We start from the raw sequence: 48,471 nt of genomic DNA on the forward strand, positions 1-48,471 counted from the left end.
GCGACCGGCTCCTCGCCGCCCTGCAGACCATCATCGACCCCGCCCCGGCCGACCCGGCCGGCCGCGCAGGAGAAGGAGACCCCCGATGAGCACCCCCACCGACGACCTGGCCCTGCTCGTCCTCGAGGACGGCACCGTCCACCGCGGCCGGGCCTACGGCGCCCGCGGCCGCACCCTGGGCGAGGCCGTGTTCACCACGGGCATGACCGGCTACCAGGAGACCCTCACCGACCCGTCCTACGCGGGGCAGATCATCGTGCAGACCTCCCCGCACATCGGCAACACCGGGGTCAACGACGCCGACCGCGAGTCGCGGGCGATCTTCGCCGCCGGCTACGTGGTCCGCGACGCGGCCCGGCGTCCGTCCAACTGGCGCGCCGAGCGCACCCTCGACGAGGAGCTCGAGACGTTCGGCGTCGTCGGGATCCGCGAGGTCGACACCCGGGCCATCACCCGCCGCCTGCGCACCGAGGGCTCGATGCGCGCCGGCGTGTTCTCCGGCGAGCACGCCGCCCGCCCGGAGGCCGAGCTGCTGGCGGAGGTGCGCGCCCAGCCGTCGATGGCCGGCGCCCGCCTCGCGGAGTCCGTCACCACGGAGCAGCCGTACGTCATCGAGCCGGCCGAGCACGGCTGGGAGGGCGAGCCGATCGCCGAGATCGCCGCCCTCGACCTCGGCATCAAGGCCGCCACGCCGCGGCACCTGGCCTCCCGCGGCATCCGCGTGCACGTGCTGCCCGCGGCCACGGACCTGGCCGGCATCCGCGCCGTGGACCCGGACGGCGTCTTCCTGTCCAACGGCCCCGGCGACCCGGCCACGGCAGACGCCCAGGTGGAGCTGCTGCGCGAGGTCCTCGACGCCGGCCTGCCGTTCTTCGGCATCTGCTTCGGCAACCAGATCTTCGGCCGCGCGCTCGGCTTCGACACCTACAAGCTGAAGTTCGGCCACCGCGGCCCGAACCAGCCGGTGCTGGACAAGGCCACGGGCCGCGTGGCCATCACCTCCCAGAACCACGGCTTCGCCGTGGACGCCCCCCTCGGCGAGCCGATCGAGGCGCCGGAGTCGCGCTTCGGCCGCGTCGAGGTCTCCCACTGGTCCCTGAACGACCAGGTCGTCGAGGGCCTGCGCCTGCTCGACCGGCCCGCCTTCTCCGTGCAGTTCCACCCGGAGTCCGCGGCCGGCCCCAACGACACCCTCGACCTGTTCGACCGCTTCGTGCAGCTGCTCACCGAGCACCGCGCCGCCACCACCCCCGCCACCGAAGGAGCCTGATCCATGCCCAAGCGCACCGACCTGAAGTCCGTCCTGGTCATCGGCTCCGGCCCCATCGTGATCGGCCAGGCCGCCGAGTTCGACTACTCGGGCACCCAGGCCATCCGCGTCCTCAAGGAGGAGGGCGTCCGCGTCGTCCTCGTCAACTCCAACCCGGCCACGATCATGACCGACCCGGAGCTGGCCGACGCCACCTACGTCGAGCCCATCACCCCGGCCGTGGTCGCCAAGATCATCGAGAAGGAGCGCCCGGACGCCCTGCTGCCCACCCTGGGCGGCCAGACGGCGCTGAACACCGCCATCGCCCTCGACAAGGACGGGGTGCTCGAGCGCTTCGGCGTCGAGCTGATCGGCGCGAACATCGAGGCCATCGAGCTCGGCGAGAACCGCGAGCTGTTCAAGGGCGTCGTGGAGCGTGCCGGCGGCGAGTCCGCCCGGTCCCACATCGTGCACACGATGGAGGAGGCCCTGGCCGCCGTCGAGGACCTGAAGTACCCCGTGGTGGTGCGCCCCTCGTTCACGATGGGCGGCCTCGGCTCCGGCATGGCCTACGACGAGGCCGACCTGTACCGCATCTGCGGCGCCGGCCTGCAGTACAGCCCGACCTCCGAGGTCCTGCTCGAGGAGTCCATCCTCGGCTGGAAGGAGTACGAGCTGGAGATGATGCGGGACAAGAACGACAACGTCGTCGTCGTCTGCTCCATCGAGAACGTGGACCCCGTGGGCGTGCACACCGGCGACTCCATCACCGTGGCCCCGGCCATGACGCTGACGGACCGCGAGTACCAGAAGCTGCGGGACATCTCGATCAACGTCATCCGCGAGGTCGGCGTGGACACCGGCGGCTGCAACATCCAGTTCGCGGTGAACCCCGTGGACGGGCGCGTCGTCGTCATCGAGATGAACCCGCGCGTCTCCCGCTCCTCGGCGCTGGCCTCGAAGGCCACCGGCTTCGCGATCGCCAAGATCGCCACCAAGCTGGCCCTGGGCTACACGATGGACGAGATCCCCAACGACATCACCCAGAAGACCCCGGCGTCCTTCGAGCCGGTCCTGGACTACGTGGTCGTGAAGGTCCCGCGCTTCGCGTTCGAGAAGTTCCCGGCGGCGGATCCCACGCTGACCACCACCATGAAGTCGGTCGGCGAGGCCATGGCCATCGGCCGCAACTTCACGGAGGCCCTGCAGAAGGCCCTGCGCTCGCTCGAGCAGAAGGGCTCGGAGCTCGCGTTCCCGCAGGACGCCGACCCGCAGGCCCTGCTCGCGGCGGCGAGCACGGCCACCACCGACCGGCTCTCCCAGACCCAGCAGGCGCTCTACGCCGGCGCCACGATCGAGGAGGCCTTCGAGGCCACCGCGATCGACCCGTGGTTCCTGGACCAGTTCGTGCTCATCAACGAGGTCGCGGACGAGATCCGCGACGCCGAGGTCCTCGACGAGGCCCTGCTGCGCCGCGCCAAGCGGCACGGGTTCTCCGACGCCCAGATCGGCTCGCTGCGGCACATGGACGCCGCGGTCGTGCGCGGCGTGCGTCACGCCCTGGGCGTGCGCCCCGTCTACAAGACCGTGGACACCTGTGCCGCCGAGTTCGAGGCCTTCACCCCGTACCGGTACTCCAGCTACGACCTCGAGACCGAGGTCGCCCCGCACGAGGGCGAGTCGGTGATCATCCTCGGCTCGGGCCCGAACCGGATCGGCCAGGGCATCGAGTTCGACTACTCGTGCGTGCACGCCACCATGGCGCTGCGCGAGGCCGGCTACGAGACCGTGATGGTCAACTGCAACCCGGAGACGGTATCCACGGACTACGACATCTCCGATCGCCTCTACTTCGAGCCGCTCACGCTCGAGGACGTCCTGGAGGTCATCGCGGCAGAGGAGGCCTCCGGCGGCGTGCGCGGCGTCTTCGTGCAGCTCGGCGGCCAGACCCCGCTCAAGCTGGCCCAGCAGCTCGCCGACGCCGGCGTGCCGATCCTGGGCACCTCGCCCGCGGCCATCGACCTGGCCGAGCACCGCGGTGAGTTCGCGCTCGTGCTCGAGCGCGCGGGCCTGGTGGCGCCGAAGAACGGCACGGCCGTCTCCTTCGACGACGCCAAGCGCGTGGCGGACGAGATCGGCTACCCCGTGCTCGTGCGCCCCTCCTACGTGCTCGGCGGCCGCGGCATGGAGATCGTGTACTCCGAGGAGGCGCTGGCCCACTACGTGGCGCACGCGACGGAGATCACCCCCGACCAGCCGATGCTCGTGGACCGCTTCCTCGAGGACGCGATCGAGATCGACGTCGACGCCCTCTACGACGGCACCGAGCTGTACCTCGGCGGCGTCATGGAGCACATCGAGGAGGCGGGCATCCACTCGGGCGACTCCGCGTGCGTGCTGCCCCCCGTCACCCTGGGCCCGGACGTGCTCGAGCGCGTGCACCGCGCCACCGAGCGGATCGCGGCCGGCGTCGGCGTGCGCGGCCTGATCAACATCCAGTTCGCGCTCGCCTCGGACGTGCTGTACGTGATCGAGGCGAACCCGCGCGCCTCGCGGACCGTGCCGTTCGTCTCGAAGGCCACGGGCGTCCAGCTGGCCAAGGCGGCCGCGCGGATCGGCGTCGGCGAGAGCATCGCCGACCTGCGCGCGGCCGGCATGCTGCCCACGGCGTACGACGGCGGCACCCTGCCGATCGGCGCGCCCGTGGCGGTCAAGGAGGCGGTGCTGCCGTTCACCCGCTTCCGCACCGCGGAGGGCCGCGTGGTCGACTCGCTGCTGGGCCCGGAGATGCGCTCGACGGGCGAGGTCATGGGCATCGACAAGCACTTCGACACCGCGTTCGCCAAGTCCCAGTCCGCCGCCGGCGGCCCGCTGCCCACCTCGGGGCGCGTGTTCGTGTCGGTCGCGAACCGGGACAAGCGCACCCTCGTGGGCCAGGCCAAGCGCCTCGTCGACCTCGGCTTCCAGGTGGTCTCCACCGGCGGCACCGCCGAGGTGCTGCGGCGCAACGGCATCCCCGCGGAGGTCGTGGCGAAGATCGCCGACGCCGGGCACGAGGACGGCGCGGGCACCGTGCTGGAGCAGCTGCACGCCGGCACCGTCGATCTCGTGCTGAACACGCCCTCCGGCGGCGACGCCCGCACGGACGGCTACGAGATCCGCGCGGCCGCGACGTCGCTCGGCGTGCCGGTGATCACGACCACGGCCGAGTTCGGGGCGTGCCTGCAGGCCATCGAGGCCATGCGGTCCTACGAGTGGTCCGTCACCTCACTGCAGGAGCACGACGCGCGCCTGCAGCAGGCTGTCGCCGGTCCGGAGGCCGCGGCGTGACCACGACGGCGACGGGCGGCGCGGGGCCCCGCGCCCCCTTCGGGCGGCGGCTGGCCCAGGCCATGGAGACGGCCGGTCCGCTGTGCCTCGGCGTGGACCCCCATCCGGGCCTGCTGCGGCAGTGGGGCCTGAGCGACACCCCGGCGGGCCTCGAGGCGTTCTCCCTGACCGCCCTCGAGGCGGCGGTGGGTCCCGAGGGGCCCCGCGTGGCGGCGATCAAGCCCCAGGTGGCGCTGTACGAGCGCCACGGATCGGCCGGCCTGGCGGCCCTGGAGCGGCTGCTCGCGGCCGCCCGAGACGCCGGGGTGCTCACGATCGCGGACGCCAAGCGCGGTGACATCGGCTCCACCATGGACGGCTACGCCGCCGCGTGGATCGCCGATGCCTCGCCCCTGGCCGCGGATGCGGTGACGCTCAGCCCGTACCTGGGTTTCGGCACCCTCGTGCCGACCATCCGCGCCGCCCACGAGGCCGGCCGCGGCGTGTTCGTCCTCGCGCTGACCTCCAATCCGGAGGGCCGCGAGGTCCAGCACGTGGGCGAGGGGTCGGCCGAGGGATCGGTCGCCCGGCGCATCGCCGCGGCGGCGGCCGCCGAGAACGCGGCCCTGCGCGGCGACGACGCGTGGGGGCCGGTGGGACTCGTCTTGGGCGCCACGGTGGCCGCCGAGGCGGACCGCCTCGGCCTGGACCTGCCGGCCCTCGGCGGGCCCCTGCTGGCGCCCGGGTTCGGTGCCCAGGGCGCCACGGCCCGGGGCATGCGGGCCGACTTCGGGACGGCCTGGCCGCAGGTCTTGGCGACCTCGTCCCGCGGCATCCTGAGCGCGGGCCCGTCGGTGGCCTCGCTGGTGGACACGATCGAGGAGAATCGCGCCGCCCTGCGGTGACGCCCGCGTCCTCCCGGCGCGCCCGTGCCGTGTGGACGGGATGGTATCTTCCCTTTCGATCGGCTGTGCTCGTCGTCCTTGACGGTGGAAGGGTCTCGACGGGGCCGGTGAGGAATGAGAGGCATCGAGGTCAGACCATGGCGTTGCGGCAGCTCAGTGTGCAGGAGCGGGCGGAGGCCCGGAGGAAGGCCCTCCAGGCCCGCCAGGCGCGGGCGGAGCTCAAGGCGGCCTTCGCCGCCGGTGCGGTCGGCCTGGCCGACGTGTTCGCGCGCGCGGACACCGAGGACGCCGTCGCCCGCCTGCGGACCGTGGACCTGCTGCTGGCCCTGCCGGGCGTGGGCGAGGTCCGGGCCCGGGAGACGATGGCGGGGTGCGGCATCTCGCCGCGGCGTCGGCTGGGCGGCCTGGGCCGTCGTCAGCGCGAGGCGTTGATCGCCTATATTGGCCGGTGACCCCCACACCCCGGCGGGTCGGCGCCGGCCCGGGTGAAGGGCCTGCGAGGCCCGTCCCACCAGGAGGATGCGTGACCGACACGTTCGACCCCGGACCCGCCCCCGCCGTCCCGGTGGCCCGCACCGCCGTCCAGGAACGCCCCCCGGGCCCGGGCGTCACCGTCCTGGCAGGACCCACCGCCGTCGGCAAGGGCACCGTCTCGGCCTATGTCCGCGAGCACTATCCCGAGGCCTGGCTGTCCGTCTCCGCCACCACCCGCCCGGCGCGCCCGGGTGAGGAGGACGGGGTGCACTACTACTTCACGACGCCGGAGGAGTTCGACTCCCTCGTCGAGGCGGACGAGATGCTGGAATGGGCCGTCGTCCACGGCGTCCACCGCTACGGCACGCGGCGCGACCGTGTGATGGAGGCCGTGGCGCAGGGGCGCCACGTCCTGCTGGAGATCGACCTGCAGGGCGCGCGCCAGGTCCGCCGTGCGCTGCCGGAGGCCACCTTCGTGTTCCTGGCGCCGCCGAGCTGGGAGGAACTCGTGTCCCGGCTGCTCGGCCGCGGCACCGAGAGCCCGGAGGAACAGCGGCGTCGGCTCGAAACGGCTAGACTGGAACTCGCAGCGGAACCCGAGTTCGACGCCGTCGTCGTGAACGACCGCGTGGAGCGGGCCGCCGAGGAACTGGTGAGACTCATGGGGCTGGACCCCGAGCGCCGTCCGACCGAGGCCTGAGGACCGGCCGCACCGACGCCGCACCCGGCGCCGACGTGACAGTGAGATGAAGACTTTGGAGACCCCGTGACCGAACAGTACGAAGGCATCGTCAACCCGCCCATCGACTCCCTGCTGGAGCGGGTCGACTCGAAGTACGCCCTGGTGCTCTTCGCCGCCAAGCGGGCCCGGCAGATCAACGCCTACTACTCGCAGCTGCACGAGGGGCTGTTCGAGTACGTCGGCCCGCTCGTGGACACCCAGCTGAACGAGAAGCCGCTGTCCATCGCCCTGCGCGAGATCGAGGCCGACCTGCTCGAGTCCCACGAGGCCGTCGAGGCCACCCCGGAGGCCGACCTGGCCGCCGAGGACTTCGGCGACTTCTCCCTGCCGGGCGAGGACGACCCGTTCGCCACCCTCGAGTCGTCCGACGCCCACCAGCCGATGGGCGATCCCGCCGCCATCGAGGAGGCCGCCGAGACGGTGCGCGCCGAGGAGGGCACCTCCGAGGACGCCACGGAGGCCTGAGCCCGTCATGGAGATCGTCCTCGGGGTCGGCGGCGGCATCGCGGCCTACAAGGCGGCGCTGCTGCTGCGCTTGATGACCGAGGCCGGCCACGGCGTGACCGTGGTGCCCACCGCCAACGCCCTCGAGTTCGTGGGCGCGGCGACGTGGGAGGCCCTCTCCGGTCGCCCGGTCCGCACGGACACGTTCGAGGCGGTCGACGAGGTGAACCACGTCCGGCTCGGCCGGCGTGCGGACCTCGTGGTGGTCGCGCCGGCCACGGCCGACCTGCTCGCGCGCACCGCCGCGGGGATGGCGCCCGACCTGCTGGGCAACGTGCTGCTCACCGCCACGTGCCCCGTCGTCCTGGCCCCCGCCATGCACACCGAGATGTGGCACCACCCCGCCACGGTGGCCAACGTCGCCCTCCTGCGCGAGCGCGGCGTCACGGTCGTGGATCCCGCCGTGGGCCGCCTCACCGGGGCCGACTCCGGCGCCGGACGTCTGCCCGAGCCCGCCGAGATCTGGGAGCGTGCGCAGGCCGCCGCCGCCGCGGGCGCCCCGCGCCGTCCCCGGGCCTCCGGGTCCGACGCCGAGCCGACGCCCGGCCCGCTGGCCGGTCGCACCGTGGTGATCACGGCCGGGGGCACCCGCGAGGCCCTGGACCCGGTCCGCTACCTGGGGAACCGCTCCTCCGGCAAGCAGGGGGCCGCCCTGGCGCGCGCCGCCCTCGACGCCGGCGCCACCGTGCGGTTCGTCGCCGGGTCCATGTCCGTCCCGACGCCCGAGGGCGTCGAGCGCGTCGTGCCCGTGGAGTCCACGCAGGACCTGTTGGACGCCGTGCAGGCGGAGGCCGCCGACGCCGACGTCCTCGTGATGGCGGCGGCCGTCGCGGACTTCCGGCCGGCCGAGGTCTCGGACGCCAAGATGAAGAAGGGCGACGACGGCGGCGCGCCCGTCATCGTGCTCGAGCGCACCCCGGACGTGCTCGCCACGGCCGTGCGCACCCGCTCCGAGGGCGGGCCCATGGCCCCGCTCATCGTCGGCTTCGCCGCGGAGACCGGCGACGCGACGTCCTCCGTGCTCGAGTACGGCCGGGCCAAACTGGCGCGCAAGGGCTGCGAGATGCTCGTGGTCAACGAGGTCGGCACGGACAAGGTGTTCGGCCGGGACGAGACCGCCGTGACCATCCTGTTCGCCGACGGCCGCCCCGCCGTGGAGGCCGCAGGCTCCAAGGACGAGGCCGCGGCCGCCGTCGTGCAGGCGATCGTGGATGACCTCGCCGGTCGCGACCCCGTCGGCGCGTCGGGCCGCTGACCTAGACTGTGCGGCATGACCGATGCCGCCTCGCTGAGCCCCGCCCGCCACGCCGACCCGTATTCGGGGGTGGGCGGCGGAGAGCTCCGCCTCTTCACCTCCGAGTCCGTCACGGCGGGCCACCCCGACAAGATCTGCGACCAGATCTCCGACGCCATCCTGGACGCGATCCTCGCCGCCGACCCGTCGGCGAAGGTGGCCGTGGAGACCCTGACCACCACCGGCCTGGTGCAGGTGGCCGGCGAGGTGAACACCTCAGCGTACGTGGAGATCCCCAGGATCGTGCGCGAGACCATCCTGGACATCGGCTACGACTCCTCGGCCAACGGCTTCGACGGCGCCCAGTGCGGCGTGAACATCTCCATCGGCCAGCAGTCCTCGGACATCTTCGCCGGCGTCTCCCGGTCCCTCGAGGCCCGCGAGTACGGCTCGGCGGACGAGGTGGACGAGCAGGGCGCGGGGGACCAGGGCATCATGTTCGGCTACGCCACGGACGAGACCCCGGCGTACATGCCCATGCCCATCTACCTCGCGCACCGGCTCTCCGAGCGGCTCACCGCGGTGCGCCGGGCGGAGAACACGCCCATGCCGTACCTGCTGCCGGACGGCAAGACGCAGGTCACCATCGGCTACGCGCCCGGCCACGTGCCCACCACGGTCGAGGCCGTGGTGGTCTCCACGCAGCACCACGAGTGGGTCACGCAGGAGCAGCTGCGGGCGGACGTGGAGGAGCACGTGATCCGGCCCGTCATCGAGCGCTCCGGCCTCGACACCTCCGGCATGCGGATCATCATCAACCCGGGCGGCAAGTTCGTCATCGGCGGCCCCGTGGGCGACGCCGGCCTCACCGGTCGCAAGATCATCGTGGACACCTACGGCGGCATGGCCCGGCACGGCGGCGGCGCCTTCTCCGGCAAGGACCCGTCCAAGGTGGACCGCTCCGCCGCCTACATGCTCCGCTGGGTCGCGAAGAACGTGGTGGCCGCCGGCCTCGCCTCGCGCGCCGAGTTCCAGGTGGCCTACGCGATCGGTTCGGCCCGGCCCGTGGGCCTGTACGTGGACACCTTCGGGACGGCCACGGTGCCGGAGGAGAAGATCATCGAGGCCGTGAACGCGGTGTTCGACCTGCGTCCGGCCGCCATCGTGAAGGAGCTGAACCTCCTGCGGCCCATCTACCGACGGACCGCCGCGAACGGCCACTTCGGCCGGGACGACGCCGACTTCACGTGGGAGCGCACGGACCGCGTCGAGCAGCTGCGCGCTGCCGCCGGCCTCTGACCCGGAGGCGGGCATCACAGACGCGCTGTTCGCCCTCCCGGAGCCGGAGGACGCGCCCCGACTGCCGGAGCGGGCCGAGGGGTGGCCGGAGCGGCCGATCGCACGCGTCCTGCTGGACTCGCCCGTGCCGCACCTGGACCGCGAGTTCGACTATCTCGTGCCCGTGGCCCTGGACGACCGGGCGGTCCCCGGCTCCCGCGTGTCCGTCCGCTTCGGCGGACGGGCCATGACGGGCTGGCTCGTCTCGCGGGAGCAGGAGCCGGCCACCGGCGCCCAGCTCACCGAGCTCACCGGCGTGCTCACCGTCATCCCGCCGCTGACGGAGGAGGTCCTGGCGACCGCGCGCGCGGTGGCCCGCCGCCAGGCCGGCGTCGTCACGGACGTGCTGCGGGCCGCGGTGCCCCCGCGCGTCGCGCAGGTCGAGAAGGCCGCCCTGGCGGAGGACGCGGAAACCGCCGCGGACCACCCTGTGACGCTGACCGGCACGGACGCCGAGCGCCCGGAGCCTCCCGCGGCGGAGGAGGGCCTCGTGCCCACGGTGTGGGAGTCCCTTGAGGGGGGCACCGCGTTCGTGTCCGCCGTGCTGGCCGGGGACGCCGCGCGGGCGGCCGCCGTCGTGCCCTCGCGCCTGTTCGAATGGGACGAGGCGGGCGCGCTGGCCGCCCTGGCGCGCACGGTGGCCGCCTCGGACGGCGGCGTCCTACTGCTGGTGCCCGACCACCGCGACCTCGACCGGCTCTGCGCCGCCCTCGACGAGCACGTGGGGGAGGACGCCTACGCGCGGATCGGCTCCGAGGACGGCAACACGCCCCGGTACCGCGCCCACCTGGCCGCGCTGCGCGGCACCCGGCGCATCGTGGCCGGCACCCGGGCCGCCGTGTGGTCGCCCGTGCGCGACCTGCGGCTGGTGGTGCTCTGGGACGACGGCGACGACGCGTGGGCAGAACCCCGCGCGCCCTACTTCCACGCCCGAGAGGTCGTGCTGGAGCGGGCCCGCGCGACCGGCGCGGCGCTGCTCTTCGCCGGGCCCTCCCGGTCCGTCCCGGTGCAACGGCTCGTCGAGTCGGGCTGGCTGCTGCACCTGGGCCCCTCCCGCGCGACCCAGCGGGAGCTCGGGCCGCGGGTCGTCTCCACCGCCGACGCCTGGGAGACGGCGCGCGACCCGTTCGCGCAGCGGGCGCGGTTGCCGCAGGCCGCCTGGGCCGCCGCCCGCGCCGCGCTGCTCGGGCCACGGCCCGGCCCGGTGCTCGTGCAGGTGGCCCGGGCCGGCTTCATCCCCGCCCTCGTGTGCGAGCGCTGTCGCACGCCCGCCCGCTGCCGCGTCTGCGCGGGGCCGCTGGGCTTCCGCGACGCGCGGGCCGCCCGGCACGGGGAGGTGGCGTGCCGGTGGTGCGGCACCCGGGAGCGCGGCTTCCGGTGCACCGAGTGCGGCGGCACGACGCTGCGGGCCGGGGCCCGCGGCGTGGACCGCACGGCCGAGGAGCTGGGCCGGGCGTTCCCGCGCGTGCCCGTGCACGCCTCCTCGGCGCAGCACATGCTCGGCTCGGTGCCGCCCGGGCCCTCCCTGGTGGTGGCGACCGTGGGGGCCGAGCCGGTGACGCCCGACGGCTACGCGGCCGCCCTGCTGCTCGACGGGGACAGCCAGCTCCAGCGCGAGGGCCTCGACGTGCCGGGCCGGGTGCTCGCCCGCTGGCTCGCGGCCGCCTGCCTGGTCCGCCCCGCCTCCGACGGGGGCGTCGTGGTGGTCACCGCGGACGCGGGGGAGGCGGTGAACGCGCTCGTCCGACGGGACCCCGACGGCTTCGCCGCGCGCCAGGTCGCCGAGCGGCGCGAGCTGCACCTTCCTCCCGCCGGCCGCCTCGCAGAGGTCACGGGGGAGGCCGCCGCCGTCGCGGAGTACCTCGAGCTCGTGGAGGCCGCCCGCCGGGAACGGCCGGACGAGGACGTCCACGAGGATCCGCACTCGGCCCCGCTCGACGGCGGCCCGGCGCGACTGCCCTGGATCGGGCCGGTGCCGGACCCCGCCGACGAGATCCGCTCCCGCGCCCTGCTGATCTTCCCGTACGCGGCGGCCGAGGCCACCGTCGGCGCCCTGCGCGCCGCCCGGTCCGCGGCGAGCGCTCGGCGCGAGACCGCCCCGGTGCGGGTGCGGCTCGACCCGGCCGGGGTGCTCTGAGGGGGCGGCCGGACCGGCCCCCAGCCCGAGGGGCCGGAGCGCGGCGACGCCGGGGCGACGACGACGTCAGCGGCCGGCGCGGCGGAACCAGTCGCGGATCAGCGCCGCGCAGGCGGCCGGCCGCTCGTAGTGCAGCAGATGCCCGACGCCGTCGAGGACGTGCAGCTCCGCTGTGCCGCCCGCGGCGTCGATCGCCGCGGCGAGCGCCTCCTGTGCCGGCACCGAGCCCAGCGGATCCTCCCGCCCCGCGACCAGCAGCACCGGCAGGGTGAGGCGGGCGGCGACGTCGGCCACGGAGCCCGTGCTCGAGGCGCGGTACGCCTCGGAGAGCATGCGCGCGGAGGCGAAGCCCGAGAAGTGACGCCGGTGCTGGTCATGGGTGTACGCAAGGACATCCCTGTCCCTGGTGCGGGTCATGGCGAGCGTGGTCGCCCACACGACCGGCGGCGCGCCCAGCAGCAGCCGCGCCGAGCGCTCGGGCAGGCGGGCGGCGACCTCGTAGTACCCCTCGGCGACGGCCGCCAGCACCCGACTCGTCGCGGACGCCGACGCCTGCAGCGCGGGTTCGGCGATGGGGTTGAGCAGGACCAGCCGTCCCCACCGGGACGGCTCCCGGGCGACCAGCTCGGCCGCCACCGTCGTCCCGTAGGAGTGTGCGACCAGCACGGGGGCGGCCGGCAGCCCCAGGGCGACGACGGCGGCGGCCACCGCGTCCGCGTGATGGGCCACGGTGTGCTCGGCGCGGGGGAAGGGCTCCGAGGCCCCGAAGCCGGGCAGCTCGATCGAGTGGATCGGATGCTCCGGGAGCGCGTCGGCCAGCAGGGCGAGGCCGTGGTGGTCCCCGCGGAAGCCGTGCACGAACACGAGCGGGGCAGCGGCCGCGTCCCCCTCGAGTGCGCCGGGCGATCCCGGCGCGGCCACCGGAACGGGGGCATACTCCCACACGGCCACGGACGACGGGGTCCTGCGGACGGGGTCCGGGACCGCCAGGGTACGCCGGCGGGGCGTCCGGGCCGGGTGGCCCGTGAGCACGCGGGGATCGGCGGGCGCCGCGGGCGGGCGCAGCAGATCGCGCAGGCGGACGGGCGGGCCCGGGGGGGCGGGCGGCGTCGGGACAGGCACGTCCCCACCCTAGCCAGGCCGGCCTGGAACCTCACCGACGTCACCCACGCCTCCCGCACGCTGCAGATGGACCTGGGCGCGGGGACGGGGTCCGCCGAGGTGCTCGGCCTGATCACGGCCGCGGGCGTACCGGCGGGAGGGCGGCCCTGGGGTGGGCCTGAGGCCACGCTGCCCGGAACCCGGCGACGTCTGGTCCTGGCCACGATGGCGCACGCGTGCCTACCGTACTCCAGCCCGTCCTCGGTCCCGGGGCCCGGACGGGCGCACCCCGTCTCCCACGAAAGGCCCATGCGTGCAGCACCCCGTCGCCCTCAGATCCCTGAAGATCGCCCTCGCCTTCGTCGGTCTGCTCGTCGGCGCCGGCTTCGCCACCGGCGCCGAAGTCATCCAGTACTTCGTCGGCTTCGGCTGGATCGGCATCGTGGGCGCGGGACTGGCCGGCCTGCTCGTCACCGCCGGCGGCGCCGTCATCCTCCAGCTGGGCAGCGTGTTCCTCGCGGCCGACCACAAGGTCGTCTTCCGGAGCGTCTCACACCCCGTGATGGCCCGCATCCTGGACGTCGTGGTCACGGTGACGCTCTTCGCGATCGGCGTCGTCATGCTCGCCGGGGCGGGCTCGACGCTCGCCCAGCAGTTCGGCTGGCCGACGTGGGCGGGCTCCACCCTGATGACCCTGCTCGTGCTCGTGACGGGCATGCTGGACGTGGAGAAGGTCTCCGCGATCATCTCCCTGATCACGCCCCTGGTGGTCGTCGCGGTCGTGGCCGGGTTCGTCCACGTCCTGGTCACCCGCGACGGCGGCTTCACCGCCCACGAGTCCCTCGCCGTCCAGGCCACCACGCCGGTGGACCCGTGGTGGCTGTCCTCGGTCAACTACTTCGGCCTCGTCGTCGTGATGGCCGTGTCCATGTGCCTCGTGATCGGCGGGTCCATCACCCACCCCCGTGAGGCGTTCCTCGGCGGCCTCACCGGCGGCCTGATGTACACCGTCCTGCTCCTGATGGCCTCCACGCTGCTCTACCTCGGCTACGCCGAGATCGGCCGCGCCGACGTCCCCATGCTGCGGCTGTTCGCCTCGATCGCGCCCTGGCTGGGCTGGGCGATGGTCGTGGTGATCTACCTGATGATCTACAACACCGCGATCGGCATGTTCTACGCGCTGGGACGCCGCCTCACGGCCGACCATCCGGGCCGCTACCGCCCCGTGTTCGCCGGCGTCACGCTGCTGGCCTTCGCGGTGAGCTTCGTCGGCTTCGGCGACCTGATGAACGTCGTCTACCCGGCGCTGGGCCACCTGGGGATCGTGCTCGCGCTCGTGCTCCTCGTCTGGTGGCTCACCCACCGCCGGCAGATCTCCGCCGAGTCGGGGCTGCGTCTGCGCCTGCTCGCGCTGCTCCGCCTGCGTGAGCATCCGGAGAAGACCTTCACGGCCCAGCACGCCGTGCAGCTGCAGGAGGCGGTCGGGGACTCCGTGGCGGCCCCAGGCGCGGTGACGGAGGCCCTCGAGGACGAGGTCGCCCAGGTGCTGGAGGAGGACGACGCGGTCACCCCCGACGAGGTGCATCCCGGTCCCGACGCCGGGCCCGAGCGTCCGGCAGGCGGCAGCCACTCCGCCTGAACGCGCCTGCCCGGCCGGGCACGGCGTCTCGGAGCGGCCCTGTGGCCGAGCCGGGGCGCCGTCGCCGTAGGATGGGGTGGCCGGCCGTGCCGCCGGCCCCGTCCGCGCCGCCCGAGGGCCGGCGCCCCATCCCGACTGCGTGAGGACTCGAACCGCCGTGAGCCAGACCCCCGACAGCGCCGTGCCGGCCACCCCCAGCATCCCCGCCGACGCGGAGTACTCGTTCCGTGACGTGGAGGCCCGCTGGGCCGGGTACTGGGAGCAGGCCGGGACGTTCGCCCCGCGCGAGGACGGCTCCGAGACCCGCACCGTGGTCGACATGTTCCCGTACCCGTCGGGCGACCTGCACATGGGGCACGCCGAGGCGTTCGCGATGGGCGACGTCGTCGCGCGCCACTGGATGCAGCGCGGCTTCGACGTGCTGCATCCCATCGGCTGGGACTCCTTCGGCCTGCCGGCCGAGAACGCCGCCATCAAGCGCGACGCCCACCCGGCCGAGTGGACCTACGCGAACATCGAGACGCAGAAGCGCTCCTTCCAGCGGTACGGCATCGCCGTGGACTGGTCCCGTGAGCTGCACACCTCGGACCCCGAGTACTACCGGTGGACCCAGTGGCTGTTCCAGCAGCTGTACCGCAGGGGCCTGGCGTACCGGAAGGACTCCCCGGTCAACTGGTGCCCCCAGGACCAGACGGTGCTCGCCAACGAGCAGGTCGTGGACGGCCGCTGCGAGCGCTGCGGCACCGAGGTCACCAAGCGGACCCTGAACCAGTGGTACTTCCGCATCACCGAGTACGCGGACGCGCTGCTGGACGACATGGACCAGCTCACCGGCCACTGGCCCGAGCGCGTGCTCGCCATGCAGCGCAACTGGATCGGCCGCTCCGAGGGCGCCCACGTCGACTTCCAGGTCGAGGACGGCCCCGTCGTCACGGTCTTCACCACCCGGCCGGACACGCTGCACGGCGCGACCTTCATGGTGGTCGCCGCCGACGCCCCGCTGGCCGCCGAGCTCGCCGGCGACGACGTGCGGGCCGAACTCGAGGCGTACCGCGAGGACCTGAAGAAGGTCTCGGACATCGACCGCCAGGCCACGGACCGTCCCAAGAGCGGCGTGTTCCTGGGCCGCCACGCGGTGAACCCGCTGACCGGTGAGCGTCTGCCGATCTGGGCCTCGGACTACGTGCTGGCCGACTACGGCACGGGCGCCATCATGGCCGTGCCGGCCCACGACCAGCGCGACCTCGACTTCGCCCGCGCCATGGGCCTGCCCGTGCGCACCGTGCTGGACACCGGCGAGGAGGACCCGGCGGTCTCCGGCGTCGCGACGACCGGCGAGGGCATCCTGGTGAACTCCGGGGAGCTCGACGGCCTGGACAAGACCGCCGCCATCGCGCGGGCCATCGAGATCGTGCAGGAGCGCGGCACCGGCCGGGGCACCACCACGTACCGCCTGCGCGACTGGCTGCTCTCCCGTCAGCGCTTCTGGGGCACCCCGATCCCCGTGGTCCACTGCCCGGACTGCGGCGAGGTGCTCGTGCCGGAGGACCAGCTGCCGGTCACCCTGCCGACCGACCTCAAGGGCGAGCAGCTCGCCCCCAAGGGCCAGTCGCCCCTGGCCGCGGCGACGTCGTGGGTCGAGGTGGACTGCCCGCAGTGCGGCGGCCCCGCGCGACGGGACACCGACACCATGGACACGTTCGTGGACTCGTCCTGGTACATGCTCCGCTACGCGTCCCCGAACGACGACGCCCGCGTTTTCGACCCCGACGCCCTGCGCCGCTGGCTGCCCGTGGACCAGTACGTGGGCGGCGTGGAGCACGCGATCCTGCACCTGCTGTACGCCCGCTTCTTCACCAAGGCCCTGCACGACCTCGGCCTGGTGCCCTTCACCGAGCCGTTCCGCGCCCTGCTCAACCAGGGCCAGGTGCTCAACGGCGGCAAGGCCATGTCCAAGTCGCTGGGCAACGGCGTGGACCTGGGCGACCAGCTGGACGAGTTCGGCGTCGACGCCGTGCGCCTGACCATGGTGTTCGCCTCGCCGCCCGAGGACGACGTGGACTGGGCCGACGTCGCCCCGGGCGCCGCCGGCAAGTTCCTGGCCCGCGCGTGGCGCCTGGCCCGCGACGTCCGCGCGACGGGCGCCCCGGCCGGCACGGACCCGGCGGGCGGGGCCGTGACCCTGCGCCGGGTGACCCACCGGACCGTGCACGAGGCCCAGCAGCTGCTGGACGACGGCAAGTTCAACGTGGTCGTCGCCAAGACGATGGAGCTGGTCAACGCGGCCCGCAAGGAGATCGACGCCGGCGCCGGCGCGGCCGACCCCGCCGTCCGCGAGGCCGCCGAGGCCGTGGCCGTGCTGCTCTCGCTCGTGGCGCCGTACACGGCCGAGGACATGTGGGTGCTGCTCGGCCACGAGCCCTCCGTGGTCCGCGCCGGCTGGCCCGCGGTGGACGAGGCGCTGCTGGTCGAGGACACCGTCACGGCGGTCGTCCAGGTCAAGGGCAAGGTCCGCGACACCCTCGAGGTGCCCGCGGACATCACCGCCGAGGATCTCGAGGCGCGCGCCCGCGCGTCGCAGAAGGTGCGGAACTTCATCGGGGACGCCGAGATCGTCAAGGTGATCGTGCGCGAGCCCAAGCTCGTGAACCTGGTGATCCGCTGACCGCGTGAGACCGTCCCCGACCGGGCCGGGGGAGAGGAGGCAGGCCGTGGCGAGCATCGAGCAGTGGCGCGACGATGCGCTCGTCCGCCTGCGCTCCCGCCGCTCCCAGCTGGCCGGGCGGGCACGCTACGGGCTGCGCCCGCCCCGCCGGGACCGCACGGCCGTCGTCACGGACTCGGCCGCGGCCCTGCCCGGCGCCGTCCTCGGACACGGTCTGGCCGCGGGGATCCGCCAGGTGGCGCTGCCCGTCATGGTGGGCGAGCAGATCCACACGGAGGGCACGGACGAGCTCGCGCTGGAGCTGCCGCTGGCCCTGGCCGCCGGCACCCCGGTGCGCACCTCACGGCCCTCGCCGGGCGCGTTCCGGACGGCCTACGCCGAGCTGGCCCGCGCCGGCTACGCACGCATCCTCTCCGTCCACCTGTCCGGCGAGCTCTCCGGCACCGTGGAGGCCGCGCGCCTGGCCGCCGCGGAGGCCGAGCGCCCGGTGACCGTGGTGGACTCGCGCACCGTGGGCTTCGCGCTGGGCATGGCCGTGGTGGACGCCGCCGTGGACGCGGGGGTGGGCATGCCCGTGGCCCGCATCCGCGAGCGGCTCGAGGCCACCGTGGACTCCAGCCACGTGCTGTTCACGGTGCCCAGCCTCGAGCAGCTGCGCCGGGGCGGGCGGATCAGCGGGCTGGCCTCGCTGCTGGGCACGCTGCTGCAGGTGCGCCCCGTCATGGCCGTCGACGACGGCGCGATCGGCCTGGTCGACCGCCCGCGGTCCGCGGCCCGGGCCGTCGACCGGCTCGTGGAGCTCGCGACCGAGCGGGCCGGCGAGGACCCGGTGCGGATCGCCGTGCACGAGTACGGCGACCCCGAGACGGCCGTGCAGCTCGCGGAGCGGCTCCAGCCGGTCTCCACCACCCCCGTGCCCGTCGTCGAGCTGCCCGCCGTGCTCGCCGCGCACCTGGGCCTGGGCGCCCTGGGTGTGGTGATCTGCCCGCTGGAATCGCCCACGGGGGGCTCGGGGGACTGAGGCCGCCCGTGCGGGAGCGCCGAGGAGACGGGCGCGTCCGTTCCTGCACACCACCCTGGACCGCGGAGGTCATCCCCAGGTCGGGTGCGGGACGCGCCCGACTCGGCGACGGGGCCGCAGACTGCCCGCATGAGCCCCAGCCACCGCCTCTGCGACGATCCGCCCGCCTTCGCCCCGGACCCCGCGCCCGCGGCCGCCCCCGACGTCGACACAGCCGGCCCGCACGCCGCGTCCCGGTGGGAGCGCACCCCACCTCGGGGCCCGGTGCTGCGGTGGCGGCCGGCCCTGCTGGCCGTCACCGTGCTGCTCGTCGCCGCCACGGCCTGGTGGGCGGTGGCCTGGCTGACCACCCCGGCGCCGCCCGCGGCCATCCCGGCGGCCGCGGCCGGTGCAGGCATCCCGCAGACCGACGCGCCCTCCACCGCCCCGTCGGCGGCGGGCACCGACGCGCGGACGTCCGAGGCGGGGCCGTCGGGGGAGGCGTCCGGCCCCGCCGGGTCCGGCCCGCTGCGGGTGCACGTGGTGGGCGAGGTCGCCCGGCCGGGAGTGGTCAGCCTCGCGCCGGGCTCCCGGGTGGCCGACGCCGTGGGCGCCGCCGGCGGCCCGACCCGGCACGCCCGGGCGGAGCGCATCAACCTCGCGGCCCCGTTGGACGACGGCCAACAGGTCCTCGTCCCCTCCGCCCGCACACCGCAGGACGCCCTGGACCGGGTGGCCGGGGCCGCGCAGGCGCAGCCCACGCCGACCACGGGCAGGGCCGGTGGCGGAGGCGAGCCGGGCGGCGCCGAGTCCGGCGACACCGTGGACCTGAACACCGCCGACGCCACGGAGCTGCAGACCCTGCCCGGCGTCGGCCCCGCCACGGCGGAGAAGATCATCGCCCACCGCGAGACGGTCGGCCCGTTCACCGGCCTGCAGGACCTGGACGCGGTGCCCGGCATCGGCCCGGCCACGCTCGACCGGCTGCGTGACCACGTCTCGTGGTGAGCCCGGCCCCGGGCCCGCCCAGCGATCCCGTGGACCGCCGCGCCCGCCACCGCGAGGTGCCCGGCCCGCTCGAGGCCCGGTGGGTGCCCGCCCTGCTCGTCTGCCTGACCCTCGGGATCCTCGGCGTCGCCTGGGACGCCCCGGCCCGCTCGGCGGCGGCCCTCACCGGGCTGGCCGTCGCCGCGACCACTGTCCTGGGCGCCGCCCGCTCGACCGGTCGGATACGGGGCGTGGCCACCGCGACGACGCTGGCCGGCGTGGCCGCGGCCCTGATGCTGCAGCACTCGGCCGGGCCCGCCGCCGCGGCCAGCGCCAGCGGCTGGACCGGCGCGGTGCACGCCGGCTCACCGCTGCGGCTCGAGCTGACCCTGGACGGGCCCGCCACCCGGAGCGAGGCGACCTTCGGCCCACGCTGGAGCGTGCCCGTGCGGGTCGAGACGTTCGGTCATCCGCCGCGGGCCCCCGAGGCGGCCGTGACGGCCCGACTCACGGGCGGGGGCGCACCGCCCGCGACGATCGCCGCGCCGTTGGACGGGACGGCGGCCCCCGGCGGCGGGCCGGGATCGCGGGTGTGCGTGGTGGCCCGGCCGTCGAGGTCCGGCTCCACCGTGTTCCTGGCCGCCGCGGCCGCCCCGCAGCCGGGACCCTGCCCCGGCGGGGCGGAGCCGGCAGGCGGGGCCACCGACGGCGGCCCGGGCCCGCCGCGGCGGGAGGCGCTGCGCGCCGCGTTCCGTCAGTCCGCGGAGGGCACGGTCGGCACGGCGCCGGAGCTCATCCCGGGGCTGGTGCTGGGCGACCGCTCCGCCCAGGGGGCCGCCCTCGACGACGCCATGAAGGCCTCGGGCCTGTCGCACCTGTCTGCCGTGTCCGGGGCCAACGTGGCCATGATCCTCGGCGCGGTCGCGATCACCCTGCGCAGCGCGCGGGTGCACCGGGCGGTGGTCCTCAGCGCCGGGCTGGCGGTCCTCGGGGTGTTCGTGGTCGTCGTGGGGCCGGAGCCGTCGGTCCTCCGGGCGGCCGTGATGGGCGCTCTCGGCGCCCTCGCGGTGTTCTTCGGCCGCGCGCGGCAGGCGTTCGGACTCCTGACGGTGGGCGGCACGGCCCTGCTCGTCGCGGTGCCGGCCCTCGCCGTGGAACCGGCCTTCCACCTCTCCCTGGCGGCGACCGCGGGCATCGTCCTGGGCGGCGCGCCCCTCGACCGTGCGCTGCACGCCGGGCTCGGCCGGGTGCTGCCCGACGTCGTGGCGCGGTGGCTCTCGGCGTCGCTCGCGGTGACCGTGGCCGCCCACCTGGCCTGCCAGCCGATCATCCTGGCCATGACCGGTGAGGTGTCGGCCTACGCGGTGCCGGCCAATCTGCTGGCCGCCCCGGCCGTGCCGCCCGTGACCGTCCTGGGCACCCTCGCCGCGGCCCTCGCCCTGCCCGCGCCGGGGATCGCCGCCGCCCTCGTCGCCGTGATCCAGTGGCCCGCGGCCTGGATCGGGTGGGTCGCCCACACCAGCGCCTCCCTGCCCGGGGCGCTGCGTCCGTGGCCGGCCGGAGCCCTCGGCGCCGGGCTGGGCGTCCTGCTGGTGGCCGCGACGCTCCTCGGATTCGCCGCCGTGCTCCTGCTCGAACGACGCCGGGCCGCCCCGGTGCGGCGTGTCGGCCGCAGCGCGCCGCGGACCCGCGAGCGCCTCCCCGCCCTGGTCGTGCTCGCCGCCGCGCTGGCCGCGGCCACCACGGGTGCGGTCGGGGCGGTCCTCGTGCCGCGGGCCTCGGGCGCGGCCCCGCCGGACTGGGCGGTGGCGTTCTGCGACGTCGGCCAGGGAGACATGGCCGTGTTCCGGTCCGGCCCGCGCGCGGGGGTCGTCGTCGATGTCGGGCCCGAGCCTGGGCTCGCTCGTCGCTGCCTCGACGACCTCGACGTCGACCGGGTGGACGCCGTGCTGCTCACCCACCTGCACGCCGACCACACCGGGGGACTGCCCGGCGTGGTCGACCGCGCCTCCCGCGGGGCGGTGCACTACGCGACCCGGGACGCGCCGGCGCAGGGCAGGGGAGGGCGCGGCGGCGAGGCGGACGGCGTCGACCGGCCCGCCGACGCGGCACGGCTCCGCACCGGCGCGACGGGCACGGCCGGGCCGGTGCGGTGGCACGTGCTGCTCGCCGACGCGCGGGCCCCCGAGGAGAACGACGCCTCCGCCCAGGTGCTGGTCACCGTCGAGAGCGAGGCCGGTCCGGTCACGACGCTGATCACCGGCGACATGGAGGAGGACGCCTCCGCGGCATGGGTCGCGGGGCACCGGTCCGATGCCGCCGCTCCGCCGCGCGTGGACGTGCTCAAGGTCGCCCACCACGGGGCCCGCAACGGTGGGACGGCCGTGCCGCGCGCGGTCGGCGCCCGCCTGCACATGGTCTCCGTGGGCGCCGACAACCCGTACGGACACCCCCACCGGGCCACGGTGGACGCGCTCGGCCGCCTCGGGCCGGTGGCCCGCACCGACCTGCACGGCACGCTGGCCCTCACGGCCGCGGACGGCCCCGACCCCGACGGCGCGCCCGAGATCACGGCTCACACCGTCCGCCCGCCCTCGAGCGTCCGCACCGGACCCTAGGATGGGACGCATGTCCGCCGCCCGCAGCCCCCGTTCCGGCCGAGCCGGCCGCACCGACCCGCTGGCCTGGCGGCGAGCCGAGCCCGCCCCGCTCATGCTCCTCAAGGGACCCGAGGACCATGCCGCCCGCTGGGTGACGGACCGCGTGACCCAGGCTCTGCGCGAGCGCCACGGCCAGCTGGAGATCCACCGGCTCCGCGCGGGGGAGTACCAGCCCGGCCAGCTGGCCACCGCGGCCAGCCCGTCCCTCTTCGCCGAGCCCACCCTCATCACGGTCGAGGGCCTCGAGGCCATGAACGACGCGTTCCTCGAGGACGCCCTGCGCCTCGTCCAGCAGGGCCCCGGCGCGGACGACGTCACGCTCGTGCTGCGCCACACCGGCGGCAACCGCGGCAAGAAGCTGCTGGACGCCGTCGCCCAGGCCGGCACGGTGGTCGAGTGCGTGCCGCTGAAGAAGGACGAGGAGCGGCTGGCCTTCGTGCAGGCCGAGTTCCGCGACCGGCGTCGGCGCATCGACGAGGAGGCGGCCCGCGCGCTCATCCGCGCCACCGGCGCCTCGCTCACGGAGCTCGCGGCCGCGTGCGCCCAGCTCGTCGACGACACCGAGGGCGTCGTCACCGTCGAGACCGTGGACACCTACTACAGCGGCCGCGTGGAGGCCACGAGCTTCGCGGTGGCCGATGCGGCGCTCGAGGGGCAGGCGGCGAGGGCCGTGTCCCTCGTGCGGCACGCGATGGCCACCGGCGTCCACCCGGTGATGATCACCGCGGCGCTCGCGCTCAAGGTGCGGCAGGTGGCGCGGATGATCGACGCCCGCCGGCCCGCCGCCGAGCTGCCGTCCCTGCTCGGGGTGGCCCCGTTCCAGGTGCGCTACATCCAGCAGGCGGCGCGGCACTGGACGGCGGCCGGCATCGCGCAGGCCGTGGAGTGGATCGCCCAGGCCGACGCCGAGGCCAAGGGCGCCTCCCGCAACCCGGAGTTCGCCGTCGAGCGCGCGGTCATCCGCGTGGCCACCGCCGTCAGCCGCTGACGGCGCCGCCGGACGGCACCCCACGGGGGCAGCCCGGACACGAAACGGCCCCCGCACCGATCGCTCGGGGCGGGGGCCGCGGTCACAGCCGGGGGCGTGGATTAGCCGAGGAGGGCCTTCACGCGGGCGGCGATGCCGGACTTGCGGTTCGCGGCCTGGTTCTTGTGGATGACGCCCTTCGAGGCGGCCTTGTCCAGCTTGCGGGAGGCGGTGCGCAGGGCGGCGGCGGCGGCCTCGGCCTCGCCGGCGGCGACGGCCTTGTCCACGGCGCGGATGGCGGTCTTCAGCTCGGACTTCACCGCGACGTTGCGCTGGCGCGCCTTCTCGTTGGTGAGGATGCGCTTCTTCTGGGACTTGATGTTAGCCAAATCGGGTCCTTCGTCGTCGGCGGCGCGGACGAGGGTCCGGGCGCCGCATGAACAGGGGGTCGTGGAGGGTGCCCGGATCCGTGGACTGAGCGGCGTGGGGAACACCGATGATGACCCGTTCCGGGGGTGCCCGTCGACCGGCGGACACAATGCGGACGATCCTACCACCCAGACCCCGCGATCCGCGCGGCCGACTCAGCGCACCCGCCTCCGGGCGCGGGCCAGCGCGGCCGTGACCCGGTCGAAGGCCGCCCGGTCCAGGACGCCGCCCTCCCGGCGCACCGCGGCCGGATCCACGCGGACCACCCGGTCCAGCTTCACCTCCGAGGCGCGGCCGGACCGGTCCCAGGCGCCTGCGCCCACGTCCACGTAGTCCTCGTCGCGGGTCAGCGCGTTGTTCCGGTCCCGGCTGGTCAGCATGAGCCCGAGCAGGAGCGCCCCGTCCCGGCCGATCAGGAGCACGGGGCGGTCCTTGCCCCGGCCGTCCATCTCCTCGTACGGCACCCAGGTCCACACGACCTCGCCCGGCCCGGCCGTCGGCCCGGGCGCGGGCGCGTATTCGACGCGGACGGTCCCGGTGAAGTCCGGCAGGGACACGTGGCGGTCGGTGTCCTGTCGCCGGGGCCGGCGCTCCTGCCCGGGCCCGGGCATCGGCCACGAGTCGGTGGGCTCCGTGGGGTCCCACGCGGGCCCGGGAGGCCCGGGCGGGCCCGGGAAGGGCGACGGGCCGCTCCGTTCGCCGGCCCGTCGACCGGCCTCAGAGGCGGCTCGACGCGGCCGGGCGTCGTCGCGGAGGGCGCCGATCAGGCGTGCCGTCCGGCGGCCGAGGGACAGGGCGCGATGCAGGTCGAAGGCCATGGGCGTGAATCTAGTGGACGCGCGGGCCCGGCGTCCGGGTCGGGTCGGCGGCGGATCATGAGAGACTAGGCGGTCAGAGTCCCGTCCCCGTCACCCGTAGAGGAAGTGCCCGTGTCGCCCCTGGCGTCGAACCCCCCGGTGCCCGCTGCCACCGACCCCTCGGTGATCCGCAACTTCTGCATCATCGCCCACATCGACCACGGCAAGTCCACGCTGGCGGACCGCATGCTGCAGGCCACCGGCGTCGTGCAGCCCCGCGACATGAAGGCCCAGTACCTGGACCGCATGGACATCGAGCGTGAGCGCGGCATCACCATCAAGTCCCAGGCCGTGCGCATGCCCTGGTCCGTGGACGGGGTGGACTACGCCCTGAACATGATCGACACCCCCGGGCACGTGGACTTCACCTATGAGGTCTCCCGCTCGCTGGCCGCGTGCGAGGGCGCGATCCTGCTGGTGGACGCCGCCCAGGGCATCGAGGCCCAGACCCTGGCGAACCTCTACCTCGCCATGGAGCACGAGCTGGAGATCATCCCCGTGCTCAACAAGATCGACCTGCCCGCCGCGGATCCGGACCGCTACGCGGCCGAGCTGGCCTCCCTGATCGGCTGCGAGCCCGAGGACGTGCTGCGCGTCTCCGGCAAGACGGGCGTCGGCGTCGAGGACCTGCTGGACCGCGTGGTCCGCGCCATCCCCGGCCCGGAGGGGGACGCGGACGCCCCGGCCCGCGCGATGATCTTCGACTCCGTGTACGACACCTACCGGGGCGTCGTCACGTACGTGCGCGTCGTGGACGGCCGGCTCTCCCCGCGGGAGAAGGTCCGCATGATGTCCACGGGCACCACCTACGAGCTCCTCGAGATCGGCGTCTCCTCCCCGGAGCCCGTGCCCACGAACGGTCTGGCCGCGGGCGAGGTGGGCTACCTCATCACCGGCGTGAAGGACGTGCGTCAGTCCAAGGTGGGCGACACGGTCACCAACCACGCCCACCCGGCGGAGCAGTCCCTGGGTGGCTACGAGGACCCCAAGCCCATGGTGTTCTCGGGCCTGTATCCCATCGACGGCTCGGACTATCCCGTGCTGCGTGACGCCCTGGACAAGCTCAAGCTCAACGACGCCGCGCTCGTCTACGAGCCGGAGACCTCGGTCGCGCTGGGCTTCGGCTTCCGCGTCGGCTTCCTCGGTCTGCTGCATCTGGAGATCGTGCGCGAGCGCCTCGAGCGCGAGTTCGACCTCGATCTCATCTCCACCGCGCCCAACGTGGTCTACGAGGTCACCCGGGAGGACCGTGAGGTCGTCACCGTGACCAACCCCTCCGAGTTCCCCGAGGGCAAGATCCTCGAGGTGCGCGAGCCCATGGCCTCGGCCACGATCATCGTGCCGGCGGAGTTCATCGGCGCCGTCATGGAGCTGTGCCAGGCCAAGCGCGGCAACCTCAAGGGCATGGACTACCTCTCCGAGGAACGCGTGGAGATCCGCTACTGGATCCCCCTGGCCGAGATCGTGTTCGACTTCTTCGACCAGCTCAAGTCCCGCACCAAGGGGTACGCCTCGCTGGACTGGAAGGCCGACGGCGACCAGGTCGCCGACCTCGTCAAGGTGGACATCCTGCTCCAGGGCGAACAGGTGGACGCGTTCTCCTCCATCACCCACAGGGACAACGCCTACGCGTACGGCGTGATGATGACGGGCAAGCTCAAGGAGCTGATCCCGCGCCAGCAGTACGAGGTGCCGATCCAGGCCGCCATCGGCTCGCGCATCATCGCCCGCGAGAACATCCGCGCGATCCGCAAGGACGTGCTCTCCAAGTGCTACGGCGGAGACATCTCCCGCAAGCGCAAGCTGCTCGAGAAGCAGAAGGAGGGCAAGAAGCGCATGAAGATGGTCGGCCGGGTCGAGGTCCCGCAGGAGGCCTTCATCGCCGCCCTATCCTCGGACGGCGCCGGCGCCGACCAGGCCGCGAAGAAGTAAGTGCCCGCCCTGCCCCTCGGCGAGCCCGTCCCCGACGACGGCCGGCTGCCGGCCGACGTCGGGCAGCGGGTGCGCGCGGCCGCCCGCGACGGCGCGGCGCGCACCTTCAGCCTGTACGTCCACGTGCCGTTCTGCACGGTGCGCTGCGGCTACTGCGACTTCAACACGTACACGGCCGTCGACTTTGGCCCCGGCGCGGGTCGCGGCGACTACTGGGAGTCGGCGGTCGCGGAGCTGGACTTCGCCGCGGACGTGCTCGCGTCCTCGGACGTGCCCGCCCGCCCGCTGCACACGGTGTTCTTCGGCGGCGGCACGCCCACGCTCCTGCCGGCCGCGGACCTCGTGCGCATCCTCCAGGCGGCGGTGGACCGGTTCGGGATCGCGCCCGGCGCGGAGGTGACCACCGAGGCCAACCCGGACACGATCACCCCGGAGTACGCCCGCCAGCTCGCGGCCGGCGGCTTCACCCGCCTCTCCCTGGGCATGCAGTCCGCGATGCCGCACGTGCTCGCCACGCTCGAGCGCACCCATCGGCCCGAGTCCGTCCCCGCCGCCGTCGCCGCGGCCCGCGAGGCCGGCCTGGAGGTGTCCCTGGACCTGATCTACGGGACCGCGGGGGAGTCCCTCGCCGACTGGCGGGCCACGCTCGAGGCCGCAGTCGTCCTGGCCCCGGACCACGTGAGCGCGTACTCGCTGATCGTGGAGGAGGGCACCAAGCTCGGGGCCCAGGTGGCCCGCGGCGAGGTGGCGGACGTGGACCCCGACGACCAGGCGGACAAGTACCTGCTCGCCGAGGAGCTGCTCAGCGCCGCCGGCTACCGCTGGTACGAGGTGTCCAACTGGGCGCGGGATCCGCGGGGGTCCGGGGTCCACCGCGCGCGGCACAACGTGGCGTACTGGGAGGACCAGGACTGGTGGGGGATCGGCCCGGGCGCGCACTCGCACCTCGCCGGCGTCCGGTTCTGGAACGCCAAGCACCCCGCCGCCTACGCGCAGCGGCTGGCCACGGGGGTCACCCCCGCCGTCGGCCGCGAGCGGCCCGACGCCGACGCGCGGCGCCTCGAGCGCATCATGCTCGCGGTGCGCACGGTGGGCGGGCTCCCGACCGCGGAGCTCGTCTCGGAGACGCCGGGGGAGGCCGCGCGGATCCGCGGGGCGATCGCCGAACTCATCGCCGCGGGCCTGCTGGACGGGCGCGCCGCCGTCGACGGGCGCATCATCCCGACGCTCGAGGGGCGGCTGCGCAACGACGCGATCGTCCGGGCGCTGGCCGGCTTCTGACCGGCCGACCCCGGGTCAGCGCAGGATGCGCAGGTTGAACGGGTACCGGAACGGACGGCCCTTGGACACGTGCGAGGCGCCCATCACGCCGTAGACCGCCATGGCGGCCCACGTGAGCGCGCCGAGGATCGCGAAGATCGGGCCGACCACCGGCAACAGGGACAGGAAGAAGAACAGGAGCGTGATGAGCGTGGGCGGCCCGGAGAAGTTCAGGGCCTCCCGCGACTCCTGCGAGGTGAACGGGCCGCGGTCGCGATAGAGCAGCCACACGACCAGCGGGCCGAGCACGCCGAACGCCAGACTGAGATGGGCCAGCGCCGCGCGGTCACGGTCCTGCTTCGCCGTGAGCGGGGCGCCGCGGCCGCCGGCCGAGACGAGCCAGGCGGGCGGGCCGTGGCCGGTGCGGCCGGCGTCGGGCTGCGCGCGGGTGTTCACGAGGGGCTCCTCCTGGATCGCGGGACCCGCGCGCCGGGGACCGGGCGCAGGGCATGGGCCAGCATAGCGCGGGCGGGCGGGGGCCGCGCCGAGATCAGTGCTCGGGTGCGGCGGTGAGGAAGTCGATGAGCTCCTCCACGCGGCCCAGCAGGGACGGCTCGAGGTCCGCGTACGTGGTGACGTGGGAGAGCAGCCGCTTCCACCCCAGCCCCGTGGCCTCCTTGCTCCCGTGCGGCCAGCCCAGTCCCCGCAGGATCCCCGTCTTCCAGTCCTGCCCCTTCGGCACGACGGGCCACGCGGGGATGCCGAAGACGGAGGGCTTGATGACCTGCCAGACGTCCACGTAGGGGTGACCGAGGATGAGCACGTTGCCCGCGGCCCCCGGCACGCGCATGGCCTCGGCCGCGAGGCGCTCCTCCTTGGACCCGGTGACGAGATGGTCCACGAGGATCCCGAGCCGGCGCCGCGGACCGGGGGCGAACGCACGGATCGCCCCGGCGAGGTCGTCCACGCCGTGCAGGGGCTCCACGACGATGCCCTCGAGGCGCAGGTCCTCGCCCCACACCTTCTCCACCAGCTCGGCGTCGTGCACGCCCTCCACCCAGATGCGAGAGGCGCGGGCAGTGCGGGCCCGCGCCCCCTCGACCCGTCGCGAGCCGGAGGCGGTGCGGGCCGGCGCCGCCGGGGCCGCGGCGGTCGGGGGGACCAGGGTCACGGGCTCGCCGTCGATCCAGAAGCCGCCGCCGAGGGGGAAGCCGCGGCGCACGCCGCGGCGGTCCTCCAGGACCACCACGTGCACGCCGCCGGAGCGCTCGATGCCGCTCACGGCCCCGGTGAACCCGGAGGCCACGTCCTCGACCACCGTGCCGGGGGTGGCGGGCACATCGGGGACGGTCCGGGCGGGGCGGCGCGTCAGGTCGTCGTGGCCCGCGGGGCCCCAGCTGCTCCAGTCCATGGGAGAGCACGGTAGCAACGGGGGCGGGCGATCACCGTGAGCGAAGCCGTGCGGGCCGGTCGGGTCGTCCCCCGGGTCGGACGGTAGCATTGGCACTTGACCCGCCGGAGTGCCAGCCAGGGGCACCTCCGGGGTCGCCCCGGATCCCGACGGACCAGAGGAGGACCGAGATGTCGGAGCAGCCCCGCCGCCTGCAGGTGCTCCAGGCGATCGTGGAGGACTACGTGGCGCTGCGCGAGCCCGTGGGCTCCAAGGCGCTCGTGGAACGGCACGCCCTGGGCGTGTCCTCCGCGACCGTGCGCAACGACATGGCTGCGCTCGAGGAGGAGGGCCTCATCGTGGCCCCGCACACCTCCGCCGGGCGCGTCCCCACGGACAAGGGCTACCGCGTGTTCGTCGACCGCCTCTCCGAGGTGAAGCCGCTGTCCCCCGCCGAGCGCCGGGCCGTGCGGACCCTGCTGGACCCGGAGACGGACACCGAGCACATGATGGAGTCCACGGTGCGCCTCCTGGCCCAGCTGACCCAGCAGGTCGCCGTCGCGCAGTTCCCCCACGAGGACGGCTCCACGATCCGCCACCTCGAACTGGTCTCCCTCACACCCACGCGCGTGCTCGTGGTCCTCATCCTGTCCACGGGACGGGTGGACCAGCGGCACGCCGTGCTGGACCGTCCGGTCGAGGAGGCGGAGCTGTCCGTGCTCCGCGGCCTCCTGCTGGACGCCCTGCTGGGGCTCGGTCCGGTGCAGGCGGCCACCGTGGTGGACGACGTCGTCACCCGGGTCCGCCCGGAGCACCAGCAGTCCGCCGCCCTCGTGGCCGCGGCCGTCCACGACCTGCTCGAGGCCGGTCGGCAGGACCGCATCGTCCTGGCCGGCACCGCCAACCTGGCCCGCTCCCCGGGGGACTTCGGCGCGTCCATCGGGCCGATCCTGGAGGCGCTCGAGGAGCAGGTGGTGCTGCTGCGCCTGCTCACGGAGATGGAGCAGGACGCCCACGGGGTGTCCGTGCGGATCGGGTCCGAGAACGTCGGATCGCTCGCGGACACCTCGGTGGTCGCAGCCGCCTACGGCCCCGGCGCCGTGGCGAAGGTCGGTGTCATCGGTCCGACCCGGATGGACTATCCGGGCACCATGGCCGCCGTCCGGGCGATCGCCCGCTATCTCTCCCGCATCCTGACCACCTGACGCGCCTCCGCGCGTCCTGGCGGGCCCCGTCCCGCATCGCCCCACGTCCCGCTCTCCCCGAGAGGAATCCCCACCGTGACCGACCACTACGAGACGCTCGGCGTCAGCCGTGACGCCAGCACCGAGGAGATCCGCCGCGCCTACCGCAAGCTCGCGCGCACCCATCACCCGGACGTCAACCCCGACCCGGAGGCGGCCGAGCAGTTCAAGCGCATCTCCCACGCCTACGAGGTGCTCTCGGACGAGGGCCGGCGCCGGGCCTACGACACGACGGGCAATGAGAACGGCCAGGCCGGCTTCCCGGGCGGCTTCGGCGGGGCGGGCGGCTTCGGGGGCTTCGCCGACATCTTCGAGACCTTCATGAACGCCGCCGGCCAGGGCGGCCGCGGCGGCCCCGCCAGCCGCGCCCGCCGCGGCCAGGACGCCCTCGTGACCGCGCGGATCGACCTGCGCGACGCCGTCTTCGGCGGCGAGCAGACGATCGAGTTGGACACGGCCGTGCGCTGCGATCGGTGTGAGGGCTCGTGCTGCGAGCCCGGCACCCAGCCGGAGACCTGCCAGACCTGCCACGGCCACGGCATGATCCAGCGCCCCGTGCGGTCGCTGCTGGGCACCGTCATGGCCACCGAGGCCTGCCCCGCCTGCCAGGGGTTCGGCACCGTCATCCCGACGCCCTGCCACGAGTGCGACGGGCAGGGCCGCGTCCGCACCCGGACGCCGCTGACCCTGCGCATCCCCGCGGGCGTGGACGACGGCACCCGCATCCACCTCGCCGGCCGCGGCGAGGCCGGCCCGGGCGGCGGCCCGAACGGCGACCTCTACGTGGAGATCGCGGTCCGCCCGGACGAGACCTTCCGCCGCGAGGGCGACCACCTGGCCACCACCGTGACCGTCCCCATGGCCGCCGCGGCCCTGGGCACCACCGTCACGCTGGACACCCTGGACGGCAAGCAGTCCCTCAGCCTGGACCCGGGCGTGCAGTCCGGCCACGTCGAGGTCCTCCACGGCCTGGGCGTCGGTCGCCTGCGCGGGCAGGGCCGTGGCGACCTCAAGGTGGACGTGGTGGTCACCACGCCCACCGACCTGGACGACGAGCAGCGCCAGCTCCTGGAGCGCCTGGCCGAGGTGCGCGGCGAGGAGGTCGTGCACGGCGCACCCCAGGCCAAGGGCATGTTCGCCCGGCTGCGGGAGAACCTGAGGAACCTGTGACCGCCCCCCTGTTCCACCTCGAGCCGGGCGCCCTGGCCGGCGCGAGCGCGGGCGCGGAGGTCGTCTTCGACGGCGCCGAGGCCCGGCACGCCGCCGCGGCCATGCGCCTGGCCCCCGGGGAGGCCGTGCTCCTGGCCGACGGGTCGGGCACGCTCGGCCACGGCACCGTGCTCGCGGCCGCCCCGGACGCGGTGTCCGTGCGGCTGGACGCGGTGGCGGAGGAGCCGGCGCCCACCCCGGCGCTCGTGCTCGTCCAGGCCCTCGCCAAGGGCGACCGGGACCTCATGGCGGTCCAGGCCGCCGTCGAGCTCGGCGTGGACGCCGTGGTGCCCTGGGAGGCGGAGCGCTCGATCGTCCGCTGGAAGGGCCCCAAGGCCGCCAAGGCCCGCCAGAAGTGGGCGGACACGGCCCGCGCGGCCGCCAAGCAGGCGCGTCGCGCCCGGGTGCCCGCGGTCCGGGACCACGTCTCCGGGACGGCGGTCGCCGGGCTGGCCTGGGACGACGACGGCGGCCGGCTCGTCCTCGTGCTGCACGAGGACGCGGAGCACGGGGTGTCCGCGGTGCCGGCGGAGCGACTCTCCGCGGCCGTCGAGATCGCCGTCGTCGTGGGCCCCGAGGGCGGGATCGGCCCGGCCGAGCTCGAGGCCTGCGTGGCCGCGGGGGCCGTGCCGGTGCGGCTCGGCCCGCACGTGCTGCGCGCCTCCACGGCCGGCCCCGCCGCCCTCGCCGTGCTCCAGCACCGGCTCGGCCGCTGGTGAGCCCCGGCAGGACGGCGCGCCGACGCCTAGACTGGTCGGGATGTCCCGCCCCCGCGACCCCGAGGTGATCCGCCCCATCGTGACCGTGCCCCCCACGACCCCGACCCCGCCCGCCACCGCGCACGAGGGGGTGGCGTTCGAGTCCGCCGACCTCATGGTCCGCACGCTCGGACCGCAGGACGCCCTGCTGCGGATCCTCGGCGGCGTGTTCCCCACCGTGGACGTCACGGTCCGCGACCAGCGGCTGGACCTGGCCGGGCCGGTGGCCGAGGTGGCCACGGTGCGGCGCGTCGTCGAGGACCTGCGCTCGATCGCCCGCCGCGACCAGGCCGTCACCCCCGAGGTGATGGGCCAGGTGGTCCACCACGTCCGCGACGCCGCCACCGGGCGCGGCGCGGGTCAGCTGCACCTGGACTCGATCCTCTCGGGCCGGGGCCGCCGCATCCGCGCGAAGACCCTGCACCAGCAGGACTACGTGGAGGCGATCGACCGCTCCACCGTCGTCTTCGGCATCGGCCCGGCCGGCACCGGCAAGACCTACCTGGCGATGGCCAAGGCGGTGCAGGCGCTGCAGGCCAAGGAGGTCAACCGGATCATCCTCACCCGCCCGGCCGTCGAGGCCGGCGAACGGCTCGGCTTCCTGCCCGGCGGGCTCTCCGAGAAGATCGACCCGTACCTGCGCCCCCTGTACGACGCGCTGCACGACATGATCGAGCCCGAGTCGATCCCGCGGCTGATGGAGGCCGGGACCATCGAGGTCGCCCCGCTGGCGTACATGCGCGGCCGCACCCTGAACGACGCGTTCGTGATCCTCGACGAGGCCCAGAACACCACCGGCGAGCAGATGAAGATGTTCCTGACCCGCCTCGGCTTCGGTGCGCGCATGGTCGTCACGGGCGACACCTCGCAGGTGGACCTGCCGCGCGGCACCCAGTCCGGCCTGGCCCAAGCCGTCGAGGTGCTCGAGGGGATCGAGGGACTGGAGATGGTCCGCTTCGACTCCTCGGACGTGGTCCGGCACTCGCTGGTGAGCGCCATCGTGGACGCCTACGACGCCGCCCGCGGCCCCGCGGAGCGGTCCCAGAAGCGAGGAGGGGCCCGCCGTGGCCGTTGAGATCCTGAACGAGTCGGGGATCGAGGTCCCCGAGGACGCGCTGCTGCGCATGGCCCGGCACGTGTACGCGCGCCTGCACGTCCACGAGCGCGCCGAGACGGCCGTGACCGTCGTGGACGCCGCACGCATGGCCGAGCTGCACGAGGAGTGGATGGACCTGCCCGGGCCCACCGACGTGATGAGCCTGCCCATGGACGAGCTGACCCCCGGCTCGCCCGAGGCGCCGGCCGAGGGCGTGCTGGGCGACGTCGTGCTCTGCCCCGAGGTCGCCGCCGAGCAGGCGGCGCGCGGCGGGCACTCCCGTGACGATGAGCTGCTCCTGCTGCTCACCCACGGCATGCTCCACCTGCTCGGGTACGACCACGTCGAGGACGCCGAGCGCGAGGAGATGTTCACGCTCCAGGATCGGCTCGTCTCCGAGGTCCTCGGCCGGCCCGCCCCGGCCCCCACCGTCGAGGATTGACGGCACCGCCCATGCTGACACCCGCCGTCCTCTTCGCCCTCTTCCTGGTCTTCCTCGGCCTGACCTGGACGCTGTCCCTGGCCGAGTCCGCGTTCTCCTACCTCTCCCGGCGGGACGCGGAGGACATCGTCCGCGAGCGGCCCGGCTCCAAGGTCCTGGAGATCGCCCGCGAGCGGGAGAGCCACCTCGGCGCCCTGCGGGTCTGGCGCTTCGTGGCCGAGGCCCTGTCGGCCGTCTGCCTGACCGCGGCCGCCGACGCGGTGGTGGACGACACGTGGCTCGCCGTGGCGATCGCCGCGGTCGTGCTCGTGGGCGTGGCCGCCCTGCTGGGCGTCTGGAGCCCGCGGCCGATCGGCTCCCGCAACGAGGCCGCCGTCGCCCGCCGCCTGGGCGGCCTCGTGTGGGTGCTCCGCCGGGCCCTGGGCCCGCTCGCCGCCCGCCTGGACCGGGACCGGCGCCGTCGCGAGGTCGAGCCGGAGGACGAGGACGACTTCCAGGAGCGCCACCTGCGCGAGTTCGTCGCCCGCGCCCACGACGCGGACGTGCTCGCCGACTCCGAGGCGGAGCTGATCCAGTCGGTGTTCTCCATGAACGACACCATCGTCCGCTCCGTCATGGTGCCGCGCACCGACGTCGTCACGATCGACGCCGACCACACGCTCGGGCAGGCCATGGCCCTGTTCCTGCGCTCCGGCAACTCCCGCATCCCGGTGATCGGCGAGGACGCCGACGACATCCGGGGCATGCTGCACCTCAAGGACGTCACCCGCGCCCTGCACCACGACGGCGCTGCGACCGACACCCCCGTCACCGAGGTCATGCGCGACGTCCGCTTCGTCCCCGAGTCGAAGTCCGTGGCCACCCTCCTGCAGGAGCTGCAGCGCGAGTCCACCCACGTGGCCGTGGTGGTGGACGAGTACGGCGGCACTGCGGGGCTCGTGACCCTCGAGGACCTCATCGAGGAGATCGTCGGGGAGATCTACGACGAGGACGACCAGCCGGACCGCCCCGAGGTGGAGTTCGTCGCGCCCGGCGTCTACTCCGTCGACGCGCGCATGGGCATCCACGACTTCCGGGAGGAGTTCGAGCTGCCGGAGGAGGACGAGGACGACGACGTCGACACGGTCGGCGGCCTCCTCGCCAAGGAGCTCGGCCGCGTCCCGATCCAGGGCTCGCGCGTCGTGGTCCAGGGGATCGAGCTCGTCGCGGACACCCTCGAGCCCCGCCGCAACCGGGTCGCGCGCCTGCGCGTCTCCGAGACCCCCGACCGCCCGGTGCGGCTGCGCCGGCGCGAGGAGCAGGCCCACGGCGCCGCACCCGCCGACCCCGTGGCCTGAGCCGGCCGCCCCACCCCACGCCCCGCCTGACAAGGATGACCCCATGACCGATCTCGTCGATCCGGCCCGCGCCGCGGACGGCTTCCGTTCCGGCTTCGTCTCGCTCGTGGGCCGGCCGAACGCCGGCAAGTCCACGCTCACCAACGCGCTGGTGGGGGAGAAGGTGGCGATCACCTCCTCCAAGCCGCAGACCACGCGCCACACCATCCGCGGGATCGTCCACCGCGAGGACTTCCAGCTCGTGCTCGTGGACACCCCGGGCCTGCACCGGCCCCGCACCCTGCTCGGCGAGCGCCTCAACGACCTCGTGGCGGAGACGCTCAACGAGGTCGACGCCGTGGGCATGTGCCTGCCGGCCGACGAGGCGATCGGTCCCGGCGACCGGTTCATCGCCCAGCAGCTCTCGTACCTGCACCGCACCCCGGTGGTCGCCGTGGTGACGAAGACGGACAAGGTGGGCCCGGAGCAGCTCATGGCGCAGCTCGTGGCCGTGACCGCGCTGGGCGACGAGGTCCTCGGGCCGGAGAACGGCGGGGAGGGCTTCGCGGCCGTCGTGCCGGTCTCGGCGGTGGCCGGCCGCCAGGTCGACGACGTCCTGGGCGTCTTCGCGGGCCTGCTGCCGGCCGGGCCGTCCCTGTACCTCGACGGCGAGCTCACGGACGAGCCGGAGGCGGTCATGGTCGCCGAGCTCATCCGGGAGGCGGCCCTGGAGGGAGTGCGCGACGAGCTGCCGCACTCGGTGGCCGTGGTGGTCGAGGAGATGTCCCTGCGCGAGGACCGCCCCGCGGATCGGCCCCTCATGGACGTGTGGGCGAACGTCTTCGTCGAGCGGGACAGCCAGAAGGGCATCATCATCGGCAAGGGCGGCTCCCGGCTGCGTGAGATCGGCGCGCAGGCGCGGGCGGGCATCGAGCGCATGCTCGGCACCAAGGTGCACCTGGACCTGCGGGTCAAGGTCGCCAAGGAGTGGCAGCGCGACCCCAAACAGCTCGGCCGACTCGGCTTCTGAGCCGGAGGCCCGACCCGGGCGCGCACGCGCCGGAGCGGGCCGCCGTCGTCGTGCGTCACACGGGGACGGCCTCCTGTGGCCCGGCCCACCTCGGTGCTAGGGTCGGGGCATGTCCCTCCGCCTCGCGACGACAGCGCCGGCCACGGCCCGCCTGCTACTTCCCGGCCGCACGGGGTCCCCGTGCCAGGCCGTGATCCACGCCGCCTGAGCGCATGCGGAGGCAGGACGCCTCCCACCGGACCGGACACCCCGTGCGGAGCCCCTGACCTCCCGGTCCGGCCACCGACCACCCACCTTTCGCGCGCCCGCCGCGCGCACGTCGAGGGAGAACACGCATGAGCGCTCACCTGCAGAAGTCGTCGGGGATGAAGTTCCACAAGTACGTCCCGTTCCAGGACCAGATCGAGGTCGCCCTGCCGGACCGCACCTGGCCGGACAAGGTCATCGAGAAGGCGCCGCTGTGGTGCGCCGTGGACCTGCGCGACGGCAACCAGGCCCTGATCGACCCCATGGGCCCCGAGCGCAAGCTGCGCATGTTCCAGCTGCTCGTCGGCATGGGCTTCAAGGAGATCGAGGTCGGCTTCCCGTCCGCCTCGCAGACCGACTACGACTTCGTCCGTCAGCTCATCGAGGGCGACCACATCCCGGACGACGTCACCATCCAGGTCCTCACCCAGTCCCGTGAGCACCTGATCGAGCGCACCTTCGAGGCGCTCGAGGGCGCCGACCGGGCCATCGTGCACCTGTACAATTCGACGTCGGTGCTGCAGCGCCGCGTGGTGTTCCGGCAGGACGAGGACGGGATCGTGGACATCGCGACCTCCGGCGCGCGCCTGGTGAAGAAGTTCGAGGAGCAGCTGAGGGGCACGCAGATCACCTACGAGTACTCGCCCGAGTCCTACACGGGCACCGAGCTCGAGTTCGCCCGGCGCATCTCGGACGAGGTGGCCACGGTCCTGGAGGCCTCCACCGACCGCAAGATGATCCTGAACCTGCCGGCGACGGTGGAGATGTCCACCCCGAACGTGTACGCCGACTCGATCGAGTGGATGCACCGCAACCTGGAGCACCGCGACTCGCTCATCCTCTCCCTGCACCCGCACAACGACCGCGGCACGGGCGTGGCCGCCGCCGAGCTGGGCTACCTGGCCGGGGCGGACCGCATCGAGGGGTGCCTGTTCGGCAACGGCGAGCGCACCGGCAACGTCGACCTGGTGACGCTGGGCATGAACCTGTACTCGCAGGGCATCGACCCCATGATCGACTTCTCCGACATGGACCACATCAAGCGCACGGTCGAGTACTGCAACCAGCTGGCCGTGCCCGAGCGCTCGCCCTGGGGCGGCGACCTCGTCTTCACGGCCTTCTCCGGCTCACACCAGGACGCCATCAAGAAGGGCTTCGAGGCGATGGAGGTCGACGCGAAGGCGGCCGGCACGGACGTGGACGGCATCCCGTGGGCCGTGCCGTACCTGCCCATCGACCCGAAGGACATCGGCCGCTCCTATGAGGCCGTCATCCGGGTGAACTCGCAGTCCGGCAAGGGCGGCGTCGCCTACCTGCTCAAGTCCGAGCACAATCTGGACCTGCCGCGCCGCGCGCAGATCGAGTTCTCCCACGTCATCCAGGATCTGGCCGACTCCCAGGGCGGCGAGGTCTCCGGCGCCGACCTGTGGCGCGTGTTCCAGGACGAGTACCTGCCCGCCGACGCGGCGGAGGCGCAGTGGGGCCGCTACCGGCTCCGCTCGGTCTCCTCGGCCTCCGGTGAGGACGGCGCGTTCCGGATGGAGGCCGAGCTCGAGGTCGACGGCGTCACGCAGACCCGCACGGCGCAGGGCAACGGCCCGATCGACGCGTTCCTGCGCATCCTCGGCGAGGAGGGCGTGGACGTCCGCGTGCTCGACTACTCCGAGCACGCACTGTCCGAGGGCGGCGCGGCCATGGCCGCCGCCTACGTGGAGGCGGCCGTGGGCGACCGTGTCCTCTGGGGCGTCGGCCTGGACCACAACACCACCACCGCCTCGCTGAAGGCCGTGGTGTCCGCGGTGAACCGCGCCCTGCGCGCGTGAGCGGCTCCGGCTCCTCCCGGCGGGGTGCGCGGCACGGCGGCTACGCGGCGAACTCGTTCCGCACCGAGGCCATCGTGCTGCGCACCCACCGTCTGGGGGAGGCCGATCGCATCATCGAGGCGCTCACCCCCGAGCACGGCCTGGTCCGGGCCGTGGCCAAGGGGGTGCGCAAGACCTCCTCCCGGCTGGGCTCGGTGGTGGAGCCGTTCATGCACTCCACGCTCCAGCTCGCACGCGGCCGGGGGGAGCTGCACACCGTGAGCCAGGCGCAGCTGCTGCACCCGTACGCAACGATGCTGGCCGCTGACTACGACGCCTACACCGTCGCCGGCGCCCTCGCCGAGGCCGTCGAGCGGGTCCCCGCGGTCGACGACGACGGCCGGCGCGCCCAGTACCGCCTGTTCCACGGCGCGCTGGCCGCGCTGGCCCGCGGCGCGCACGACCCGCGCCTGATCCTGCACTCGTTCCTGCTGCGCGCGCTCGCCCAGGCCGGCTGGGCCCCGACCTTCGACCGGTGCGCCCGCTGCGGCGCCCCCGGCCCGCACACGGCACTGCACGTGGGCCTCGGCGGGGCCGTCTGCCCCGAGTGCAGGCCGCCCGGTGCCGCTCACCCGGCCCCGGAGACCCTCGACCTGCTCTCGGCCCTCGCGGCGGGGGACTGGGCCACCGCGGACGCCTCCGGGGCCCCCGCCCGCCGCGAGGCGGCCGGTATCGTGGCGGCGTACCTGCAGTTCCACGCCGAGCGGCGCCTGGTGTCCCTGTCCGTCCTGGACCAGGACCTCGGCCTCCCCGCCCCGCGCGTCGAGAGGAGACCATGAGCGCCGACCGAGCCCCGCAGCCCCCACCGCCGCACCCCTCGGGTGCGGTCGCCCCGCGGATCGACCCGCGTTTCGTGCCCCGGCACGTGGCGATCGTGATGGACGGCAACGGACGGTGGGCCAACCAGCGCGGCCTGCCCCGCACCGAGGGCCATCGGGCCGGCGAGGCGGCGCTGCTGGACGTCGTCGCCGGGGCGGTGGAGCTGGGGATCGGCCACGTGTCCGCGTATGCGTTCTCCACGGAGAACTGGCGGCGCTCGGCGGAGGAGGTCCGCTTCCTCATGGGCTTCTCCCGGGACGTGCTGCGCCGGCAGCGGGACACCCTGCACTCGTGGAACGTGCGGATCCGGTGGAACGGGCGGGCCCCGCGCCTCTGGACCCCCGTGATCCGGGAGCTGCAGGAGGCCGAGGAGCTCACGCGCCACAACACCGGCACCACCCTGCACATGTGCGTGAACTACGGCAGCCGCGCCGAGATCCTGGACGGCGTCCAGGCCATCGCCGAGGAGGTCCGGGCCGGCCGGATGCGGCCGGGGGAGATCAGCGAGGACGTCATCACCCGCTACCTCGACCGCGGCTTCCGCACGGGTCAGGACGTCGACGTCGTCCCGGACGTGGACCTGTTCCTGCGGACCTCGGGGGAGCAGCGCCTGTCCAACTACCTGCTGTGGCAGTCCGCCTACGCGGAGCTGCTGTTCCTGGACGTGCTGTGGCCGGACGTCGACCGGCGGACCCTGTGGGCCGCCGTCGAGACCTACGCCCGACGGGACCGCCGCTACGGCGGCGCCGTGGACACCCCTCAGCCGGCGCCGTCGTCCGGCGCGCCGGACTCGGCCTCGGACGCCGACGGCGGCGCGTAGGCCCCCAGCCACGTGAGCGTCGCGGCACCGGCCGCCTCGCGCACCGACGCGGGGGAGGCGAACACGTCGTGCAGCGCGTCGGGGAGCCGGTGGACGGTCACCCGGTCGCCGAGCCGCAGGGAGCGGCGGGCCATGGCGTCGGGGTCCAGGACGATGTCCGAGGTCAGCATCGCCTCGGCGTAGGACGTGCCCCGATGCCCGCGCGCGGAGACGAGCACGAGGATCGGCACGGTGACGTCGAGCCGCCCGGCCACGGCCCGGTGCCCCGAGAGGACCGCGCTCAGCCAGGCGGCCGGCACCTCGAACGCGTGCGGGGGACGCCAGAGCGGGTGCAGGTCCCATTCGCCCTCGGCCTGGTCCGAGAGGGTGCGCCAGTAGTGGTCGATGCGCGGCAGCGTGAGCATGGCGTAGGGCTTCATGGCGGAGACGGGCCCCACGATGGACTTCGCCAGCAGGCGCACCCCCGCGCTGCCCTGCATCTCCAGCCACGGGCTGTTGAGCACGAGCGCGGCGAGGCGGCCGGGATTCCGGTCCGCCCACAGCGCGGCGATCAGCCCGCCGGTGGAGTGTCCCATGAGGATGGGCGGCAGCGGGTGGTCCTGGGCGATGGTCTCGAACGCGGCCTCGAGGTCCGCGTCGTAGCGGGCCAGGTCGTCCGTCCAGCCGGGCGTCTGTCCCGTGCGCAGCGAGCGGCCGTAGTGGCGGAGGTCGACGGCGTGGAAGGCGTAGCCGGCGGCCTCGAACGCGCGGGCGAGCGGGGCGTTGTAGAAGTAGTCACTCCAGCCGTGCACCGAGAGGATGGGTCGCCGGGCCGGGTCACGGGCGGCGTCGGTGCGCGGACGCACCACTGTGACAAGGTTCTGTCCTTGTTCATCGGTGTCGAGGCCGAGCGTGCATCGTTCGAAGCCCGGCAGCCCGTCCGGGACCCAGCCCAGGCCCGGCGGATCGTCGAGGAACGGGCGGGTGTCCTCCTCCGTCGGTCCGCCGGCGGGTGCGCCGTGCGGGGCGGAGGGGTCCGGGGGCGGCGGCTGGAGCGGGTCACGGGCCATCCGACCACTCTAGGAGGACCCCGGGCGGGCGGGAGGCCCGTGCGAGGATGGGGGCATGCAGCTGCCTGATCCCAAGTCCGCCGTCGACGGCCTCCTGACCTCCCGCGCGCCTCGCCTGTACCCGCCCTTCTTCCGTGCCGTGTTCGGCGGCATGGACGCGGAGCGGGCGCATCATCGGGGCTTCGACGCGATCCGGCTGGCCGAGCGCACCGGGGCGTCCGCCGCCCTGCGCGCCGCCTTCCGCCCGGACCCGATGCTCGCGCGCACGGTCATGGGCCTGCGGTTCCCAACGCCCTTCGGCCTGGCCGCAGGGTTCGACAAGGACGGCCGGGGGACCGCCGCCGTGGCCGACCTCGGGTTCGGCCACATCGAGGTCGGCACGATCACGGCGCAGCCGCAGCCCGGCAACCCGCAGCCCCGACTGTTCCGTCTCGTGGACGACCGGGCGCTGGTCAACCGCATGGGCTTCAACAACGACGGCGCGGCGGCCGTCGCCCCCCGCCTGGCGCGGACCCGGCAGACGCTGGAGCGCCGCTTCGGCCCGGCCCGGCCGGTCCTGGGCGTGAACATCGGCAAGACCAAGGTGGTCCCGCTCGAGGACGCGGCGGACGACTACCGGGCCTCGACCCGCCTGCTCGCGCCCCACGCCGACTACCTGACGGTCAACGTGTCCTCCCCGAACACGCCGGGGCTGCGCCAGCTGCAGGAGATCGACGCGCTGGAGCCGATCCTCACGGCGGTGCGCGAGGAGGCCGACCGTGCGGTCCCGGGCCGTCGCGTGCCGCTGACCGTGAAGATCGCCCCGGACCTGGCGGACGACGACGTGCGCGCCGTCGGGGCGCTCGCCGAGCGCCTCGGGCTGGACGGCGTCATCGCGACCAACACGACCGTCTCCCGGGAGGGTCTGCGCACCCCGCGTGCCGACGTGGACGCCCTGGGCGCGGGCGGCCTGTCCGGCGCCCCGCTGCAGGAGCGGTCGATGCGGGTGCTGGAGGTCCTGCGGGCGGCGCTGCCGACGGGCACCGCCGTCGTCAGCGTGGGCGGGGTGACGGACGCCGACGACGTCCAGGCCCGGCTCGACGCGGGCGCGGACCTCGTCCAGGGATACACGGCGTTCCTGTACGAGGGCCCGTTCTGGTCCGGCCGGATCACCGCCGGGCTGGCCCGGTCCCTGCGGGGCTGACGGTCTGCTCGCCGGGGACGCGACGGCCCGGACCCACCGGGGTCCGGGCCGTGGCGCGGTGTCGTCTCAGGCGGGGTACTCGCCCCGCTTGACCTGGGGCTTGGGCAGACGCAGGCGGCGGAACTGCAGGGCCCGCATGATGCCGTAGAAGCCGGTCCCGGACTCCGGCGTGCCGAAGCGCTCCGTGAGGCCCTTCTTGATGTGCCGGCTGACCAGGAAGCTCTCGATGAGCACGAGGGCCACGAGGACGTACAGGCTGATCATCAGGATCAACTGCGCCTCGCGACCGGGGATGAACATGAGCAGGACGTAGGCGAAGACGACGGGCATGAGCCACTCGCCGATCCCGGTCCGCGCGTCCACGTAGTCACGGACCCAGCGCTTCTGCGGCCCCTTGTCGCGTGCCGGGAGACCGCGCTCGTCCCCGGTCTCCAGCGCGGCGCGCTGGCGCATCCGCTCCTGGGCCATCGCCTGACGCTCGGCCTTGCGAGCCGCCTTGCGATCTTCGGGGACCAGGGTGCGACGGCGCGCGGCCTCCTGGTCGCGGCGCCGCGGAGTCGGGCCCTTCTTGCCCTGCGAGCGGTCGCTCGGCGCGGCCCCGGACACGGCGCCCTCGGCGGGAGCAGCCGAGGAGCCGTGAGTCGAGGGGGCGGGCGCGGTCTCGGGGGTCTTGTCTCGCTTGAACACCCCTCCAGTCTAGTGGTGGGGCGCGTCCGGCCCGCCCGGAGGCGCGGCCCTCGGCTCGGCCGCCGTCTACGCTGGCCGTCATGACTGACATCACCTCCCGTGCGCCGCAGGACGCGGCCCTCGTCTCCGCCGTCCGTGAGGCCGTCGAGGCCCGTTTCCCGACGACCCTCCAGACCCTCACCGACCTCGTGGCGATCCCGGGCATCGCCTGGGACTCCGCGGACCGCACCCAGCTCGAGCGGTCCGCCGAGGCCGTCGCGGGCCTGCTGCGCGAGGCGGGCCTGCAGGAGGTGGAGATCGTGACCGAGACCCGCGACGACGACCGGCCCGGTGGGCCGGCGGTGATCGGCGAGAAGCCCGGCGCCTCTGACAAGCCCACCGTCTTGTTGTATGCCCATCACGACGTGCAGCCGATCGGGGACGAGGACCTCTGGGACACCCCGCCGCTCGTGGCCACCGAGCGCGGCGGGCGGCTGTACGGCCGCGGCGCCGCCGACGACAAGGCCGGCATCATGGTCCACCTCGCCGCTTTCGCCGCCCTGCGGGACGTCCTGCCCGACGCCGGCGTCGGCGTCCGCGTCTTCATCGAGGGCGAGGAGGAGGCCGGCTCGCCCACCTTCCGCACCTTCCTGGAGAAGCACCGGGCGCGCCTCGACGCCGACGCGATCGTGGTCGCGGACTCGTCCAACTGGGCCGTGGGGGAGCCCGCGCTGACCACCTCCCTGCGTGGGCTGGTGGACGGCACGGTGACCGTCCGGGTGCTCGACCACGCCGTGCACTCCGGCATGTTCGGCGGGCCGGTCCTGGACGCCGTCGTCCTGCTCTCGCGGCTGATCGCCACGCTCCACGACGCGGACGGCGCGGTCGCCGTGCCCGGCCTCGAGCCGCGGCAGACCGCGGGCCTGGACTACCCCGAGGACGTCTTCCGTGCGGACGCGGGCGTGCTGGACGGGGTGACCCTGGCCGGCCGCGGCCCGGTCGCGGACCGGCTGTGGAACGCTCCCGCGCTGAGCATCATCGGGATCGACGCGCCCTCGGTCGCGGAGTCCTCGAACACGATCCAGCCCGCGGCGCGCGCGAAGTTCTCGCTGCGCCTGGGCCCCGGCATGGAGCCCGCGGAGGCCTTCGAGGCGCTGCGCACCCACCTGGAGGCGCAGTCCGCGGCGGTGCTCGGCGCGGAGATCACGGTCACCGCGGGGGAGTTCGGCCAACCGTTCACGACGGACACCTCGGCCCCCGCCGCGGCCGCGATGATGGCGGCCCTGGAGGACGCCTGGGGCGTCGAGCCCCGGGCGATCGGCATGGGCGGCTCCATCCCGTTCACCGCGGACCTCGCCGAGGTCTTCCCGGAGGCCACCCTCCTCATCACGGGCGTGGAGGACCCGGACACGCGGGCGCACTCGGCCAACGAGTCGCTGCACATCGACGACTTCAAGCGGGCCGTCGTGGCCGAGGCGCTCTGGCTCGCGCGGCTCTCCGCGTGAGCGCCGCCCGGCCCGTCGGTGCGGCGGGCCGGGAATGCTCCGTGGGCGGCTAGTGTTGCCCGGGAGACCACACGCGCGTGACGGCCCCGTCCGCGCCCCATGATCTGAGGAGGTCACGATGGCTCTGTCCGCAGAGGAGACCGGCGTCGAGATCGGCGCGACCCAGGACGCCGAGGCCCTGCCCCCGCACGAGGTCGAGCTGACCGACGTGGCGGCCGGCAAGGTGCGCTCGCTGCTCGAGCAGGAGGGCCGCACGGACCTGCGGCTGCGCGTCGCCGTGCAGCCGGGCGGCTGCTCGGGCCTGATCTACCAGCTCTACTTCGACGAGCGCGTCCTCGACGGCGACACCGTCCGTGACTACGACGGGGTCGAGGTGATCGTCGACAAGATGAGCGTGCCCTATCTCATGGGCGCGACCATCGACTTCGAGGACACCATCTCGAAGCAGGGCTTCACGATCGACAACCCCAACGCGGGCGGCTCGTGCGCCTGCGGCGACTCCTTCCACTGATCTGCGGGCGCCCGGAGCGCCTCGGACCGCGAACCGGCGGGTCGGCCTCGGCCGGCCCGCCGTCGTCGTGCCCGGGCACCGTGCCCAGGATGCTCGGACCCGACTCCCAGACACGAGGCGCCCGTGTCACGGTGCGGTGAATCCGCGTGTTTCGGCTTAGACTGGCTCTGAATCATCAGGGCATGCCCGTGCTCCCTGCGAGGACGCTGCGAGAAGTCGCCGAATCGTCGGGGGAGCGGGGACGCCCCTCGCACACGAGATGAAGAGGAAGGCCGTCTGTGAGAGCACAGAATGACGCCGGACGTCGGACTCGCCGCCGCTTGACCGCCGGTGCCGTGGGCACCACGGCGCTCCTGGTGCTGACCGGCTGTTCGGCAGAGGTCCAGCGCGGCTGGTACCCCGGCACCCGGGAGACCACCAACCACAACGCCCAGCTCACCGACCTGTGGGTGAACTCCTGGATCGCGGCCATGGCCGTCGGCCTGCTGGCCTGGGGCGCCATGATCTGGTGCATGGTGGCCTACCGCCGTCGCAAGAACGACCAGGGCTTCCCGAAGCAGACGGCCTACAACGTGCCGCTCGAGACCATGTTCACGGCCATCCCGATCCTGATGGTCTTCACGCTCTGGGGCTTCACCGACCGCGTCCAGACCGAGGTCGACCGCCCCGTGGACGACTCGCCGCTGACCGTCACCGTGTACGGCAAGCAGTGGTCCTGGGACTTCAACTACTCCTACGAGCAGGAGAACGGCGAGGTCATCGAGGCCCACTACTCCGGCATCCAGGCCCAGCTGGACGGCACCGAGGGCGTGCGTGACACCCTTCCGGTCCTGTACCTGCCGAACGACGTGCCGGTGCACTTCGAGCTGAAGTCCCGTGACGTGGCCCACTCCTTCTGGATCCCGCAGTTCCTCCAGAAGCGCGACATGGTGCCCGGCAAGACCAACCACCTGTACCTGACCCCCCAGGAGCTGGGCAGCTACGACGGCAAGTGCGCCGAGCTGTGCGGCGAGTCCCACTCCGAGATGCTCTTCAACGTGGAGGTCGTCGACGAGGCGGAGTTCGTCCAGCGCCTCGAGGAGATGGAGCCGGGTCAGGTGGGCGACGAGTACAGCCGCAATCCCAACAACAACCCTGACGGCGCCGGGACGATGGAGCGCGATCTCCAGACCCCCCGCGGTGGAGGTAGCCACTGATGACCACTTACGAGTACGCAACGGATGAGGTGCGCTCACAGGCGCAGCCTCGTGTGGTGCCCCGTTCGCTGGGCAAGATCGTCGTCAGCTGGCTGACGACGACCGACCACAAGGTGCTCGGGTACATGTACCTGATCACGTCCTTCATCTTCTTCTGCATCGGCGGCGTCATGGCCCTCATGATCCGCGCGGAGCTCTTCGAGCCCGGCATGCAGATCCTGCAGACGAAGGAGCAGTACAACCAGCTGTTCACCATGCACGGCACGCTCATGCTGCTCATGTTCGCGACCCCGCTCTTCGTGGGCTTCGCCAACGTGCTGGTGCCGCTGCAGATCGGCGCTCCGGACGTGTCCTTCCCGCGTCTGAACGCCCTGGCGTTCTGGTTCTTCCTGTTCGGCTCGCTCATCGCGACCGCGGGCTTCCTCACCCCGCAGGGTGCGGCCTCGTTCGGCTGGTTCGCCTACGCCCCGCTCTCCAACACCACGTACTCGCCGGGCGTCGGCGGTGACCTCTGGGTGTTCGGTCTGGTCCTCCAGGGCTTCGGCACGATCATGGGCGGCGTCAACTTCATCACCACGATCCTGACGATGCGTGCTCCTGGCATGACGATGTGGCGCATGCCGATCTTCACCTGGAACACGCTCATCACCGGCATCCTGATCATGATGGCGTTCCCGCCGCTGGCCTCCGCGCTCTTCGCGCTGGGCCTGGACCGTCGCTTCGGCGGCCACATCTTCAACCCGGAGAACGGCGGCGCCATCCTGTGGCAGCACCTCTTCTGGTTCTTCGGCCACCCCGAGGTGTACATCATCGCCCTGCCGTTCTTCGGCGTCGTGTCGGAGATCATCCCGGTGTTCTCCCGCAAGCCGATCTTCGGCTACAAGTCCATCGTGTTCGCGACGACGGCGATCGCCGCGCTCTCCGTGACGGTGTGGGCGCACCACATGTACGTGACCGGCGCCGTGCTCCTGCCGTTCTTCTCCGTGATGACCATGCTCATCGCGGTCCCGACCGGCGTGAAGTTCGTGAACTGGATCGGCACCATGTGGCGCGGTTCGATCACCTTCGAGACCCCGATGCTGTGGACGCTCGGCTTCATGGTCACCTTCCTCTTCGGTGGCCTCACCGGCATCATCCTGGCGTCGCCGCCGCTGGACTTCCAGGTCTCCGACACGTACTTCGTCGTGGCGCACTTCCACTACGTCGTCTTCGGCACCGTGGTGTTCGCGATGTTCGCCGGCTTCTTCTTCTGGTGGCCGAAGTTCACCGGCAAGATGCTGAACGAGCGTCTCGGCAAGATCCAGTTCTGGATGCTGTTCGTGGGCTTCCACGGCACGTTCCTGATCCAGCACTGGCTCGGCGTCATCGGCATGCCCCGTCGTTACGCGGACTACATGGTGGAGGACAGCTTCCACGCGATGAACGCGTTCTCCTCGGTCTTCTCCTTCGTCCTCGGCGCGTCGCTGATCCCGTTCTTCTGGAACGTGTACATCACCGCGCGCTACGGCAAGAAGGTCACCGTGGATGACCCGTGGGGCTTCGGCGGCTCGCTCGAGTGGGCCACCTCGTGCCCGCCCCCGCGGCACAACTTCCACTCGCTGCCGCGCATCCGCTCGGAGCGTCCGGCGCTGGACCTGCACCACCCGGAGCTCTACCCGCACTCGCCTCAGCACACCACTAAGGCCTTCGGAGAGAAGGTGGCCCGGTGAAGGTCGCAGCGAACATCTTCTGGGTGATCGGCCTCTTCTTCGTGGGCGCCGGAACCCTCTACGGCTTCTGGAACGAGTGGACTGAGTGGGCTGGCATCCCGGCCCTCTACGCCCTGGGCGCGATGTCCTGGATGATCGCCTGGTACCTGCGGGCCGCCGAGCACAAATACGGCGTCGGCCCTGCAGATGACGAGGACGGTCAGATCGTCGAGTACGCCGGCACCTACGGCACCTTCGCTCCCTGGAGCTGGTGGCCCCTGGGCCTCGGCCTGGGCTGCGCGATCATCGTGACCGGCCTGGCCGTCGGCTGGTGGGTCTTCATCATCGGCATCGTCGCCGCCGCCTACTTCACCTTCGGGTGGGTCTACGAGTTCTCTCGGGGCAAGTACGCCCACTGACCCGGCCGTCGTTCCCACGCCGCAGGCCGGATCCCCTTGGGGTCCGGCCTGCGGCGTTTTCATGTCGCGTGTGTTGCGGAGCGACACGGCGCCGTCGCGGGCAGCCAGCTCCTGCGCCGCGGGGCCGGTCACGGCGACCGGCCTACTCGCCGCTCGGGGGCCAGGCGTGGTGCCCGGGTGAAGGGTTCGCCTGGTGGCCCGTCCCGCTGTCTCGTGGTCTGCGTAGGCCCGGGCATCGACCGCCGCGCAGAGTCAGCGGCGCGCCAGGAGCGCCTCACCGCGCTGCCCATGACGACGTCTGCGTGCCGCGGCGGCACTTGAATGGGCCGTCCCGTCGCGCGTCCCGTTGATGCCCGTGCCCGCGACTCCTACGCCGCTCTCAGCGGCCGGAACGAGCCTCGTCACGTAGAGACCGGGCAGGGGAGTCGCACGGGGTGCAGGCCAGCAGGGCCGTCGCTTGTGACGGTCCACGTGGCGAGGTGAGGGTGACACTTTCGGTGGGCGCCTGTAAGCGGCCATGAAAAGCTGCCCATAGGTGGCCAGGGAATGACCCGCTGACGGCCATGAGGACTGCCCAGTGATGGCCACGGGAACTGCCCGGTGCTGGCCATCTGGTTTGCCCGCGTTGCTCGT

The 48,471-nt window shown here is 73.7% G+C and carries 41 protein-coding genes (1 of these 41 only partly in view); 34 read left to right on the forward strand and 7 right to left on the reverse strand.

All coding sequences use genetic code 11. The features are described 5' to 3' along the window. From O3T09_RS07035 to O3T09_RS07080, 10 genes are all read left to right on the forward strand, one after another. A protein-coding gene (locus O3T09_RS07035; protein WP_036380937.1) for a PH-like domain-containing protein crosses the window boundary here: on the forward strand, positions 1–89 show its 3' portion. It extends 538 nt beyond the left edge of the window; 89 of the gene's 627 nt are visible here — the last part of the coding sequence; the start codon falls outside the window, past its left edge; it ends in the stop codon at positions 87–89. Further along, positions 86–1,270: a glutamine-hydrolyzing carbamoyl-phosphate synthase small subunit gene (gene carA, locus O3T09_RS07040; RefSeq protein ID WP_036313720.1), complete on the forward strand. Its 1,185-nt coding sequence runs from the start codon at positions 86–88 to the stop codon at positions 1,268–1,270. The genes O3T09_RS07035 and carA overlap by 4 nt, the downstream gene beginning before the upstream one ends. Positions 1,271–1,273: 3 nt before the next feature. Further along, the gene (gene carB / locus O3T09_RS07045; RefSeq protein ID WP_010078599.1) at positions 1,274–4,579 is read left to right on the forward strand and encodes a carbamoyl-phosphate synthase large subunit; all 3,306 of its coding nucleotides are present in this window, start codon (positions 1,274–1,276) and stop codon (positions 4,577–4,579) included. Then, positions 4,576–5,463 (forward strand): orotidine-5'-phosphate decarboxylase, encoded by an 888-nt coding sequence (gene pyrF, locus O3T09_RS07050; RefSeq protein WP_036313723.1) that lies wholly within the window; start codon positions 4,576–4,578, stop codon positions 5,461–5,463. Before carB ends, pyrF begins: the two co-directional genes overlap by 4 nt. A 137-nt stretch (positions 5,464–5,600) precedes the next feature. Then, a complete protein-coding gene (gene mihF, locus O3T09_RS07055) occupies positions 5,601–5,915 on the forward strand; it encodes an integration host factor, actinobacterial type (RefSeq protein ID WP_036313727.1) in 315 nt (104 codons plus the stop codon). Between the two features lie 71 nt (positions 5,916–5,986). Further along, on the forward strand, positions 5,987–6,637 hold the full coding sequence (gmk, locus tag O3T09_RS07060; protein ID WP_010078602.1) for a guanylate kinase: 651 nt from the start codon (positions 5,987–5,989) through the stop codon (positions 6,635–6,637). A 66-nt stretch (positions 6,638–6,703) separates the two neighbouring features. Beyond that, entirely contained in the window at positions 6,704–7,144 is a 441-nt protein-coding gene (rpoZ, locus tag O3T09_RS07065; RefSeq protein ID WP_036313731.1) for a DNA-directed RNA polymerase subunit omega, read from the forward strand. 7 nt (positions 7,145–7,151) lie between these two features. Beyond that, positions 7,152–8,438 carry a bifunctional phosphopantothenoylcysteine decarboxylase/phosphopantothenate--cysteine ligase CoaBC gene (gene coaBC, locus O3T09_RS07070; RefSeq protein WP_036313734.1) on the forward strand — a complete coding sequence of 429 codons (1,287 nt, stop codon included), beginning with the start codon at positions 7,152–7,154 and terminating at the stop codon, positions 8,436–8,438. A gap of 15 nt (positions 8,439–8,453) precedes the next feature. Beyond that, a complete protein-coding gene (gene metK / locus O3T09_RS07075; RefSeq protein ID WP_036313737.1) occupies positions 8,454–9,716 on the forward strand; it encodes a methionine adenosyltransferase in 1,263 nt (420 codons plus the stop codon). Positions 9,717–9,828: 112 nt separating this feature from the next. Then, entirely contained in the window at positions 9,829–11,892 is a 2,064-nt protein-coding gene (locus tag O3T09_RS07080; RefSeq protein ID WP_152743871.1) for a primosomal protein N', read from the forward strand. 66 nt (positions 11,893–11,958) lie between these two features. On the opposite strand, the gene O3T09_RS07085 is transcribed toward O3T09_RS07080, so the two are convergent. Further along, complete coding sequence (locus O3T09_RS07085; protein ID WP_036313743.1) at positions 11,959–13,014, reverse strand: alpha/beta fold hydrolase; 1,056 nt, start codon at positions 13,012–13,014, stop codon at positions 11,959–11,961. Positions 13,015–13,306: 292 nt separating this feature from the next. Here O3T09_RS07085 and O3T09_RS07090 point away from each other — a divergent pair, with 292 nt between their 5' ends. The 6 genes from O3T09_RS07090 to holA all read left to right on the forward strand — a co-directional run bounded on the left by O3T09_RS07090 (position 13,307) and on the right by holA (position 22,932). After that, on the forward strand, positions 13,307–14,632 hold the full coding sequence (locus O3T09_RS07090; RefSeq protein ID WP_036313747.1) for a YkvI family membrane protein: 1,326 nt from the start codon (positions 13,307–13,309) through the stop codon (positions 14,630–14,632). A gap of 157 nt (positions 14,633–14,789) precedes the next feature. Next, a complete protein-coding gene (gene leuS / locus O3T09_RS07095; protein ID WP_036313750.1) occupies positions 14,790–17,297 on the forward strand; it encodes a leucine--tRNA ligase in 2,508 nt (835 codons plus the stop codon). 46 nt (positions 17,298–17,343) lie between these two features. Beyond that, positions 17,344–18,318 (forward strand): DegV family protein, encoded by a 975-nt coding sequence (locus O3T09_RS07100; protein ID WP_036313753.1) that lies wholly within the window; start codon positions 17,344–17,346, stop codon positions 18,316–18,318. Positions 18,319–18,447: 129 nt separating this feature from the next. Then, positions 18,448–19,305, forward strand: a complete 858-nt coding sequence (locus O3T09_RS07105) for a ComEA family DNA-binding protein (RefSeq protein WP_036313756.1) — start codon at positions 18,448–18,450, stop codon at positions 19,303–19,305. Then, positions 19,302–21,902, forward strand: coding sequence for a ComEC/Rec2 family competence protein (locus O3T09_RS07110; RefSeq protein ID WP_223247540.1), 2,601 nt, complete (start codon positions 19,302–19,304; stop codon positions 21,900–21,902). The genes O3T09_RS07105 and O3T09_RS07110 overlap by 4 nt, the downstream gene beginning before the upstream one ends. Positions 21,903–21,912: 10 nt before the next feature. Then, positions 21,913–22,932 carry a DNA polymerase III subunit delta gene (gene holA / locus O3T09_RS07115; RefSeq protein ID WP_269295454.1) on the forward strand — a complete coding sequence of 340 codons (1,020 nt, stop codon included), beginning with the start codon at positions 21,913–21,915 and terminating at the stop codon, positions 22,930–22,932. Between the two features lie 101 nt (positions 22,933–23,033). On the opposite strand, the gene rpsT is transcribed toward holA, so the two are convergent. Both rpsT and O3T09_RS07125 read right to left on the reverse strand, forming a co-directional pair. Continuing rightward, on the reverse strand, positions 23,034–23,300 hold the full coding sequence (gene rpsT, locus O3T09_RS07120) for a 30S ribosomal protein S20 (protein WP_002854699.1): 267 nt from the start codon (positions 23,298–23,300) through the stop codon (positions 23,034–23,036). 195 nt (positions 23,301–23,495) lie between these two features. Then, positions 23,496–24,158 (reverse strand): type II toxin-antitoxin system PemK/MazF family toxin, encoded by a 663-nt coding sequence (locus O3T09_RS07125; RefSeq protein ID WP_036317185.1) that lies wholly within the window; start codon positions 24,156–24,158, stop codon positions 23,496–23,498. Between the two features lie 111 nt (positions 24,159–24,269). On the opposite strand from O3T09_RS07125, the gene lepA reads away from it, so the two are divergent. Together lepA and hemW are read left to right on the forward strand one after the other, a co-directional pair. After that, positions 24,270–26,129, forward strand: coding sequence for a translation elongation factor 4 (lepA, locus tag O3T09_RS07130; RefSeq protein ID WP_036317188.1), 1,860 nt, complete (start codon positions 24,270–24,272; stop codon positions 26,127–26,129). Beyond that, positions 26,130–27,410 (forward strand): radical SAM family heme chaperone HemW, encoded by a 1,281-nt coding sequence (gene hemW / locus O3T09_RS07135; RefSeq protein ID WP_036317191.1) that lies wholly within the window; start codon positions 26,130–26,132, stop codon positions 27,408–27,410. Between the two features lie 15 nt (positions 27,411–27,425). Here hemW and O3T09_RS07140 read toward each other — a convergent pair whose 3' ends face one another. Together O3T09_RS07140 and O3T09_RS07145 are read right to left on the reverse strand one after the other, a co-directional pair. Continuing rightward, entirely contained in the window at positions 27,426–27,845 is a 420-nt protein-coding gene (locus O3T09_RS07140; protein ID WP_002854682.1) for a DUF4870 domain-containing protein, read from the reverse strand. A gap of 94 nt (positions 27,846–27,939) precedes the next feature. Next, positions 27,940–28,800 carry a DUF3097 family protein gene (locus O3T09_RS07145; protein WP_036317197.1) on the reverse strand — a complete coding sequence of 287 codons (861 nt, stop codon included), beginning with the start codon at positions 28,798–28,800 and terminating at the stop codon, positions 27,940–27,942. Between the two features lie 170 nt (positions 28,801–28,970). On the opposite strand from O3T09_RS07145, the gene hrcA reads away from it, so the two are divergent. The 10 genes from hrcA (at position 28,971) to O3T09_RS07195 (ending at position 39,621) form a co-directional block, all read left to right on the forward strand. After that, positions 28,971–29,984 (forward strand): heat-inducible transcriptional repressor HrcA, encoded by a 1,014-nt coding sequence (hrcA, locus tag O3T09_RS07150; protein ID WP_119217268.1) that lies wholly within the window; start codon positions 28,971–28,973, stop codon positions 29,982–29,984. 75 nt (positions 29,985–30,059) lie between these two features. Continuing rightward, complete coding sequence (gene dnaJ / locus O3T09_RS07155; protein WP_036317203.1) at positions 30,060–31,193, forward strand: molecular chaperone DnaJ; 1,134 nt, start codon at positions 30,060–30,062, stop codon at positions 31,191–31,193. Further along, positions 31,190–31,951 (forward strand): 16S rRNA (uracil(1498)-N(3))-methyltransferase, encoded by a 762-nt coding sequence (locus tag O3T09_RS07160; RefSeq protein WP_041103735.1) that lies wholly within the window; start codon positions 31,190–31,192, stop codon positions 31,949–31,951. Before dnaJ ends, O3T09_RS07160 begins: the two co-directional genes overlap by 4 nt. 40 nt (positions 31,952–31,991) lie before the next feature. After that, positions 31,992–33,065: a PhoH family protein gene (locus tag O3T09_RS07165; RefSeq protein ID WP_036336560.1), complete on the forward strand. Its 1,074-nt coding sequence runs from the start codon at positions 31,992–31,994 to the stop codon at positions 33,063–33,065. Then, positions 33,055–33,528, forward strand: a complete 474-nt coding sequence (gene ybeY / locus O3T09_RS07170; RefSeq protein ID WP_010078622.1) for an rRNA maturation RNase YbeY — start codon at positions 33,055–33,057, stop codon at positions 33,526–33,528. The genes O3T09_RS07165 and ybeY overlap by 11 nt, the downstream gene beginning before the upstream one ends. An 11-nt stretch (positions 33,529–33,539) precedes the next feature. After that, positions 33,540–34,865 carry a hemolysin family protein gene (locus O3T09_RS07175; protein ID WP_061867296.1) on the forward strand — a complete coding sequence of 442 codons (1,326 nt, stop codon included), beginning with the start codon at positions 33,540–33,542 and terminating at the stop codon, positions 34,863–34,865. Positions 34,866–34,908: 43 nt separating this feature from the next. Continuing rightward, entirely contained in the window at positions 34,909–35,874 is a 966-nt protein-coding gene (era, locus tag O3T09_RS07180; RefSeq protein ID WP_144919204.1) for a GTPase Era, read from the forward strand. Between the two features lie 335 nt (positions 35,875–36,209). Next, positions 36,210–37,943 (forward strand): 2-isopropylmalate synthase, encoded by a 1,734-nt coding sequence (gene leuA, locus O3T09_RS07185; RefSeq protein WP_144919203.1) that lies wholly within the window; start codon positions 36,210–36,212, stop codon positions 37,941–37,943. Then, on the forward strand, positions 37,940–38,761 hold the full coding sequence (gene recO, locus O3T09_RS07190; RefSeq protein WP_069941924.1) for a DNA repair protein RecO: 822 nt from the start codon (positions 37,940–37,942) through the stop codon (positions 38,759–38,761). The genes leuA and recO overlap by 4 nt, the downstream gene beginning before the upstream one ends. Further along, positions 38,758–39,621: an isoprenyl transferase gene (locus tag O3T09_RS07195; protein WP_049161858.1), complete on the forward strand. Its 864-nt coding sequence runs from the start codon at positions 38,758–38,760 to the stop codon at positions 39,619–39,621. The genes recO and O3T09_RS07195 overlap by 4 nt, the downstream gene beginning before the upstream one ends. Here O3T09_RS07195 and O3T09_RS07200 read toward each other — a convergent pair. Further along, positions 39,561–40,670, reverse strand: coding sequence for an alpha/beta hydrolase (locus O3T09_RS07200; RefSeq protein WP_069941923.1), 1,110 nt, complete (start codon positions 40,668–40,670; stop codon positions 39,561–39,563). The genes O3T09_RS07195 and O3T09_RS07200 overlap by 61 nt on opposite strands. Before the next feature lie 55 nt (positions 40,671–40,725). Here O3T09_RS07200 and O3T09_RS07205 point away from each other — a divergent pair, with 55 nt between their 5' ends. Further along, the gene (locus O3T09_RS07205) at positions 40,726–41,853 is read left to right on the forward strand and encodes a quinone-dependent dihydroorotate dehydrogenase (protein ID WP_069941922.1); all 1,128 of its coding nucleotides are present in this window, start codon (positions 40,726–40,728) and stop codon (positions 41,851–41,853) included. 66 nt (positions 41,854–41,919) lie between these two features. Here the strand turns inward: O3T09_RS07205 and O3T09_RS07210 are convergent, their stop codons facing one another. Further along, positions 41,920–42,540: a DUF3043 domain-containing protein gene (locus O3T09_RS07210; RefSeq protein WP_069941921.1), complete on the reverse strand. Its 621-nt coding sequence runs from the start codon at positions 42,538–42,540 to the stop codon at positions 41,920–41,922. Between the two features lie 80 nt (positions 42,541–42,620). Between O3T09_RS07210 and O3T09_RS07215 the strand changes: the two genes are divergently transcribed. From O3T09_RS07215 to O3T09_RS07235, 5 genes are all read left to right on the forward strand, one after another. Then, complete coding sequence (locus O3T09_RS07215) at positions 42,621–44,024, forward strand: dipeptidase (protein WP_060973664.1); 1,404 nt, start codon at positions 42,621–42,623, stop codon at positions 44,022–44,024. A gap of 118 nt (positions 44,025–44,142) precedes the next feature. Beyond that, complete coding sequence (gene erpA / locus O3T09_RS07220; protein ID WP_069941919.1) at positions 44,143–44,535, forward strand: iron-sulfur cluster insertion protein ErpA; 393 nt, start codon at positions 44,143–44,145, stop codon at positions 44,533–44,535. A gap of 278 nt (positions 44,536–44,813) precedes the next feature. Then, positions 44,814–45,731, forward strand: a complete 918-nt coding sequence (ctaC, locus tag O3T09_RS07225; RefSeq protein WP_430753608.1) for an aa3-type cytochrome oxidase subunit II — start codon at positions 44,814–44,816, stop codon at positions 45,729–45,731. Then, entirely contained in the window at positions 45,731–47,440 is a 1,710-nt protein-coding gene (ctaD, locus tag O3T09_RS07230; protein WP_070708784.1) for an aa3-type cytochrome oxidase subunit I, read from the forward strand. Before ctaC ends, ctaD begins: the two co-directional genes overlap by 1 nt. Next, positions 47,437–47,838, forward strand: coding sequence for a cytochrome c oxidase subunit 4 (locus O3T09_RS07235; protein ID WP_070708785.1), 402 nt, complete (start codon positions 47,437–47,439; stop codon positions 47,836–47,838). Before ctaD ends, O3T09_RS07235 begins: the two co-directional genes overlap by 4 nt. Positions 47,839–48,471 lie beyond the last annotated feature (633 nt).

The sequence above is a fragment of the Micrococcus sp. H39-S4 genome, from assembly GCF_027158145.1.
Classification (GTDB): Bacteria; Actinomycetota; Actinomycetes; order Actinomycetales; family Micrococcaceae; genus Micrococcus; species Micrococcus luteus.

Coding starts and splice junctions, on each gene's coding strand:
- carA (WP_036313720.1), top strand. CDS start 86: ATGAGCACCCCCACCGACGACCTGGCCCTGCTCGTCCTCGAGGACGGC.
- carB (WP_010078599.1), top strand. CDS start 1,274: ATGCCCAAGCGCACCGACCTGAAGTCCGTCCTGGTCATCGGCTCCGGC.
- mihF (WP_036313727.1), top strand. CDS start 5,601: ATGGCGTTGCGGCAGCTCAGTGTGCAGGAGCGGGCGGAGGCCCGGAGG.
- coaBC (WP_036313734.1), top strand. CDS start 7,152: ATGGAGATCGTCCTCGGGGTCGGCGGCGGCATCGCGGCCTACAAGGCG.
- metK (WP_036313737.1), top strand. CDS start 8,454: ATGACCGATGCCGCCTCGCTGAGCCCCGCCCGCCACGCCGACCCGTAT.
- O3T09_RS07105 (WP_036313756.1), top strand. CDS start 18,448: ATGAGCCCCAGCCACCGCCTCTGCGACGATCCGCCCGCCTTCGCCCCG.
- holA (WP_269295454.1), top strand. CDS start 21,913: ATGTCCGCCGCCCGCAGCCCCCGTTCCGGCCGAGCCGGCCGCACCGAC.
- O3T09_RS07125 (WP_036317185.1), bottom strand. CDS start 24,158: ATGGCCTTCGACCTGCATCGCGCCCTGTCCCTCGGCCGCCGGACGGCA.
- O3T09_RS07145 (WP_036317197.1), bottom strand. CDS start 28,800: ATGGACTGGAGCAGCTGGGGCCCCGCGGGCCACGACGACCTGACGCGC.
- hrcA (WP_119217268.1), top strand. CDS start 28,971: ATGTCGGAGCAGCCCCGCCGCCTGCAGGTGCTCCAGGCGATCGTGGAG.
- O3T09_RS07165 (WP_036336560.1), top strand. CDS start 31,992: ATGTCCCGCCCCCGCGACCCCGAGGTGATCCGCCCCATCGTGACCGTG.
- O3T09_RS07175 (WP_061867296.1), top strand. CDS start 33,540: ATGCTGACACCCGCCGTCCTCTTCGCCCTCTTCCTGGTCTTCCTCGGC.
- era (WP_144919204.1), top strand. CDS start 34,909: ATGACCGATCTCGTCGATCCGGCCCGCGCCGCGGACGGCTTCCGTTCC.
- leuA (WP_144919203.1), top strand. CDS start 36,210: ATGAGCGCTCACCTGCAGAAGTCGTCGGGGATGAAGTTCCACAAGTAC.
- O3T09_RS07195 (WP_049161858.1), top strand. CDS start 38,758: ATGAGCGCCGACCGAGCCCCGCAGCCCCCACCGCCGCACCCCTCGGGT.
- O3T09_RS07200 (WP_069941923.1), bottom strand. CDS start 40,670: ATGGCCCGTGACCCGCTCCAGCCGCCGCCCCCGGACCCCTCCGCCCCG.
- O3T09_RS07205 (WP_069941922.1), top strand. CDS start 40,726: ATGCAGCTGCCTGATCCCAAGTCCGCCGTCGACGGCCTCCTGACCTCC.
- O3T09_RS07215 (WP_060973664.1), top strand. CDS start 42,621: ATGACTGACATCACCTCCCGTGCGCCGCAGGACGCGGCCCTCGTCTCC.
- erpA (WP_069941919.1), top strand. CDS start 44,143: ATGGCTCTGTCCGCAGAGGAGACCGGCGTCGAGATCGGCGCGACCCAG.
- ctaD (WP_070708784.1), top strand. CDS start 45,731: ATGACCACTTACGAGTACGCAACGGATGAGGTGCGCTCACAGGCGCAG.